The organism is Deinococcus marmoris (assembly GCF_001949125.1).
In the GTDB taxonomy this organism is placed as follows: Bacteria; Deinococcota; Deinococci; order Deinococcales; family Deinococcaceae; genus Deinococcus; species Deinococcus marmoris_A.
Genome location: NZ_MSTI01000068.1, coordinates 1 through 56,192, shown reverse-complemented (window position 1 = coordinate 56,192; position 56,192 = coordinate 1). Strand labels below are relative to the sequence as shown.

Here is a 56,192-nt window from a genome sequence, read left to right as displayed (position 1 = left end):
CCCAAGTCGCTGCGCCTGCAAGCCCTGCTGGAATACAGCCGCAAGCTGCCGCCGCTGCCTGCCAAGTACGTGGAACACCCGGAATTCATGCAGCCGGTGCCCGAATGCACCAGCCCGTTTTTCCTGGTGACCGAGCAGGACGGGAGCGGCGGCGTCAACATGTATTTCAAGGTGCCGGAGGAAGCCCCCACCGTGCGCGGCTACGCGGGCATCCTGCATGAAGCGCTGGACGGGGCCTCGCCCGAAACCATCCTGAACATCCCCGACGACTTCTACATGAACATGGGTCTGTCCGAACTGATCACGCCGATGCGCCTGCGCGGCATGGGCGCGATCCTGATGCGCCTGAAGAACGTGGTGCGCGAGGGTGAGAAGGCGGAAAGCTAGAGCCTCGGCTTCTGTCCTTAAAGATCGGCCCCTCTCCTGCTAGTGGAGAGGGGTTTTATCTATTTCCCGTCCGGCAGCACCCTGTCCAGCGCCAGCGCGGTCAATCCCAGTCCCAGACCGTAGGCCAGATGCGCGCCCAAACGGTTGATGTGGCCCTTCGGCGTGGACCCACCGGGGCCGTCCTGAAGCCCCATCAGCGGCACCAGTCCCTCGTCCATCAGCGCCCACAGGCCAACGCCGAAGATGGCAGCCTTGAACGGCTGATCGGGGCCAGCCAGCGCGCCATACAGCCCGCCGTTCAACACACCCATGCCCCAGTGAACCCCTTCGCTCAGAGCGGTGCGGGTGCCGTCTTTCCTGGGGGTGTGGCCCTCGGCAGCCTCGTAGGCCAACCGTCCCAGCGCGGCGGTGCTGCTCTCGCCGGGCGCGTGCAACTGCCCCAGCGGCGCGATGCTGTGGCGGTCCGGCGTCGGTTTCTGATCACCGTCCCCGTCGCCCTGAAGCAGCGGGGCCACCCGCGTCCAGTACTGCCCCATCGCCAGCGTGCCCACGGCCCCACCGATCAGGCCGATCACGATATTTCGGAAGAGTGCCATACCACAGAGTAAGAACAAATACCGTTCTGGCCGCCGAGGATAAAGGAAGTGGCAACGGGGGCGGCCTCCTCTACACTGTCGCCATGCAGCCCTACCTCGACCTGATGCGGCAGATTCTGGACCACGGCGCGGTGAAAACAGACCGCACCGGCACTGGCACCCGCAGCATCTTTGGCGCGCAGATGCGCTTCGATCTGGCGGACGGTTTTCCGCTGGTGACCACCAAGAAGATTCATCTGAAGTCCGTGATTCACGAGTTGCTGTGGTTTCTATCAGGGAGCAGCAACGTGGGGTATTTGCAGGACAACGGCGTGAAAATCTGGGACGAGTGGGCGGATGAGCAGGGCGAACTCGGCCCGGTGTACGGCGTGCAGTGGCGCAACTGGCCCACGCCGGACGGGCGGCACATTGATCAGATTAAACAGGTAGTCGATCAGATCAAGACCAATCCCGATTCCCGCCGCCTGATCGTCAGCGCGTGGAATGTGGGCGAGATTGAGAACATGGCGCTGCCTCCCTGTCACGCCCTCTTTCAGTTCTACGTGGCTGATGGACGCCTGAGCTGCCAGCTCTACCAGCGCAGCGCGGATGTGTTTCTCGGCGTGCCGTTCAATATCGCCTCCTACGCCCTGCTGACCATGATGGTGGCGCAGGTCTGTGATTTGCAGCCAGGAGACTTCATCTGGACGGGCGGCGACTGTCACCTGTACAGCAACCATCTGGAGCAGGCGCGTGAGCAACTGGCGCGTGATCCCAGGCCGCTGCCCACCATGCACCTGAACCCGGACGTGAAAGACCTGCTGGCCTTCAAGTACGCGGACTTTAAGCTCACGGGTTATGAACCGCATCCTCACATCAAGGCGACGGTAGCGGTTTGATCCCTCATTTAACGTTCGTGGTGGCAATGGCCGAGAACCGCGTGATCGGCAGAGACGGCGACTTGCCGTGGCGTCTGCCCGCCGATCTGGCCCACTTCAAGCGGCTGACCGTGGGCAAACCGGTGGTGATGGGCCGCAAGGTCTACGACTCGATTGGCAGGCCGCTGCCCGACAGACAGAACATCGTCCTGACCCGCAATCCAGAGTTTCAGGCCCCCGGCTGCGTCGTCGTCCACTCGTCGGAGGAAGCGCTGAAAGCCGCCGATGGGCCAGAAATCATGATCATCGGCGGCGAGGAAATTTACAGTCTGTATCTGCCGCAGGTGGAACGGGTGGAACTCACCCTGGTTCACGCGGAAATCGGGGGCGACACCTTCTTCCCCGAACTGCCGGGCCAGTGGACGGAGACGGCGCGGCGTGAGCGGGCGGCAGACGAGCGCAATCCATATGACCTCAGCTTTCTGACGCTGGAACGGGCACCTCTCCCCTGACGTTACGGCTCCAATTGTGGCGAACAAGTCATACGGAATCCGTGTCAGCTTTTGTTTCCACTGTTGGCGGCGGCTCCATGACCACCAGTGGCCCGGCCTGTTGCGCCAGTGCGCGGGCGGCGGCGGCCTCCAGCGGGGGCGAGATGTAAAAACCCTGCGCCAGCGTGAAGCCCAGCGCCCGAACCTGCGCGAACTGCTCAGGCGTCTCGATGCCCTCGGCCACGCTGGTCAGCCCCAGCGCCTGCCCCAGTTCGGACACCGCGCGCACCAGCGCCGTACCGGTGTGGCCGCCGTCCAGGTCGGCGATAAAGCTGCGATCCACCTTCAGGTCACTGATCGGAAACTGGCGCAGGTAGCTCAGTGACGAGTACCCGGTGCCGAAATCGTCCAGGGCCAGCCCCACGCCCAGTTCGCGTAGCGTCCGCATGGTGTCCAGGGTGGTGTTACGGTCATTCATCAGGACGTTCTCGGTCAGCTCCAGCGTCAGGCGTTCGGGGGCCAGCCCGCTGCTGCCCAGCACGCCCCGGACCTCGGCCACCAGACCGGGCAGGTGCATCTGGGCTGCCGTCAGGTTGACGCCCAGCGCCGGGGCCGTGCGTCCAGGCAGAGCGGGCCAGGTGGCCGCCTCATGGGCCGCCGTCCGCAGCGTCCAGCGGTCCAGCGGCACGATCAGGCCAGTGTCCTCGGCCAGCGGAATGAAGGCTTCGGGAGACAGCAGGCCGCGCGTGGGGTGAGGCCAGCGGACCAGGGCCTCAAACCCCCGCAGGTGGCCGCTGTCGAGGTCCACGACGGGCTGATAGTGAACCTCCAGCGCGCCGCTGCCGATGGCCGCCCGCAACTCGGTTTCCAGTTCCAGGCGGTCCAGAACCTCGCGGTGCATGGCGGCGTCGAAGACCTGGGCGCGGCCCCGGCTGTGGGCCTTGGCATGGTACAGGGCCACGTCCGCGTTTCGCAGCAGGGTTCCGCCGTCCAGCGGTGTGCCGCCTTCCAGATCGCCGCCCAGATCGTCATACAGCGCGATGCCCAGGCTGGCGCGCACCTGTAATTCCAGACCCTGCACGGAAATCGTCGGTTCCAGCGCGCGCAGCAGGCGGTCCGCCGCCTCGGAAGCATGCTGGGAGCCGGGCAGATCACACAGCAGCACAGCGAATTCGTCGCCGCCCAGCCGGGCCACCGTGTCACCCGGACGCACGCCCGCCTGAAGGCGCTGCCCGGTCAGGATCAGCACCTGATCCCCGGCGCTGTGGCCCAGGCTGTCGTTGATGGCCTTGAAGTTGTCGAAATCCATCAGCAGCACGGCCAGACTGTTGGGGGCCGGGGACGCCTCCAGCGCCCGCGCCACACGCTCGCCAAACAGGCGGCGGTTGCCCAGCCCGGTCAGCGGATCGTGCAGCGCCAGGTAAGCCAGCCGCGCACTCAGGTGTTGCCGCTCGCGGATCACTGCTCCCAGCAGCAGCCCCGAGACCGTCACCGTGACCAGCCCGAATTGCAGGGCCAGTCCGCTCGTTTCCGCGATCTGGCCCCCGGTCAGCAGGGCAACGCCCACGTTCAGGGCCAGCACACACACGGCGGCGGGGGCAAAACCGTGCCGGGTGGCAATCCACAGCACCGGGATGAACAGGGCGTAGCTGTAATTCAGGGTGGTGCCGCGCGGCCCGCCGTACCCGGCCCAGACCGCCGCCACCACCAGCACGGCGGCTACAGCGGCGTCGCGCGCCCAGGGCCAGACCTCTGATTTGGGCCGGGTTTCCGGTGGGAACGCGGGGGCCTGTGCGGGGGCGGACGACCACAGCCCCGGCCAGCGCCCCAGCCACAGCAGCAGCGGCGGGGCCAGCAGCCCGACGCCAGTGGCGCTGCCCGCCCACAGTTGCAGGGTCAGGGTCAACCCCTTTGAAGCGGGAAGCAGCCCGGCCACCGTCAGGTTAAAGACCTGCAAGGCCGACATCACCATCGGCGCGCCCAGCATCGCCACCGTCACGAACAGCGCCACGTCGCGCAGGCGCGGCAGACGCGGATCGATGTGCAGCGAGCGCAGCAGCATGTAGGCCGCCGCCACGGTAGCGGCCACCGTCATCACGATGTAGCCCAGCAGGGGCCAGAAGGGCAGGGTGTCCACCACGAAAAAGGTATGCACCAGTCGGCTCAGGATCAGCAGCGGCCAGAAGCGCAGGCCGAAGACCAGCAGCAGCACCACGTCCAGCCCCACCGCCGGATACCACACCGTCACCTCCGGCGAGGTGGCGAACTGCTGCGAGGCCACATCCAGCCCGTACCACGCCAGCAGATACACCACCCCGATTAGCACTGGCCGGAACCACAGATTGAGCATGGCCTTACATTAGACCGAATACAAACCCAGAAACGAGAAAAACTTCAAGACTTCAGATCGTCTCCTAGCCCTGAACTTCAATACCCTGTCAGGTGGTGCGGGAGAGGGCAGGACAATAGTGCCTACCGCCCTTGTTCTGCCCTCTCAGGACCACTAGGCTGTTCCTCTTGTACTTCCCCTGCGCTTCGCCACGTCGGCGAGAACCACGGGGGGAAGATCGGCGGGAAAGCCCCTGACGCCGGGGCTGACCGAAACCGAAGGAGCGTTTAAAAATGCATAAAGTTGCCATTGTGGGCCGACCCAACGTCGGCAAATCAAGTCTGTTCAACCGCCTGATCGGGCGGCGCGAGGCCGTCGTGGCCGACTTTCCCGGCGTGACCCGTGACGCCAAGGAAGGCATGATGCTGTACCAGAACCACCGGATTACCCTGGTGGACACGGGCGGGTTGTGGAGCGGCGACGAGTGGGAAGCCGCCATCCGCCAGAAGGCCGAGTGGGCCATCGAGGGCGCGCAGGCCGTGATCTTCGTGCTGGACCCCCGCGAGGGCCTGAGCGCCGCCGACTACGAGGTCTCCGACTGGCTGCGCCGCCTGGGCATTCCAGTGATCGTGGTGGCCAACAAGATCGACAGCCAGAAACACGAGGTTTACCTGGCCGAGCTGTGGGGCCTGGGCTTCGGCGATCCGGTGCCGATCAGTGCCGAACACGCACGCGGCCTGGACGAACTGATGGACCGCGTGATGACCCACATGCCCGACGACGATGAGGACGTGCCGGAAATCGCGCCCATCCGAATTTCGCTGATCGGGCGGCCCAACGTGGGCAAATCCAGCCTGCTGAACGCGATTGTGCAGAGTGACCGTGCCATCGTGGCCGATCAGCCCGGCACCACCCGCGACAGCCTGGACGTGGAGTGGGATTACGGCGGGCAGCGCTTCGTGCTGGTGGACACGGCGGGTATTCGCAAGAAGCCCCCCACCGCCATCGAGGACTACGCCATCCAGCGCAGCCAGGCGGCCATTGCCCGCAGCGACCTGATCTGGCTGGTGGTCAACGCCGACGAACTGGGCGACCACGAGCTGAAGCTGGCCAACCTCGCCTACGACAGCGGCAAGCCCGTGATCGTGGTGGTCAACAAGTGGGACCTGATCCCCGACGCGGACCTGAAAAGCACCGAGCGCGACCTGAACCAGAAGCTGCACCATATTTCCTACGCGCCGCGCGTGTACACCAGCGCCATCAACGACTACGGCATCCACGAAATGCTGGCCGAGGCCATGAAGCTGCACGACAAGTGGCAGAGCCGCGTGCCCACCAGCGAGCTGAACCGCTGGCTGGAAGTCTGGCAGATGCGTCAGGCCGTGCCGAACTTCCACGGCAAGAAGCTGCGGATGTACTTCATGACCCAGGTGGAAACCGCGCCGCCCACCTTCGCTATCTTCTGCAACCGCGCCACTTTCGTGACCCGCGCCTACGAGGGCTTCCTGCAAAACCGCATCCGCGAGGATCTGGCGCTGGCCGGAATCCCGGTGCGCCTGAAGTGGAAGGAAAAGGGACCGTACAAGCGTGGCGAGAAGAGTGAGGAAGCCGAGGCTTAGTTCGACTCTGCCGTTTCTGGACCGTGACCGTGCTTGCCTGACATCACTGAATTCAGTCTCCGCGTGAGCGTGTCGGACAGCAGTTCCAACACTTTTCCGATGGAGTTGGAAAAAACCGCACTATCATCCACACCCTCCCAAGCCACACGTTCCAATCTGTACCAGTCCCCGCAAGGGAGCTTTTTTTATTGTCTGGCACGGGATTTGCAGTGCGACTGTAGACGACAATCTCAAAAACTGTCCGAACTCAGGCCAGAGCCAAAGCCCCCAGCAGCGGCGAGACGGTGGGTGTGAAGCTCACGTCACGGTCCATAAATTGCGCGTAGAAAGCCGCCTTCACCAGCGGGTTGAAGCTGCCGCCGCACAGCCCCAGTTGTGAATTTCCTGTGCGCTCCATCACCGCCCCACCCAGCCGGGCCAGTTCCTCCCCGGCGCGGCGCTGGATGTCCTGGGCGTGTGGATCGCCGTCCACGGCGGCGGCGTACACGGCAGGTGCCAGCCGGGCCAGCGCGGCGCGGCCCTCGCCGTACACGTAGGCGCGGATGTCCGGCCAGTTCTGGGAACCGATGACCCCGAAGAGTCTGGAGGCCAGCAGGCTCTCGCCTCGCCCCTCATCCACCCCGCGCAACACCGCTTTCAGGCCCTGCCGCCCCTGCCAGAAGGCCCCGCCCGCGTCGTCGATCAAGAAGCCGTGACCGCCCGCGCGGATCACCTCGTCCGCCGCTGTACCGTCATTTGAAACGGTGCGGTGGTAGGCCATGCTCCCGGTTCCGGCATAGACCAGGGTGCCGCCCCCCGCCGGAAAATGCGCGGCGTAGGCCAGATGCAGATCGTCGGTGACGTGCAGCGCGTGCTGGGGCAGATAAAACGTGCTGGACAGCATTTCCATGATCAGCGGCGCGAAGTCGGTCGACAATCCGGTGACGCCCACCACCACCGCTGAAGGCTGTGCAGGAACGGCGGCGCGAATCCCGGCCAGTCCAGCCGCCATATGCTGCCGCGCTTCAGGCGTGTAAAGGTGGCCGGAAAGGGAAGCGTAAACGCCGCTGGCGGCCACTTCCCCACCAGAGACCCCATCAGAAAACAGTGCCCACTTGCTGCTGCTCGCGCCCATGTCGATGCCGAGGATCACAGTCTCTCTGGAACCACTGCTGCGAAGGCATGGGACACGTTCAGACCGCAGAGCAGGAGTGGAAGGTTCATTGAGGACATTGTTTCATGGCGTCCTGTCCAGGCTCAAATCTGGATTGCACAACCTCTGCCGCCCCTCTCCGCTCTACCCTGATCTCATGCCCCACTGGCTCCTCAAATCCGAACCCGACGTCTTTGGCTATCCCGATCTGGAACGCGTGGGCCGCGAACCCTGGAACGGTGTCCGCAACTATCAGGCGCGCAATTTTCTGCGGCAGATGGCGGAGGGCGACCTCTGCCTCTTCTACCACTCGCGCAGCAAGACGCCGGGCGTCGCGGGCGTGGCGCGGATAACGCGGGCGGCACACACTGACGATCTGCAATTCGACCCGGCCAGCGCCTATTTCGATCCCAAATCTGACCCATCCCAGCCGCGCTGGAGCATGGTGGAGGTGGAGGCGGTGCGCGCCTTTCCCGCCGTGCTGACGCTGGAGGCCATCCGCGCCCTGCCCGAGTGGGCCGATTCACCGCTGACCCGCAAAGGCTCGCGCCTGAGCGTGTTGCCCGTGACGCCAGAGCAGTTCGGGGCGGCGCTGGCAGCGGCAGGACTGGCACTCATCAACTGACCCGTGATCCAACTGTCAGACGCCACGGATCACACTGAAGCATGGAACTCGTGTTCGCCGGACTGGCTATCGTTTTCTCTTTACTCCTCGCCTCGATCCAGAAGGAGCCGGAGCCTCAGCCGCAGCCCGTGAAGGTCAGGAGTCGGCAGGACTGAGCAGGCGGCTTATTCTGGAAGCGTGACCAGCCACACGCCGTCAACGGCCCACCAACATCCCGGCGGCTTGCGGGGGCGGCTTCTGCTGGAGCATCTGCAAACCCAGCCCAACTCGGTTCCCGATGCCGTGAATCTGGACGGCTGCGGCCTGAGCGAACTACCAGCCGTGATCGGCGGCAAGTCTGACCTTCAGCGGCTGAGCGCCTACGACAACGCGCTGGACGACCTGCCGGGGTGGCTGTGGACCCTCTGTGACCTGCGGGTGTTGAACCTGTCGGCCAACAGGTTGACGGCCTTGCCCGATGCGCTGGGTAACTTGATCCGGCTGGAGATGCTGGACCTGGGCCACAACGCGCTCTCCGAACTGCCAGACACAGTGGGCCACCTGCGAGAATTGCGCTTCCTGTACCTCAGCAACAACCGGCTGAGCGCACTGCCGGAGTCGGTGCGTCGTCTGGAGAACCTGAGCTACCTGAACGTCACCGACAACCAATTCGCGGCACTTCCCCACTGGCTGGGCGAACTGGGCGGCCTGCAAGAAGTACGCGCCTACAACAATGCCCTGACGGTCCTGCCCACCAGCATCGGCAATTTGCACGAGCTGCGCGAGTTGCACCTGATGAACAACCGCCTGAGTGTCCTGCCCGACGAACTGGCAGGGTGCGTCCGCCTGCGCGAACTGGACCTCCAGAACAACGCATTGACAGCTCTACCGGACAGCATCGGACGGCTGGGGGCGCTGACCCGGTTGAATCTGCGGTTCAACGAACTGACCGCGCTGCCGGATTCGCTGGCCGAACTGACCGAATTACGCTTTCTGGACCTGCGGGCCAATGGCCTGACCACGCTGCCAGAAGGACTGGCGGACCTTCCCAGGCTGGAGAAGCTGGAGCTGCGCTGGAACCGGCTGGAACGCCTGCCGGCGGCCTTTGATCGGCTCCGCGCACGCGGCTGTCTGATCCACCTCTGAAGCCGCGCAAGAGTTCTGGCAGAATGCCGCCCGTATACTCGGGCCGTGTCTGTCACCTGGCTGGGCCGCCCGCATACGCTGGGTTCGCGTGTGTCCCTCCTCGCGTTGCGGCTGACGGGCTGGACGCCGCTGCTGGAGCCGCCGCCGATGGGCGGGGTCAAGTTCGTCACGGCTGCCGCGCCGCACACCAGCAATCTGGACTTCTGGCCGGGGCTGTTCTGGAAGTGGGCCACCCGCATTCCGCTGCACTGGGTCGGCAAACGCGAGCTGTTCAATTTCCCGATGGGCATCTTCATGCGTGGCGTGGGCGGCATTGCCCTGGACCGCCGCCGCGCGGGGGGCAACTTCGTGGACGCTGTGGTCTCGGTGATCGAGCGCGAGGAAGAAATCGTGCTGCTCGTCGCGCCGGAAGGCAGCCGCAACCGGGCGGAATACTGGAAGACCGGCTTTTATTACATGGCCCAGAGGGCGGGCGTGCCCATCGCCGTGACCGCGCTGGACTGGCAGCACAAACGCATCGGCATCATCGGTTACGTGCAGCCGACAGGGAACATCAAGGCCGACTTCGCCGAAATTGCCGCCCTCCTGAAAGACGTACGGGGCCGCATCCCGGCGAACGAGACGCCTATCATTCCCCGCCCCGATGACGCGGAACAACCCGCCCCGGCCTGAGCTGGCGCTACCGCCCAGAATGACGTTCCACCTGATTGCTGGCGAAATCCCTGAGCTGGACGAACTGCTGAGCCTTTATGCCTCGGTGGACTGGACCGCCTACACCCGTGATCCACAGGCGCTGGCCCGCGCCCTCCGGCACTCCAGTTTCATGTGGGCGGCCCGCTGATGGGGGCCGTGCTGGACCATTACGCCCACGTCATGCAAACGGCGCTGCTGGCCGATGACAGGCCAGAGCAACGGGCCTTTTACGAGTCCCTGGGCCTCGGCAACACCCAGAATCTCGGATTGAATGCATTCTACCGCGCGAACATGCAAACGGATTCCTGAAAGTAGTTCGATTTATACCGTCCCAGCACATGAATTTTAGGACGATGTATAAATTTGACACCCGCTGTATTAGGCGCTATAGTATTGCCATCACCGTCCGAGAGGGCGGGCTTTTTATTATCTAGCGATATTGCCTGCCGGAAAAGATCACTCCTCCCGGTCTTTCAGCCCCCGGATTTCCTCAATAAAGCGTTCCAGGCTGTCAAAGTCGCGGTAGACGCTGGCAAAGCGGATGTAGGCCACGTCGTCCAGCGGGCGCAGAAAGGTCATGGCCCGCTTGCCGATCTCCTCACTGGCGATCTCGGCGGCCCCCACCTCGTCTTCAAAACCGTAGGCGAAGGCGCGCAGGGCCTCCGGCTCCACCGGGCGTTTCTCGGTGGCCAGACTGAGGCCGCGCAGCAGTTTGTCGGGGTTGAACGCCTCGCGCGGGCCGCTGCGCTTGACCACCATCAGCGGCTCAAGCTGGGCGCGTTCGTAGGTGGTAAACCGCCGGGCACAGTTCAGGCACTCGCGGCGGCGGCGGATGCTGGCCCCGTCGTCGCTGGGGCGCGAGTTGACCACCTTGGAATCGGGATCGGAGCAGTAGGGGCATTTCACAGGCGGCGGCTCACAGCGCGTTGACGGCGCTCATGAGTTCAGGCAGACGGACCTTGGGCGCAGCGGGCAGCGGCACGTCCATCACGTTGCCGCGCAGGTGGCCCATGCGGGGGGCAGCCAGCGCCAGCACGGCGTCGGCCAGCGGGCGGTCCAGCGTCTCGTCGCCGCTGCTGGCGCGCGAGGGAATCAGCATGTTCAGGCGCAAGTCCTCACGCGCGCCCGCCTCCACCAATCCGCGAATCGCGCCGCGCTGGGGGTGGGCCTGCAAGCCCGGCTCGTCGCCGTGCGGGCCGATGATGGTCAGCCAGGTGTCGGGCAGGCGGCGGCCCAGGATCTGCGCGATGGCGACGCTGCTTTTCACGTTGCTGTTGAACAGTTCCATCCACTCGTTCTCGCTGAGCATGGTGAAACCGACGTTGGTGCGCTTGTCGGCCAGATGCACGATGCCGTGCAGCGCACCGAAAATTTCCAGAATGCGGGTCTGGGCGCTCAGCCAGTCCAGCGGCACACTCACATCAGCCTTGATGGGAATGGCGTGGCCGCCGGAACGCTCCAGTGCGCTGGCCTGCGCCGAGAGCGATTCGCTGTTGTTGCCGATCAGCACGACGCTGGCTCCGGTTTTCGCCAGGGCGGTACTGACCGTCTTGCCGTAGCCCATGTCGGCCCCAGTCACGGCGATCACCTGTCCGGCCAGCACCTCACGGTAAAGTGCCCCGGCGCGGTCCTGGGAAGAGGTTGGGTCCGTCATGCGGCCCAGCATAGCGCCCCGGCCCGTGCTGTTATCCCGCCTGGGGCAGCGGCCTGAGCGCGTCTATGGGCGGATCGCCCGCGCGGTGGCCCTTGCCGCACGCGTGGCACCAGTACGCCTGATCGCCGTCACGCAGATCATACAGGGTCATGGGGAGGCCACAGTCCGGGCAGACATGCACGTATCCGCGTCCGCTGGCCGGATATGGATCGGCTTCATTACGTAATTGACGCTTCATATTCTGATGATAGCAGAAGAGATGCGGGTGTCAAATGGTGGATGGGATATGCTTCTTGTGTCTTCGCAAGAGAAGGATTAGCCCTCCACCGCGTAGGGAAACAGCAGCGTCGCCAGAATGATCGTCCCGATATCAAACGCGGTCAGGAAGGCGAACCAGGGCCACAACTCGGCAAAGGGAAGCCCCTCTATCAGACCCGAAGTGGCGCGCACGGTGGCGATCACCACCGGGACCAGAATCGGAAAGGCAAGCGCGGGCAGCAGTGCCTCACGGGCGCGCAGGCTGACGGTGATGGAGCCGTAGAAGGTGGTGCCCGCCGCGAACCCCGTTACGCCCAGCACCGTGACGAGGGCCAGCAGAAGCCACGGCGTCGGCGCGCATTCGCGGCCCGGCGCACAGTCCGCGCCCGCCGCGCCGAACAGCAACAGCCCCGCCGGAAGCGTGAACGCCGCCACCAGCAGCAGCGGCCCCAGCACGCCCAGCAGCTTGCCCAGATACAGCGCCCCGTGCGGCCCCGGATACAGCGTGAGCTGCTCCAGCGCCCCCGCCTCCTGCTCCTGCGCGAAGGCCCGCTGCGCGCCCACGGCGGCGGCCAGGGCCAGAGCGGTCCACACTGCGCCGGACGCCACCCCCGCCGTCTGGGACAGTGTGCGGCCCACATTGCCGCCCAGCGCCAGCCCCAGCACCAGCAGCACCAGCCCGGCAAAGAAAGCAGTGGCGAGCAGCGTGTCGCGCGTGCGTCCGGCGACGCGTAAATCTTTGGCGGCGAGGTGGAAGATGTTGTTCATGGGTGGGCCTGGGGGGAGTGGGAAGCGTGGAGGTTTTGGAAGATAGGAACCTTTTTGTTCAGGCATCGTTGGAAAGGCGTTTGCGTTTCCCCCCTCTCCTGCGGAGCTGTACCAGTCCCAGCCTCCCCCGCAGGTGGAGAGGAGCTAAAAGCGCGTGTTCCTGGGACTCGCAGAAATCCTGAAAGGCTTTTAAAACACGCTCTTGGACCCTCAGACCCTTTGACCCTTTGACCTCTACTCCTCATGCAAGATCCCAGCGGCCAGCCGCAGCGCACGCGGGGCCACCTGTCGGGCCAGCTCCGGTTCGTGGGCGGCGATCAGCAACGTGACGCCCCCAGTACGGAGTTCGGCCAGCAGCTCCAGCACGAGCTGGCGGCCTGCGGTGTCCAGATTGGCGAAGGGTTCGTCTATCAGCGTGACCGGGCGGGCTAGCAGATGCGCGCGGGCCAGAGCCAGCCGCTTCCGCATCCCGGCAGAGAGGAAACGCACGCGGCGACTAGCGGCGGCCTCCAGCGTCACGCGCCGCAATGCCGCCGCTACATCGCCGGTCTGGGCGTGCATCTTGAGGGCAAATTCCAGATTCTCGGTGCAGCTCAGGTCCGGGTATAACCCCGCGTCCACGGGCATCAGGTGAATGTAATCGCGCACCGCCCGCGAGTCGCGCAGGTCAAAGCCCATGACCCTACCCTCGCCACGCGTGGGCCGCAGCCCAGAGGCCAGCAAGCGCAGCAGCGTGGTCTTGCCTGCCCCGTTCTCGCCCAGTAATGTAATTCCCTCGCCCGGCAGCACATCCAGATTCACGCCGCGCAGGATCACCTCGCGGCCCAGCCTCAGCCACAGATCACGCAGTTGCAACGCGGGTTGTGGGGCGTGGGGTGTGGGGTGTGGGGGTTGGTCTTTTCCCACAGCCCACACCCTACTTCCCGCACCCTCATTTAGACCCTCAGCCACGCGGGCGTCACCTCGTAAAAGAATGTTGCCAGACGCGTGAATTGCCCGGTCAGCATCAGCACACCCACCAGGACCAGGATGCCGCCGCCCACCTTCTCGAAGATTCCGGCGTAGCGGTTCAGGCGGCGCAGGTTAAACCGGTCCCAAAGTAACGCGGCCAGCAGGAACGGCACGGCCAGACCCAGCGTGTAGGCGCTGAGAAGCAGCACGCCACTGCTGAGGCTGGCGCTGCTGGCCGCCAGACCCAGGATGCTGCCCAGCGCTGGCCCCAGGCAGGGACTCCAGCCGAAAGCAAACGCTGCGCCCAGCGCCACTGGGCCGTAGCCCCCGGCATCGGCCAGGGCGCGGGTGTCTCGCATGAGGAAGGGAAGGCGGATCACGCCCAGCATCACCAGCCCAAAGAAGATGATCAGCACCGCCGCGATCTGGCCCAGCAGGAACTTGTGCGGGGCGATCAGCGCGCCCAGGCTGCTGGCCGTGGCTCCCAGCGCAATAAACACCAGCCCGAAACCCGCGATGAAGCCCAGCGCCCGCAGCAAGGGCACCTTTGCCCCGCCGATCACGCCCAGGTAACTGGGCACCAGTGGCAGCACGCAGGGGCTGAGAAACGAGATCAGCCCCGCCAGAAACGCCACCGTGAGGGTGGGGGAGCCAGTGGGGAGGGACATGCGGGGAGTCTAGCGGCTGCGGAGAATGGGAACCGGGGCGGGCGTCCTTTTGGGAGGTGGGAACAGATGAAACAACGCCATCAGATCATCCCCAGATGCTCTCTCAACCGTCCTTCCAGCGCCGTCATTAAATCGGCGGGAAGGTGGCCCAGGCTGCGGCGCAGACGCGCGGCGGCAGACTTACCAATCCTTTTCAGTGCTGAGCGACAAACCGTCGTTGGGGCTAGCGTCAAACAGCGGATCAGCTCTCATCTCCTCCGTAGCCTCCGTATAGGCGCGTCCCAGTTCAGCGTCTGACGTGGCAGATTGAAATTCGCCCTCGTTCAACTTTTCCCGCGTTTGCTTTCCGGTAGCCTGCTCGCTCTCAGGCACGCCCATCTACTCCAACTTCCCCGTGAAATCCCCTTCCCAGGCGTTCAGAATCCGGTCCCCCTGCACCAGCAACACGGTGGGATAGGCGCTCACTTTCAAGGCGCGGGCGAAGGCGGTGGCCCCGTCACCGCGCCAGGGATTGACGCCAGCCGGGGCGGGCGAGGGCGTGCCCTCCGCGTTCACGGCGCGTACAGGCAGATCGCTGTCCAGCACGGCCTGCCATAGCGCCCCCAGATCGCCGCAGTCGTGGCTGTAGACCACCACCACCTCGCGGCCATCTGCATTGGCGCTGGTCTGCCAGGGGTGGGCGGGCAGGGTGTCGCCCAGGCGCACGCGGGCGTCGGCGCTGCTCAGGGTGGGCACCGTCCCCAGCGCGAGAAGCAGCGTCAGCAGGGGGGCATGTCGGTGGCTCATGCCCAGCATCATGCCGCGCCGCCCCGTTCATTTGCATGACGGGGCGGTGAGGACGGCTTGGGAGGCAACCCGGTTCAGGCAGCCAGCAAGTCAGGGGGCGGCTGGCTTGGGTGCCGTTTCTTTGGGGGCTGGAATCTGCGGCACGGCGCTCTGGTTCTTCACCGATTTCACGGCAGCGGGATCGGCCTTCTCATCGGTCAGCGGGGCGGGGCTGTCATCCGGGGCATAGGCGGGCAACTGCTCGATGTACACGCGGCGCTGCACGATGTTTTCCGGCGGGGTGAACTCGGTGGCCTGCTGGTTGGTGGTGCGGTCCACATCGATCAACACCGTGTTGGGATCGTTGTACGCCGCCGTATAACGGGATTCGGTGTATTTGACCGGGGGCGGCGGGGTGTCGTTTTGCAGGGCCGTGTCGGCGGCGTCGCGGTAATTGGGGTCCAGCACGGCCAGCTTGACATTGGGCAGGTATCCGGGGTCCGGGGCGTCCACGTACTGGATACCGGGGGGTTCGCTGAAGGCGCGCACGGTCTGGCCCTTGTGCGCCAGTTCCATCATGCGCCGCCAGATCGGGGCGTTGACATAGCCAGAGTAGTAATTGATAGGCATGTCGCCGCCCTGCTGCTTGCCCACCCACACGGCCCCGGTATACAGCGGCGTGGTGCCCACGAACCAGAAGTCCTTGGGGCCGTTGGATGTGCCCGTCTTGCCCGCCACCGGCCAGTCGCCGAACTTGGCTCCCCAGGACAGGCCGCCCTGCGCCTCGTTCAGATCGTTGACCACGCCCTTGATCATGTCCAGGCCCAGCCACGCGATCTGCGGCGTCCACACCCGCACCGGCTTGACCGGATTCAGGGTGTCGTCGTACAGCACCTCGCCGCGCGCCGTGGTCACCCGCGTCAGGTAGCGGGGCGCGCGGTACAGCCCACCGTTGGCGAAGGGCGCGTAGGCCGCCGCCATCTTGACCGGGGTGGTCTCCACCGCGCCCAGCGCCGCCGCCAGCCCGGTGCCGTCGTTGGGCGGAATGCCCAGTTGCCGCAGCTTGCCGAAAAAGGTCTGCAACCCGATCCGGTCTGCCAGTCGCACCGTGACCAGGTTCAGCGAACGGTCCAGCGCCTCACGGATGGTCATGCTGCGGTAACTGGTCTGGCTCTCGAAGTTCTGGGGCGCGTAGACACCGTTCTTGCAAGTGGCGCAGGGGAAGGTGATCGGCTTGTCGTCCTCGCGGTGGTCCTGGGTCAGTCCAGTGGACAGCGCAGTGGTGTACAGCAGTGGCTTGATGGTGGAGCCGATCTGCCGCTGGCCCTGCGCGGCGTTGTTCCAGGCGTCAGGCGGCGCGTCCCCGTACAGCTTCTGCCCGATCATGCCCAGCACCTCGCCCGTAAAGGGGTCGAGGATGGTGGCCCCCAGCGTCGCGCCGGGGGGCAGGCCGGTGGCCTCCTTGCTGGCAGTTTCCACGGCGGCCTGAATGCGGGGATCGACAGTGGTGTACACGCGCAGGCCGCCGCTGCCGTAGACCTTCTCACGCCCGAAGCGGCGCACCAGCTCCTGCTCGACCTGTCCCATGAACTGCGGGTAACGCACGGTGGTCACGGCCTTCAGCTCTTTCTGCGTGCGGTCCACCAGTTTGGCGCTGGTGATGTTGCCCTTCTTGTCGTACAGCACCTTCCAGCCGCGCGGTTGCAGGTCTTCCTTGAGGGCCGCGTCCATCTGGGTCTGGGCGATCCATTTGTCTTCCACCATGCGGCCCAGCAGGGTTTTCATCAGGGGGCGCATGGCCTTGTAATCGAAGTAGCGGCCCGCGCTGGGCACCAGCACCGTCAGGTAGGCGCTCTGGGCCAGCGTCAGGTTGCCTGGCGTGGTGCGGAAGTACGCCTGGGCCGCCGAGTAGATGCCGTACAGCTCGACGGGGCCGCCGTCTCCCCAGTAGATGGTGTTCAGATAGTTCTGGAGAATCTCGGCCTTGGTAAAACTGCGCTCGACCTGCACGCTCAGCAGCCATTCCTTGATCTTGCGGTCCGGGGTGCGGGCCTGGTTGTACTCGTCCAGCAGCAGGGTGTTCTTGATCAGTTGGTTGGTCAGGGTGCTGCCGCCCTGCACGCTCTCCCCTGCCGCCAGCCGCTGCACCTGCCGCCCCAGGCCATAGGGATCGATGCCGTAATGCTCGAAGAAGCGCCGGTCCTCGTTGCTGACCAGCGCCGCCACCATGAAGGGGCTGATCTCATCCAGATTGACCAGCGTGCGGCTGATGGCCTGCTCGCCAATCTTGGGAATCAGCGTGCCCAGCGGCGTGTTGTCGCGGGCAAAGACCTTGGTTTCCGCGCCCAGCGAGAGGGTGTCCAGTTGGCGGTAATCGGGCAGCTCACGCCACCATTTCAGGCCGTAAGTGGCCGCCACGCCCGTCCCGGCGATCAGCGCAGCGATGAGGAAGGAGGTCAGGAACTTCAGGAAACGGACGAAAAAGATCATGGGCGCACCTCGTGGAAAAACGGCCTGTGGCAAAGCAGCCCGTGGAAAAAGAGCTGGGGGCCGTCAGGGGCGGCGGGCCGCGACGAGCTGGTTGATGCGTCCGCGCAGGTTCTTGCCGGACAGCGGTTTATAGACGATGTCGTCCGCGCCCACCAGCTTGGCGTGGTCGCGCGTCTGATCATCGTCGAAGCCGGTCAGCAGCAGCACGGGGGTGTCGCGCAGCCGCTTGACACGCTTGACGCGCGAGCAGATTTCAAAGCCGTCCATGTGCGGCATCTTGATGTCCAGCAACATGGCGTCGGGGGTGTGGTCCCGCAGGTAATCCAGCGCCGCCTTGCCGTCGGGCACCGCCACGATCTCGTGTCCATCGGCGGACAGAATGACTTCCAGCATGGTGCGGATGGCTGGCTCATCGTCGGCGACGAGGATCGTATACGGCATATGCCAAACATGATAGTGCAGGTCACATGAAAAAAAGGGGACCGGGCGGCTTTTGACCCGCCTGATCCTGGCAATTGCCGCCCTCCTCACCGCGCATGGTGGAGCCAGACTGATAATGTCCGTGATTGCTATGACGGCTCCGATGACAGCTCCCCTCCTGCCCACCACGCCCTCTGGCGGCGAGCGCGTGCTGTGCGCCATGTCCGGCGGCGTGGACAGCAGCGTGACGGCGGCCCTGCTGAAAGACGCCGGGTACAGCGTGGTGGGCGCGATGATGCGCTTCTGGCCCGACGACAAACGCACGGATACCTTCGACAGTTGCTGCTCGCCCGACGCCGCCTACGAGGCCCGCCGCGTGGCCGAGCAGGTGGGCATCCCGTTTTACCTGCTGGACTACCGCGAGCAGTTCCAGCGCCACATCGTCGGCCCGTTTATCGAGGAATACGCGCAGGGCCGCACGCCCAATCCCTGCGTGAACTGCAACACCAAGGTCAAGTTCGACGAACTGGTGAAGAAGGCCAAGATGCTGGGCTGCCGTTACGTGGCCACCGGGCATTACGTCAAGCGCGTGGATACGGCAGACGGAGGTGTGGAGTTCTGGCGCGGCGACGATCCGCAGAAGGACCAGACCTACTTTCTGTGGGGCACGCCCAGAGACGCCCTGCCGTACATCCTGTTTCCGGTGGGCGAGCTGGAGAAGCCCCGCGTGCGCGAGATCGCCGAGGAGCGCGGCCTGCTGACCGCCCGCAAGCCCGAGAGCCAGAACATCTGCTTCGTACCGGGGAAGGTGCAGGACTTCGTGGCCGAGCATCTGCCCCAGGCGACGGGATTTATCCGCGAGATCAGCAACGGCGAAGTCGTGGGCGATCATCTGGGCACGCAGTTCTACACCCTGGGCCAGAAGCGCGGCATGGGCCTGTACCAGTCGCACAGGGTCCGTCACATCGTCCATCTGGACCCGAAGACCAACACCGTCTGGGTAGGCGATTACGACGATTGCCTGTGGGGCGGCCTGAAGGTGTCCGGCGCGAATTACCTGTGCGATCTGGCCGATCTGCCGCGCGTGGTGGACGTGCAGGTGCGCTACCGCACGAAGCCCGTGCGCGCCACGGTGCTGCACGCCGACGAACACGGCTTTGAACTCCAGTTCGACGATCCCCAGTTTGCCGTCGCCCCCGGCCAGAGCGCTGTGCTGTATGACGGTCCACGCCTGCTGGGCGGCGGCTTGATCAACGACCACAAGCGGGACCTGCCAGAAGTGTCCGATTCACCGGCAACGCTGGTCAACGTTTAGTACGGACTCCGATTGAAAGGTGTGAGAAACACCTAGAAATCCGAACGGAGTGAGTGGGAAGAAAACGGGTTCCGGGCATGGAGTGCAGGAATCGGCGCTGTCCCGATTTCTGCGCGAAATAGACGGAATCCGTGTAAGGGCCTGCTGGTAGTCCCCGACGGTCTGATCGCCGCGCGCCTGAAAAATGCTCGTATGCTGACCGCATGTCCGATTACGAGAAGCTCGGCGCGTTTTACCTCGGCAAGGCAGTGGACGGCGGAACAGCGGCAGTCACCGATGAATTGCTGCTGTACGACAGCGCCGATCTGACCACCCACGCCGTCATCATCGGCATGACCGGGAGCGGCAAGACCGGGCTGGGGCTGGGGCTGATCGAGGAAGCGGCGATGGACGGCATTCCGGTGCTGGCCGTCGATCCCAAGGGCGATCTGGCGAACCTGCTGCTGACATTCCCGGACCTCGCGCCCGCCGATTTCCGTCCGTGGGTGGATGAATCCGAGGCTACGCGCGGCGGCATCACCCCTGATGAACTGGCCGCGCAGAAGGCGGCCATGTGGCAAAAGGGGCTGGCCGACTGGGGCCAGAGCGGCGAACGCATCCGCACCCTCAAGGAAAAGGTCGATTTCGCGGTCTACACCCCCGGCAGCAGCGCGGGCCGCCCGATCAGCGTGCTGAAAGGGTTTGACGCTCCGCCGCCGGAGATCATGGACGACGCCGACGCCCTGCGCGAGCGCATCGGGGGCACCGTGAGTGGCCTGCTGGGATTGCTGGGCATCGACGCCGATCCGCTGCGTTCGCGCGAGCATGTGCTGCTGTCCACGTTGCTATCGCACGCCTGGGGCGAGGGCCGCACGATGGACATGGCGGGAATGATCGCCGGAATCCAGACGCCGCCGTTCACGCAGATCGGGGTGATGGGCGTGGACGCCTTTTACCCGCCCAAGGACCGCTTTGACCTCGCCATGAGCCTGAACAACCTGCTGGCCTCGCCGGGCTTCGCGGTCTGGACGCAGGGCGAACCGCTGGACGTGGGCCGTTTCCTGTTCACGCCGGAGGGCAAGCCGCGCGTCTCGATCATGAACATCGCGCACCTGAACGACTCCGAGCGGATGTTTTTTGTGAGTATGTTGCTGAATGCCGTGCTGGGCTGGATGAGGACGCAGTCCGGGACGAGTTCTCTGCGGGCGCTGCTGTACATGGATGAAATCGCTGGATTCTTTCCGCCAAACGGCAACCCGCCCAGCAAGCCTCCGATGCTGACGCTGCTCAAGCAGGCCCGCGCTTTTGGCCTGGGCGTGACGCTGGCGACGCAAAATCCCGTCGATCTGGATTACAAGGGCCTGAGCAACACCGGAACGTGGATGATTGGCCGCCTCCAGACCGACAACGACAAGGCCCGCGTGCTGGAGGCGTTGCAGGGCGCGTCCGCCGGGCAGGAAGCCATGAGCAAGGCCGAGTTGGACAAACTGCTGTCGGGCCTGGGCAAACGTGTCTTTCTGATGCACAACGTCCACGACGCCCGCCCCACGCTGTTCACGACGCGCTGGACCATGAGTTATCTGGCGGGGCCGATCACCGGGAGTCAGATACGGAAGCTGGCGCAGGGGAAGGTTGATGGTGGACAGTTGATGGTCGATGGAAAAACAGCGCCCCCTCCATCAACCATCAACCTTCAACCATCTACGGCGGCAAAGCCACTCCTCCCCCCCGGCGTCACCGAGGTCTATATTCCCACCACCGAGACGGGCGTGACCTACCACCCGCACCTGCTGGCGGTGGCGAATGTGCGTTACAGCAACCTGAAAGCGCGGGTGGACGTGAGCGGCACGCTGCCGCTGGCGCTGGAAGCGGGTGACGGACCGATTGCCGTGAACTGGGCGGATGCGGCGGAGCTGCCCGTGAACCCGGCCACGCTGGAGAAGTCTGCAAACGACGGCGCGAGCTTTGCCGAGGTTCCCGCGCCACTGCTGGACGCCAAGAACTATCCGAAATGGAGCAAGGAGGCTGCCAAATACGTGGCCGCCAGCAAGCCGCTGACGCTGTGGCAGGACCCGTCCAGCGGCGTGATGAGTTCTCCCGGCGAGTCCGAGGGCGATTTCCGCGCACGGGCCAGCCACGCCGGACGCGAGGCGCGGGATGCGGCGGTGCAGAAGTTGCGGGCCAAGTACGCCTCGAAGGTTGCCACCCTGCAAACCCGGCTGGAACGCGCGCAGATGAAGGTGGGACAGCAACAGGCACAGGCCCAACAGGCGCAGCTTCAGACCGCCATGAATGTGGGCGTGGGCGTGCTGGGTGCATTATTTGGCGGCGGACGCAGAACCACAGCCCTCCGTAGCGGCGTCTCCGGCGTGGGCCGCTCCATGCGCGAGGGGCAGGACGTGCAGGCCGCACAGGCGGAATGGGCGCAGGTTTCACAGCAGATGCAGGACCTGCAAAACCAGGTTCAGGCCGAGGTGGACGCGCTGAGCGGAATCTCAGGTGGGGAACTGGAACGCGTGGAAATCCGCGCCAAAGCGGCAGATGTCAGCATTCTGCTGATCGCGCTGGCGTGGCTCCCTTTTGTCTCCGAGAACGGGGCGTTGCGGGCGGCCTGGGCAGGGGCGGAGGGGTAAGAGCGCACGCCAGAACAGAACGCCGCCGGACAGTCCTCTCCCGGTGGCGTTCTGCCTCTCCACTACGCCGCAGGCTGAAGCTGCCGCTGGTCCGAACGCGGCGCGATGATCCACAGCGCCGCGTAGGCCAGGGTCACCGGGGGAATACAGACGGCCACCACCGCTGCCGCCACCCGCAACAGCATCAGGTCCACCTGCGGAGCGTAGAGGCGTTGCAGGCCCGCCACCACGCCGCCGAGAACTTTCCTGTCCATGTCGCGAATCAGTTTCTTTTCCATGCCCGCAGTCTGCCCTCAGCGTGAACTGTGCGAAACAGCCTTTTGGTGGACGGTTTTTCTCCATCCAAAGTTGTGAATCTAAAATTGTGGTTCACGGCTCCAGGCTCAGCGTGCAGTGTCCCAGCTTCAACTCGGCGCTGGCCTCGGCGCGGTCTGCGGGGGTTGTGGCCACCTTGAAGATGGCCAGGGCCGCCTCCAGCAAGGGCGGCAGATTGTCCAGTGGGGCGGCGGCCAGCACACCCTTAAATACCTTTCCTTGCAGGGGGCCGATATACGCGCAGGCCAGTGCCAGTCCGCCGTCCTGGGCGTCGGCAAAGTCCAGGGCAATCAGCGAGGAATTTTTCTGATCCAGCAGCAGCACGCCCCGGTCCGCGCGGTAGGTGGCAGGCGTCCCTGCGGGCGGCTGGACGCTCAGGCGCAATGTGGTCTGGAACAGCTCACCTTCCGCCGTCGTGCCGCTCAGGGTCCAGACCTGGCCCGGCTGAATGGGGCTGGGCGGCAGCGGTGCGGGCGACTGGGCCAGACCTCCTGCCCAGCCACAACAGGTCACGAGCAGCAGGGGCAACAGTGGACGCATGGCCCAGGCTAACGCGCCCCACCCTGTCAGACGCTATGCCCTAGTCTGGGGCCATGAATGCCAAGGGTGAACTGATCGCGCGGCTGGTGGGACAGGGGCAGGGTGCGCCGATCTTCGAGGCGGTGTCGCACGGCCCGGCGCATGAGCGTCTGTTCCGGGTACAGGTGATTGCCAGCGGGCGTGTACTGGGCGTGGGCGGCGAGGGCCGCAGCAAGAAGGACGCCGAGCGATTGGCGGCGGAATCGGCCATGCGGGCGCTGGACGGCGTCAGCGAAGCGGAATTGCCTGAAGACGAGACAGAAGCTCCCGCCCGCTGGCCGATCTATTCCGGCGTGCTGGAAGCCGCGCTGGAAACGGCCCTGGAACTCTCGCACGACGACGCCACACTGGACGAGGTGCGCGCCGACGCCGCCCGCCTGTACCGTGATCTGCTGGGCGAACTGGGCCACGGCCCAGAGCAGGAAGGATGAGCTGGCCGTGGCGTCCGGCGGGCGTGCTGTTCGACATGGACGGCGTACTGACCGCCAACAACGCCTTTCACCGTCAGGCGTGGCAGGAGGTGGCCGCCGAGGTGCTGGGCCTCAACCTCAGCGAACACGATCTGGACACAAAAGTGGACGGCGGACGCAACCCGGAAATCATTGAGCGCCTGACCGGAAAGTACCCGGACGCCGAACTGATCTCCCGCTTCCACGAGGCCAAGGAGGGACGTTACCGCGATCTGGCATTTGGAAAAATGCAGGAAGTCGCGGGCCTCAGCGCCTACCTGGACGTGCTGGCGGCGCGCGGCATTCCCTACAGTCTGGTCACCAGCGCAGACCGCGTGAACGTGGAATTCGGCATGAAGGCGCTGGGCCTGGGCGAACGCTTCGGGACGCGCGTGCTGGGCGAGGACGTGACGCGTGGCAAACCCCACCCGGAGCCGTTCCTGCTGGGCGCACAGCGGTTGGGCCTGAACGCCGCCGACTGCCTGGCCCACGAAGACGCCGTGAATGGGGTCAAAAGCGCTGCCGGGGCAGGCTGCCGTGTCGTGGCCCTGACCACCACCTCTTCCGAGAAAGTATTGCTGGAGGCGGGTGCAGAGTTGGCAGTGGCGGACTTTACGGGGTGGGCCGCATGGCTGAGTTAGAGCCAGTTCTCCGCTCTTGAAAGGCGCAGACGCCGAGGACCGCGCCGCTGCCCACCTGCTGGGCCTGGGCCGCGAGGTTCTGGCCCGCAATTACCGCATTCCCGGCGGTGAGATCGACATCGTTTCCCGCGATTCGGATGCAACTCTTATTTTTACCGAGGTCCGCCAGCGTCGCCAGACCCGCTACGGCAGCGCTGCCGAGAGCGTCACGCCGCGCAAGCTGGCGCTGATGCACCGCGCCGCGCTGGAATACCTGACCCGCGAACTGGGCCGCGACGATCTGCCCTGCCGTCTGGAAGTGCTGACCATCGACGGTCCGGCGCAAACGGGGGAAATTCAGTTGCTGGACGTGGAGGGATGAATTGGGTTGTGGGCTGTGGCTTGTAGGGTTCGGGAAAAGCTCAAACCGCGCCCCGGCCCCTAGCCCATCGACTCCGTGAAAATTCGCGCCAGATCGTCCGCCGTGGGCGTGCGGGGGGCGACGTTCAGCAGCCGCTGCTGCTTGAGCGCTCCGTCCACCAGTGCGGGAATATCAGATTCGTCGTAGCCGAAGGTGCGCACGCCGAGTGGGGCCTGAATGTCACGCATCAGCGAGAGCAGTGCGTCGGGCAGGGCGTTCCGGTCATCCGGTTCATACGTTTGCCCGGTCAGCATGGAGGCCGCCTGGATGTGGCGCGCCGGATCGCTGTCAAAGGTAAAACGGAAGGCGGCGGGCGCGGTGACGATCACGCTGAAGCCGTGCGGCACGAAGTTCTTGTCGCCGGGATAGCCGGGGTGACGGTACTCGTGCTTGAGGCCCGCAATCGGGTAGGCGCAGGCGTGTGGAATATGCACCCCCGCCGAGCCAAAGCCCACGCCCGCCATCGTGGCGCTGAGCATCATGGCTCCCCTGGCCTCGCTGTCCTCGGCGTCCTGCACGGCGCGGCGCAGATATTGACCGCCGTTGCGGATGGCCTGAGCGGACCACAGGTCGGCCACCGGGTTGCTGCCCTGATAGGGCGGACGCTCTCCGGGCGTGGCGGGACGCGGGCGGCTGGTGTACGGACGGCTCAGGAAACTCTCGGCGGCGTGACACACCACATCCAGCCCCGCCGAGGCGATCACGGCAGACGGCGCACTGCGGGTCAATTCCGGGTCCACGATGGCCTGCGTGGGCCGCATGCTGCGGTGGCTGATGCCGGTCTTGATCTTCAGTTCGGGCAAGTCGAGGATGGCGACGGTGGTGGCTTCCGAACCGCTGCCGGGCGTGGTAGGGATGGCGAGGAGAGGGCGCAGCGGCCCGGCAGGCTGACGGCCCCCGCCCACGGGCGCGTTCACGTATTCCATGATTCCGCCGCCGTCCGAGATCACCAGATTCGCCACTTTCGCCGTGTCGATGGCGCTGCCTCCGCCCAGCGCAGCAAAGGCGTCGGCATCCGCCGCCCGCGCCGCCGCCACTGCCCGCTCGAAGGAGGCCAGCGTCGGTTCGGTCTCCACGTCCGAATAGAGGGTGACTTCTATTCCCTCGGCGCGGATGCTGTTCAGCACGGCTTCGGCCAGCCCCAGCCTCAGCACTTCGGGGTCCACCACAAAAAACACACGCCGCGCTCCCAGCCGCCGCAACTCCCAGCCCGTTTCCAGCGCCGCGCCCGGCCCGAACTTGACTGGCGTGGCCTCGACGGTAAAAATTCTCTCCCGTTCGTCATTCATGGTTTGCCCCCTGATGGGCCTGACTGTAGCAACTGGGCCGTACCCTGGGAGCCATGTGGCACCAGCGTGACCTGACCCTCAAGCCCCACCCGCGCGGCTTTCACCTGATCACGCGTGAGGTGGTCTCGGCCCTGCCCGAACTCGCCGGGATTCGGGTGGGCCTGCTGCATGTCTTCATCCAGCACACCTCCGCCAGCCTGACCGTCAGCGAGAACGCCAGCCCCGACGTGCGGCGCGACTTTGAGCGCTACTTCAACCACGCCGTTCCCGACGGCTGGGCCGATTTTGAACATACTCTGGAGGGCGACGACGATATGGCCGCGCACATCAAGGCCAGCGTGCTGGGCGCGGGCCTGAGCCTGCCTGTGCGGGACGGGCGGCTGGCGCTGGGAACGTGGCAGGGCGTCTACCTGTGCGAACACCGAAACAGCGGCGGCGCGCGGCGGCTGGTGCTGACGCTGATGGGAGAGTAGAAACAGTTGTCTGGGTGGCCGTCTGCGGTTTAACCCCTCTGCTTCGCAGCTCTGCGAGTCCGCCCCTTCGGGGCACCTCCCCTCAAAAGGAAGGCAAGGAGATTCTGGCGTGGCTAGATGCACTGCGCCTCCTGGCTCCCCTTAAAGGGAGCTGGCTGCGAAGCAGACTGAGGGGTCAAACCGCAATCAACCCGCCCAGAACACGACCAGTCAACCTACCCCTACACAACCTCACCCCACCCTCGCCCCCATCCGTTAAGCTGAATTACGGTGCCGTGCGCCGTGTTTTTTTTTGCCGCCTGACTCCGTATCCGGGTTCAGTTGCAGGCAAAGGGAAGCAAGTCTGCGCGCATGGCCGAGGGGCTGAGATGCCTGGAATTGCAATTTTAGGGGCGCAGTGGGGCGACGAGGGCAAGGGAAAGATCACCGATTTCCTGGCCCCACAGGCGGAATTCGTGGTGCGCTTTCAGGGCGGCGCGAATGCCGGGCATACGGTGACCGCCAAGGGGCAGACCTTCAAGCTCAATCTGCTGCCCAGCGGGGTGCTGCATCCCGGCGCGGTCAGCATCCTGGGTGACGGCATGGTCATCGACGCCGACAAGTTTCTGGAAGAACGCCGCAACCTGATGAACGCGGGCATCGACCCGGAACTGCGGATCAGTGACCGCGCCCATCTGGTCTTGCCTCACCACAAATACGTGGATGGGCGCAAGGATTTCGTCGGCACCACCGGGCGCGGCATTGGCCCAGCCTACGCGGACCGTGCCCGGCGCGTGGGCCTGCGCTTTGGCGATCTGGCCGACGAAGGGGTGCTACGCGAACGCCTGGAGCGGCTGCTGGAGGCCAAGCCCAACAGCACCCGTGACGCGGGCTGGACTTCGGTAGAGGTGGCGTTGGACGCCCTGGCCCCCACCCGCGAGGCGCTGCTGCCCTTCGTGCAGGACACTGGGGCACAACTCCGGCAGGCCATCGTGGACGGGCGCAACGTGCTGTTTGAGGGCGCACAGGCCACGCTGCTGGACCTGAATTACGGCACCTACCCTTTCGTGACCAGCAGCCACCCCACCGTGGGCGGCATTCTGGTAGGCGCGGGCGTGAACCACAAGGCGCTGAACAAGGTCTACGGCGTCGCCAAGGCGTTCAACACCCGCGTCGGACACGGCCCCTTCGTCACCGAAGTCTTGGACGATGCCGGAGTCCTTCGCCTGCGCGGCGACGGCAGCCAGCCCTGGGACGAGTACGGCACCACCACCGGACGTCCCCGCCGTGTGGGCTGGCTGGATCTGGCCCTGCTGAAATACGCCGTGGACGTGAACGGTCTGGACGGTCTGGTCATCAACAAGATGGACATTCTGGCGGGTCTGGACAACATTCCCGTCTGCACGGCCTACGACGCGGACGGTCAGCCCGTGTATAAAAATATGCCCGGCTGGGCCACCACCGACGGCGCAGACAGCCGCGACACGTTGCCGAAAGAGGCGCAGGCCTACCTTGACCTGATCGAGGAAACGGTGAATTGCCCCGTCGTGATCTTCTCCTGCGGTCCCGCCCGCGAGCAGACGTATGGAGCCGTGACCTGGGGCTAGACCGGGTTGTGAACAGAGGGGGGCCGGGAGATTACTTCTCGGCCCCTTTTTCTTCCTCCAGCACCCGCTTCAGCAAGACTGGATCGTCGGTCAGAATGCCGTCCACGCCCATCCCGATCAGGCGGCGCATGGTGGCCTCGTCATTGATGGTCCATACCTGCACGGACACGCCCCGGCGGTGCATGGCGTTCACGAAGGACGGCGTGACCACCGTGAGGCCGCCGCCCGTCATCGGCACCTGCGCTGATTTACCGGGCACCGGGGCCAGCCCGCTCAGGCCCACCTTGCTCAGCAGCACCAGCGGACGCAGTTCCTTCTCGGTCATGCTGGTCAGCACTTCGGGGCAGGCGGCGCGGAAATCGCCCATCGCCACGTCGCTGAAGCTGGACACCACCACGCGCGAGGTGGCCCCGGCGTCCCGCAGCGCCTTGCAGAAGGGTGTGCCCAGACTGGGCTTGACCTGCTTGATCTCGATGGAGAGCGGCATCTTCGGAAACTCGCTCAGCATCTCGGACAGGGTGGCAACGCGCACGCCCTGACCCCGGAAGGGAAAGGTCTGGCCGCCGTCGGGCGAGAGGGTGTAACCCGCGTCCGCCGCCTGAACCTGCTCAAGCGTCATGTCCTCGATCTTGCCCTTCAGGTTGGTCAAACGGTCCAGGGTGTCGTCGTGCGACAGCACCAGCACGCCGTCCTTCGTGGCGTGCATGTCGGTGTCCAGCATGTCCACGCCCAGCGCGGCGGAGTTACGAAAGGCCAGCATGGTGTTGCTGGGCCACAGCAGCTCGCCGCCCTGATGGGCCACGTTCCAGACACGCCCGGTGATCAGGGGATTTGGCTGCGCCCCTTCAGTCTGGGCTGGGCCGCTGCTGCACGCCCCAAGTCCGCCCAGCAGCCCCAGTGTCAGCAAGCCTGCTCCTGCCCAGCCACGTTTTTTCATGCCCCTATTTTAAGGGGCTGTAGGTGCATCCCGCTAAGCTGGGACCGAAAAGAGGCCGCGTGCCCTACGGATTCCGTCTGTAACGCGGCAGTCAGGTGGGCATTCAGTGGGTCTCCAGGGGTGAAAAAGCGGAGCGTCCGCCGTGAGGGTGATCCAGCGGTTACAATTTTCACCCTATGGACCCTCATTCCACGTCCGATTCCCGGAACCATGCGCTATGACCCCGGCAGCCAGCGACGGGCGGGACGCGCCCCTTTCCCTGTCGAAGGACACGGCGAACTTGCTTAACCGGATCGAACAGGACTGGCAGCGCGTGCGGCCAGAGCTGGACGCCTCGCCCATGTTGACCGGGCTGTTGCTGGACCGTCTGGGCAGCGCCTTCGCGCGGCATATCGAGCAGACGTACAGCGAGGAAGGCATCAATTCCTCCAACTGGGATCTGCTGCTCACGCTGCTGCGTTCCGCGCCGCCGCAGGGGCTGACGCACACCGAGCTGAGCGATCTGACCGCCATTTCCGGGCCGTCCATGACCAACCGGGTTACGCGGCTGCTGGACAAGGGGCTGGTGGAGCGGATGGTCAGCGAGAAGGACCGCCGCTCGGCCCTGGTCCGCCTGACCCCACAGGGACGCGAACTCGTGGAGAGGCTTCTGCCCCAGCACATCGAGCGCGAGCAGCAGGCCCTGAGCGTGCTGACCAGCGAGGAGCTGAGCGTCCTGACTGGAATCGCCATGAAACTGGTGGAACATCTGGAAGTGGGCGCGGCGGAAGAAACGGCAGTCAGCACCTGACGGGCAGATATTGCGGAACAAGATACGGCCCTGCGGATAAGACCGGGGCCGTTTTTTTGTTGGCAGGGCAACTCATACGGATTCCGTCTGTTTCGTTAACAAACCGGGAAAGCTCCGGTTCGCTAACTCCACGCCCGGAACCCGTCCTTCTCCTTCTCGCATCCGCTCGGATTTCATCGTTTTTGCAAACGATTCAATCGGAGTCCGTATCAAATAGCGCCACACCGACAAGTTTTGAGGACGCCCTGCCCGCTTAACCCCTCTGCTCCACAGCTCTGCGAGTCCGCCCCTTCGGGGCACCTTCCCTCAAGGGGAGGCAAGGGTTTTCTGCGTGGCTAGATGTACTGCAACTCTTGGCTCCCCTTGAGGGGAGCTGGCTGCGAAGCAGACTGAGGGGTTTGCCTTCCATCTCGCCGCCCGTTCGCCCCAGATCACTGACTTTGCCGCAGCCCCGCTCTCAGCCCCAACTCCTCTTTCTATTTTTACACCATGAAATTCTTTCCCATAGATTGACAAATAGACGTCTAAGTTTTACCCTGTGGTCAACAAGCACACAGGAGGCAAGGCGTATGGCGAAGATGAGAGCAATTGAAGCGGCGGTGGAAGTCCTCAAGAAGGAAGGGGTCAATATCTCCTTCGGTGTCCCCGGCGCAGCGATCAACCCGCTGTACGCGGCGATGAAGAAGCTCGGCGGGATCGAGCATATTCTGGCGCGGCACGTCGAGGGCGCGTCGCACATGGCGGACGGCTACACCCGCGCCAAAGCGGGCAACATCGGCGTGTGCATCGGCACCAGCGGCCCGGCAGGCACTGACATGATCACCGGACTGTACGCGGCCATCGCGGATTCCGTGCCGATTCTCTGCATCACCGGACAGGCCCCGCGCGCCCGCCTCTACAAAGAAGACTTCCAGGCCGTGGACATCGAGAGCATCGCCAAGCCCGTGACCAAGTGGGCCGTGACCGTGCGTGAACCCGCCCTCGTTCCCTACGTCTTCCAGCAGGCCTTCCACATCATGCGTTCGGGCCGCCCCGGCCCCGTACATATCGACCTGCCCTTCGACGTGCAGATGGGCGAGATCGAGTTCGACATCGACACCTACGAGCCGCTGACCCCCTACAAGCCCGCCGCGACCCGCGCCCAGATCGAGAAGTCGCTGGAAATGCTATTCGCCTCCGAGCGTCCCCTCCTGGTTGCGGGCGGCGGCATCATCAACGCGGACGCCAGCACAGAATTGGTGCAGTTTGCCGAGATCACCGGCATTCCCGTGATTCCCACGCTGATGGGCTGGGGCACCATTCCTGATGACCACGCGCTGATGGCCGGTATGGCAGGTTTGCAGACCTCGCAGATGTACGGCAACGCCACGGTGCTGGCCTCGGACTTCGTGTACGGCATCGGCAACCGCTGGGCCAACCGCCACACCGGCAGCGTCGAGAAGTACACCGAGGGCCGCAAGTTCGTCCACATCGACATCGAACCCACCCAGATCGGGCGCGTGTTCGGCCCCGATTACGGCATCGTCTCTGATGCAGGCGCGGCGCTGAAGTTGCTAGTAGAAGTGGCGCAGGAGTGGAAGGAAGCGGGCAAGATTCCCGATTACGGCGAGTGGGCCGAGCAGTGCCGTGAGCGCAAGCGCACCATGCTCCGCAAGACGCACTACGACAACATTCCGATCAAGCCGCAGCGCGTGTACGAGGAAATGCTCAAGTCCTTCGGGCGCGACACCGTCTACGTCAGCACCATCGGCCTGTCGCAGATCGCCGCCGCGCAGTTCCTGCATGTGTACCAGCCGCGCCAGTGGATCAACGCTGGGCAGGCCGGGCCGCTGGGCTGGACGATGCCCGCCGCGCTGGGCGTGGTGGCCGCCGACCGCAGCAAGACCGTGGTGGCCCTGAGCGGCGATTACGACTTCCAGTTCATGATCGAGGAACTGGCCGTGGGCGCGCAGTTCAAGCTGCCTTACGTGCATGTGCTGGTCAACAACAGCTACCTGGGCCTCATCCGCCAGTCGCAGCGCGGCTTCGAGATGGACTTTCAGGTGCAACTGGCCTTCGACAACATCAACGCCCCCGAGCTGAACGGCTACGGCGTGGATCACGTGGCCGTCGCCGAGGGCCTGGGCTGCCGCGCCATCCGCGTCACGCACCCCGACAAGATCAAGGAAGGGCTGGAAGAGGCCAAGGCCCTGGCCCAGAAGTTCCAGGTTCCCGTCGTGCTGGAAGTCATTCTGGAGCGCGTGACCAACATCAGCATGGGCACCGAGCTGGACAACGTGGTGGAGTTTGAAGAACTGGCCGACAACCGCCAGGACGCGCCCACAGCCATTGCGATGCTGGACTAAAGGTCTAAGGGTCAAGGGTCTGAGAGTCCAAGAAAAGCAAGAACTCTTTTTCCTTAGACCCTTTGACACTCAGACCCTTAGACACACTCCGAAGGAGTTTTATGCCTAAATACGCTGCCAACCTCACCATGTTGTTTCAGGAACACGACTTTCTTGACCGCTTCGACGCGGCGGGCAAGGCCGGGTTCAAGTTCATCGAATATATGTTCCCCTATCCCTACGACGCTGCCGAATTGCGCGCGAAGCTGGACCAGAACGGGCAGACGCAGGCGCTGTTTAACCTGCCTGCGGGCGACTGGCCCGGCGGAGACCGTGGCATTGCCGTTCAACCCAGTCGTCAGGACGAGTTCCGCGCGGGTGTCGATAAGGCACTGACCTACGCCGACGTGCTGTATAAGGGCGTGCAGGGGCCGAAGCTGGTCAACGTTCTCGTCGGGAAAGCTGAAGGCGACGAGGCCACCACGCGCAAAACAGTCGTGGGCAACCTCCAGTACGCCGCCGACAAGCTGGGCGACGCGGGCCTGACCCTGATCATCGAGCCGCTAAACCCCTACGACGTACCGGGCTTTTACCTGTACGGCACGCAGAACACCCTTGATCTGATCGACGAAGTCGGGCGCGACAACGTGAAATTGCAGTATGACTTCTACCACATGCAGCGCGTGGAAGGCCGCCTGACCGAGACCGTGCGCGCCAATCTGGACCGCATCGCCCACATCCAACTGGCCGACGTGCCGGGCCGCCACCAGCCAGGAACCGGGGAAATCAACTACCCCTTCCTGCTGGCCGAGCTGGACCGCCTGGGCTACGAGGGCTACGTGGGCCTGGAATACATCCCCGAGGGCCGGACGGAAGACACTCTGGGCTGGCTGAAAGAATTGCAGAACGCCTAAGCTCTATCCCTGAATTAAATTCAAAAGGAGGCTATTCACATGGCACAGAAAGAAACCATCGGCTTTATCGGCCTGGGCATCATGGGCAAACCTATGGCCCTGAACTTGGTCAAGGCCGGATTCTCAGTCGTCGTTAACAATCGCACGCCCGAAGTGATGGACGAACTGGTCAAGGCGGGCGCGAAATCGGCCCATAGCGCCAAAGAAGTGGCCGAGCAGAGCGACATCATCATCACCATGCTGCCCGATTCTCCCCAGGTGGAAGAAGTCGCGCTGGGCGAGGGCGGCGTCATCGAGGGCATCAAGAAGGGCGCGCTGTTCATCGACATGAGCAGCATCTCGCCCAACACATCTCGCAAGGTTCAGAAGGAGCTTTCGGCCAAAGGTGCAGACGCGCTGGACGCTCCAGTTTCCGGCGGACAGGTGGGAGCCGAAGCCGCCAGCCTGAGCATCATGGTGGGCGGCAGCGAGGAGTCCTTCAACCGGGCCAAGCCCGTCTTTGAGGCCGTCGGCAAGAACATCGTCTACATCGGCGGCCCCGGCGCTGGGCAGGTCACCAAGATCGCCAACCAGATCGTGGTGGGCCTGACCATCCAGGCGATCTCTGAAGCGCTGACGCTGGCGAAGAAGTCCGGCGTGGACGTGGGCAAGGTGCGCGAGGCGCTGCTGGGCGGCTTTGCCCAGAGCCGCATTCTGGACCTGCACGGACAGCGCATTCTGGACGGCAACTTCAAGCCGGGCTTCCGCATCAACCTGCACCGCAAAGACCTGCGTCTGGCGCTGGAAACGGGCCGTGAAGCGGGCGTGCCGCTGTTCGCCACGGGCGTAGCCGCCAACATCATGGACGCCATGATCGCGCAGGGCGACGGCGATCTGGACCACTCCGGCATGGCGAAGTTCTACGCCGAGATGAGCGGCATCGAATAAGCTAGCCCGAACGCAATGAGCGGGACGCAGCCAACGCCTTTTTGCGTCCTGCGTCCCGCTTTTTCATTCCCTCCAGAACCAAAAGGAATCTGCCATGAACACCCGCTCACTGCTGGAACAGGCGTACCGCGCCGCCCTGGAGGCCGCGAGTCCGGCGCAACTGCTGGCCCCGCACCTGAAGGGCGAGAAGCCCGATTTCATCCTGGCGTTCGGCAAGGCGGCGCTGCCGATGGCACGGGCGGCGCTGGCCGCCTATCCCGGCGTGGAAACGTTGGTCATTGCGCCCAGTGGTACGGAGAATCTGGAACTTCCAGCAGAGGCCACGCTGATGCTGTCCAGCCACCCGGTTCCAGACGCCTCCAGCGCGGCGGCGGCAGAAGCGGCGCTGGAGCGGTTGGGAGCTTTGAAAGAGGGGCAACATGCCCTGGTGCTGGTGTCCGGCGGGGGCAGCGCCCTGATGGCCGCCCCGGACGGCGTGACGCTGGAGCAAAAGCAGGCGCTGACGCGTGAACTACTACGGGCGGGGGCCGACATCGGCGAGATCAACACCGTTCGCAAGCATCTGTCGCGCAGCAAGGGCGGGCGGCTGGCGGCGGCCACGCGGGCGAAGGTCACGGCGCTGCTCATTTCCGATGTGGTGGGCGATGATCCCTCCGTGATTGCCAGTGGGCCGACGGTGCCGGACATCACGACATTCGCGCAGGCATTGGCCGTGCTGGATCGCTACACCATCGCCGCCCCGGAAGTTCGCGTGCATTTTCAGGCAGGCGCAGACGGCAAGGTTCCCGAAACACCGGACAACCTGCCCCACGTCACCAACACGATTATTGGCTCCAACAGGCACCTGCTGGAAGCGGCGCAGAGGTATCTAGAAGGTCAGGGCGTGCGGGCGGTGATTCTCTCGGACAGCTTCGAGGGCGAGGCGAGCGAGTTGGCAAAGGCGCACGCGGCGATTGCCCGCAGCGTGCAGCAGTTCGGCAATCCGGTGGCAGCTCCAGTCGTCCTTCTCTCCGGCGGCGAGGCCACCGTGACCCTGCGCGGCGACGGCGTGGGCGGGCGCAACCTGGAATTTGCGCTGGCGCTGCTGCTGGCTCTGGGCGAGGACGGCTTCTACGCCCTCTCGGCAGGTTCGGACGGCGTGGATGGCTCCAGCCCAGCGGCAGGATCTTTCCTGACCCCGGACAGCTTTTTGCGGGCGCGTGCGGCGGGCCTGGATGGGCGCGATTCTCTGGAGCGCAACGATTCCGGTTCCTTCTTTACGGCGCTGAACGACACCCTGATTACTGGCCCCAGCGGACACAACCTGAACGATCTGCGGCTGATCGCGGTGGGGTTGCCAGGAAACTGAAGTCGAGCCTTTTGCGACAGAAAACACCGAATCCGCATGTCGGGCTTCGGTGTTCTTCATTACACTTCAATCCAGAATTTATGCGGCTCACACACTGTATTGCGGGGTACGTCACCTTAGTGGAGGGCCACTTAGGATGCGGCATCAAAGAGAGCGGCTCACTGTTTGAACGCTACATCAGTCAACGGTTCTCTTCGAATGTCCCGTATCAGTTTCTAAACGCAGAACTTTCAGACTCAGGAGGAACCACCATGAAAAAGATGCTTCTTTGCACCACTCTTCTGTTGACCGGCGTGGCCTTTGCAGGCGGCGGCAGCTCCATGCCTATGGGCAACACCATCGCCGCAATCGTGTCCAACGATCCTAACTTCAGCACCCTGCTGGCCGCCGTGAAGGCTGCCGGACTGGTGGAAACCCTGAGCAGCCCCGGCCCCTTCACCGTGTTTGCGCCCACCAACGCGGCCTTCGCCAAGATTCCAGCGGCTGACCTGAACGCGCTGCTGAACGATCCCGCCAAGCTGAAGGCTGTGCTGCTGTACCACGTCGTGGCCGGCAAGGTCACCGCCTCGCAGGTGATGGGCATGTCCAGCGGCACCACCGTCAACGGCGCTGACGTCAAAGTGTCCATGATGGACGGCAAGGTCATGATCAACGACGCCACGGTAACCAAGGCCGATATCATGGCCAGCAACGGTATTATCCACGTCATTGACACCGTCTTGATGCCCTGAGCGCATTCGACACACTGGGGGAGAAGCTTACGGGCCTCTCCCCCTTTTGCCGTTCAGAGAGGAAAATATTCATGACCTCATTTAAAGTTCTTTTGATTTCTGCCAGCCTGACCGTGCTGGGCAGTCTGCTGACGGGCTGCGGGCCAGCCGAGGCCGAGGCGGTGACCAAAGCACCGCCCGTCCTGGCTGCCGCTGTCTCCCCAATGCCGCCCGCGCCTGCCACAGGCAATACGAGCACAGTGACCACAGAACCGAACACCGTCAGGCTACAGAAGACAGAACAGCCGCTGGAACTGCGCTGGACGGTGCCGGAGCCGCGTCTGGTGGGCGGGCAGGTGGAGCGTCCGCTGCTGAACATGTCGGCCACAGTGGACCTGAGTGCCGAACAATTCGCGCAGATCAGAGCAGCGGGCAACCTGAACGCCGCCCGCACAGCGCTGGACAAGGCTTATACCGGGATCGATGACCGGCAACCGCGCGATATCCGCTTTCGTCAGGTGGGCAAGGACTGGATCGGTGAGGCCCGCACCGGCTGGAAAGTGGACCGCGCAGCCAGCGAGAAGACCCTCCTGAAAGCAGTTCTGGGCGGTGAGACGCGCAGCACGCTGACGGTTGCGCTGGAAGCCCCGGCCCGCAGTGTGGGTTGGGCCGCCGCAAAGAAGATCGGTCATCTGGCGAGCGGTCAGTCCAGCTTCGCGGGCAGCCCCGATTTCCGGGTGCATAACATCCGTACGGGTGCGGAAAGGGTGCAGGGCGCGTGGGTCGCGCCGGGCAGGACATTCAGCTTCAACGCCCTGATCGGGCCGATCAACTCGGCGACTGGCTTTCAGCCTGGGTATGTGGTCACGGGCAACACCCTCTCCACCGAGGACGGCGGCGGTATCTGTCAGGTCAGCACCACCGTCTTCCGCGCGGCCTTTAACGCCGGGCTACCCATCACCGAACGCCACGAGCATTCCTATCTGGTGGGCTACTACGAGGAACCGGGTCTGGACGCCGCCGTGTACGCACCCAGCAAGGATCTGCGCTGGAAGAACGACACCGCCGCGCCGCTGCTGGTGCAGACCGAGTGGGATCTGAAGGCCGAGACGCTGATGGTCAGCCTGTTCGGGGCGGACGACGGGCGGAAGGTCAGCATCTCCGAACCAGCCATCAGCGCCCGCAAACCCGCCCCCGATCCGACGTTCATGGTAGACCGCGCCTTAGAAAAGGGCGCAGCACGGCGCGTGGACATGCCCGCTGCCGGAATGAAAGCGGTCATCACACGGACCGTCACCTCCACAGACGGAAAGCAGAAAAAAGAGGATTTCGTCAGCCGGTACAAGGCGTGGGGCGGCGTATTCGCGGTGGCTCCAGGGGATGACCGGCTGCGGTAAACCCCGGCAGGACGAGGGGAGGCGGCGCGTTCGTCTCCCCTTCGCTTTGAGGCCGCCCCCGAAGGTGTCTGTGCGGCAAGACAGGCCCAACGGTCAGCAAAAACCCACAGCCCCGGTGATGTAGACATTCCCTGTCCCTGCGAAACGGACAGGGGATTCACATTTGCCTCTAGTTTGCGTACAATGAAAATCAAGTTCATTGCACGGAATTTAGTAGCGCAGCATCGAGTCACGCAGCCGAGCGCAGCAGTCCAGGGGTTCCCAGTTCAGACAGGCCAGTCCCGGTTCAGGGATGTCACTTCCCACCCTTTTTCCCGTCAAGGAGTCTCATGAGCAACGCCGCCACCAGCAGCAACACCGCAGAAGGCTTGAAGTTCCTCGCCCCCGTCAGCGATCAGCAGCGCGAGGTACTGACCCCGGAGGCCATTGCCTTCGTGACCGAACTGCACCGCCGCTTCGAGCCGCGCCGCCGCGAACTGATGCAGGCGCGGGTGGACCGTCAGGCCCGTCTGGACGCCGGGGAACTGCCTGACTTCCTCCCCGAAACGCGTGAAATCCGTGAGGGTGACTGGAAGATTGCGCCGCTGCCAGGGGATTTGCAGGACCGCCGGGTGGAAATCACCGGACCGGTGGACCGCAAGATGATCATCAACGCGCTGAACAGCGGCGCGCGGGTGTTCATGGCCGACTTCGAGGACGCCAGCAGCCCCACCTGGGACAACATGGTGGACGGCCAGCTCAACCTGCGCGACGCGGCCCGCCGGGACATCACGCTGGAGCAGGGCGGCAAGTCTTACAAGCTCAACGAGAAGACGGCGGTGCTGCTGGCCCGCCCGCGCGGCTGGCACCTGCCCGAAAAGCATGTGACGGTGGACGGCGACACGCTGTTCGGCGCGTTTTTCGACTTCGGGCTGTACACCTTCCACAACGCGGCGGAACTGCTGAAACGTGGCAGCGGGCCTTATTTCTACCTGCCCAAGCTGGAATCGCACCTGGAAGCCCGCCTGTGGAACGACATCTTCAATTATGCCGAGGAGACACTGGTCATCCCACACGGCAGCATCAAGGGAACGGTGCTGATCGAGACGATTCTGGCCACCTTCGAGATGGATGAAATCCTGTACGAGCTGCGTGACCACTCGGCGGGCCTGAATTGCGGGCGCTGGGACTACATCTTTTCCTACATCAAGAAGTTCCGTGAGCAGGGGGACCGGGTGCTGCCGGACCGCGCCAAGGTCAGCATGGCCGTGCCGATGATGAGCAACTACAGCAAACTGGCCATCCAGACCTGCCACAAGCGCGGCGCACCCTCGATTGGCGGCATGAGCGCCTTTATTCCGGTCAAGAACGACGAGGCCGCCAACGAGAAGGCGTTTGCCCAGGTCCGCGCCGACAAGGAGCGCGAGGCCACCAACGGCCACGACGGCACCTGGGTGGCGCATCCCGGCATGGTGCAGCTTGCCACCGAAGTGTTTGACCGGATCATGCCCACGCCCAACCAGATCGACAGCGGCAAGCAGATGGATTTCAAGGTGACGGCTGCTGACCTGCTCGTCCCGCCCGAGGGCACCATCAGCGAGGAGGGCGTCCGCATGAACATCAACGTGGGCATCCAGTACCTCGCGGCGTGGCTGCGCGGCAGCGGCGCGGTGCCGATCCACAACCTGATGGAAGACGCCGCCACCGCCGAGATCAGCCGCGCACAGTTGTGGCAGTGGCGCAAGCAGGGCGTGAAACTGGAAGACGGGCGCACCCTGAGTCACGAACTGTTCGACGAACTGTACGCCGACGAGGCCGGAAAACTGGGCGGCGACTTCGCAGACGCCACGAAACTGTTCAGGGAAATGTCCGTCCGCACCCCACTGGCCGACTTCCTGACGCTGCCCGGCTACGAGCAGTTGGCGTAATGACCGACACCTCTCCCCCCAACACCCGCCAGAAGACAGGCCGCGCCCGCACCGGCGACGCGGGCAGCGTGCGGACGCTGGAACGCGGACTCAAGGTGCTGACCTCGCTGGCGGAACTGGGGCAGGCGTCTCTGACGCAGGTGGCGAAGGCAGCGGGGCTGTCGGCCAGCACCACCTACCGTTTGCTGGAAACCCTGCGCCAGAGCGGTTTTGTGGAGTGGGAGGAACGCAGCGGCCAGTTCAGCGTGGGCGTGCGCTCGTATCAGGTGGGCGCGGCCTTTGCTGGACGCAACACGCTGATGAACGCCGCGCAGTCCGAGATGATCTCGCTGGTCAATGATCTGGGCGAAACTGCCAATCTGGCCGTGCTGCGCGAGAACGAGGCGGTGTACGTGCATCAAGTGGAGGGCCGCCAACTGGTGCGGATGTTCGCGCAACTGGGCGCGGGCACGCTGCTGAACTGCTCCGGCGTGGGCAAGGTGCTGCTGGCGTGGCAGGGCGAGGAAGATGTGGCCGGGCGGCTGGGAGAACAACCCTACGCCGCCTTCACACCCAATTCGATCACCACGCTGCCCGCCTACCTGAAAGAGCTGGCGAAGGTGCGCGATCAGGGCTTCGCGCTGGACGACGAGGAACGCGAGATCGGCGTGCGCTGCATGGCCACGCCGCTGCGCGATCACACCCGTCAGGTGGTGGCCTCGCTGAGTATCTCCGCGCCTACCTCACGCTTCAGCCGCGAGCAGGTTCCGGCGTTCTACGAGCGTATGGAAGCAGCCTCGCGCGTGATCTCGGCACGGCTGGGCTGGACACCGTAATTCAAAGATCGAAGGCGTCCGCACAGGCATGGACGCCTCTTTTTGCAGCCCGATAGATAGACGACTAAGTAAGTTCAGGAGGTTCGCCCATGAATTCATTTCCGCTCAAGCTCAAACCCGCCGCGCAAACCCTGATGGCCGAACTGCACCGCCAGCTCAGGACACGCTGGGAGGGACTGTCTAGCGATACGCAACCTGCGCCAACCACGCCCCCGGACTATCAGGCCGCCGCGCTGCCCGACGATCTGAAAGACCGCCGGGTGGAGCTGATCGTGGAAGCCTCCGATCTGAAAGCCCTGGACGCCGCGCTGAACTCGGATGCGGACGCGCTGGTGCTGGATTTTGACGATACCTTCACACCTACGCGTGCCAACGTGGAAACGGCTTACGCGGCGGTGGAAACGGCGGCGAAAAGCGACAAGCCCATCCTGGCCCGGCCCCGTGCGTTGTATGCAGTGGAAGAACACCTGGATTTCGGCGGCCCCGCCATCGCCGCCCTCTGTGATCTGGGCGTCATCCTGGCCGCGCGACCCGAAAAGCCCATGCACATCTACATTCCCAAGCTGGAAACGGTGGAGGAAGCGGGGCTGTGGGAGGACGCGCTGGCGCTGGCCGAGACGCATCTGGGTCTGAAGCAGAACGCCATCAAGGTCTGCGTGCAGATTGAAACCTACGCTGCCTGCCTGCACGCCGACGCGCTGCTGTACGCGCTGCACGGGCGGGCCTTCGGACTGAACGCCGGGCGCTGGGATTACGTGTTCAGCCTGACCAAACGCGTGGGCGCACAGCGCGGAGCCATGCCGCCGCGCAATGACCTGACGATGGATCTGGACGCCATGCGCGCCTACGCCGAGGCGCTGGTGCGCGTCTGCGAGGCACGCGGCGCACAGGCCATCGGGGGCAGCGCCGCCGTCGCGCCGAATGCCCAGAATCCCCAGCCCACGCTGGACGCCGTGCGGGCCGACAAAGTGCGGGAAGCCGCGCAGGGCTACGTGGCAGCTTGGGCCGGACTGCCGATGCTGCTGGATTCGGTGCGTGGGGCGTTTGGCAATGAAGTTTCACAGCCCCTGCCCGCCGAAACTGCCGAGCGCACGCTGGAGCGTCTGCTGGACCTGCCCGCCCCTCGTCCCCTGCCACTGAACGTCGTACAGGACAGCATCGGCCTCGCGCTGGCTGTGTTTGAGGCGTGGTACGACGGACGCGGCGTGGTGGTCCGCAACGGACGCATTGAGGACACCGCCACCGCCGAGCTGGCCCGCGCCCAGTTGTGGCAGTGGGTTCAGTGCGAGGCGGAACTGGAAGGCGGCGATAGGCTGACCTCTGACCGCTATCTCTCCGAACGCCGCGCTCTGGCTGGCGACAACACCGCGCAGGCCCGCCTCCTTGATCATCTGGTGCTGGCCCCCGTCTGCCCCGAGTATTTTCCCCGCGCCGCGCAATTGCTTCAGCCCCAGGAGGCCACCGTATGACCGCCAACTCTCAGTCCGCTGTCTCCAACGAAACCGTCCAGGCACTGAGCCAGAAGATCATGGACGCCTGCGCCGCGCTGGCCTGCTACACGGAAGTGGAGGGCGAAACCAACCGTCCCTTCCTGTGCCCCACCACGCATCAGGTGCATGACTACCTGACGAAATGGGCCGACGAACTGGGCATGACCACTTACGAAGACGCTGCCGGAAACCTGCGCTCACACCTGAGTGGGCCGACGCCAGGTGGGCCGACGCTGTATCTGGCCTCTCACCTGGACACCGTGCCGAACGCGGGCGCGTATGACGGCATTCTGGGCGTGGTGATGGGTTACGCCATGCTGGAAGCGGTCAAGGGTCAGGCGCTGCCCTACGCCGTGGAAGTCGTGGGCTTCTCGGAGGAAGAAGGCGTGCGCTACGGCGTGCCCTTTATCGGCAGCCGGGCGCTGGTGGGCACCGTGGACGACATGCTGGAGCTGCGCGATGCGGCGGGCCAGAGCGTGCGCGACGCCATCACCGAGTACGGCCTGAACGTGGAGGAAATCGGCGCGGCGCAGTACACGGGTCAGGCACTGGGCTACTTTGAGATTCACGCCGAGCAGGGGCCAGTCTTGCAGGACCTGGGCGTATCGCTGGGCGTGGTGGAGGGCATCGCGGGTCAGAACCGATTCATTCTGAATTTCGTGGGACAGGCTTCGCACGCTGGAACGACGCCCATGAACCTGCGCCGCGACGCGCTGGCCGCCGCCGCCCGCTTCGCCGTGGCCGCCGAGGACGTGGCCCGCGCCACCCCCGGTCTGGTTGCTACCGTGGGCGTGATGCAGGCATTGCCCGGAGCCATGAACGTGATTCCCGGCGAGGCCAACTGCACGCTGGACATCCGCCACGCCAAGGATGAGGTGCGGTTGAAAGCGCTGGAACATCTTCTGAACGTGGCTCAGTCCGTCTCCGAGGAACGCGGCGTCACCGTGACCATCACGCCCAAGATGGAGGAGCAGGCCACGCCGATGTCTGACTCTTTCAAGACGCTGCTACACCGCGCCGCCGAGGCCGAGGGCCTGCCGCACCCCGAACTGGTCAGCGGCGCAGGCCACGACGCCATGATCATGGCCGCGCACATGCCGTCCGCCATGCTGTTCGTGCGCTCGCCCAACGCGCTGAGCCACCACCCCGACGAACTGGTCTTGGTGGAGGACGTGGCCGACGCCCTGCGCCTGAGCGTGCGCTTCCTGCACCTGCTGGCCGACGAGAACGCAACCGCATGAAACAAATTCCGTCTGCTCTGTCAACAAACCGGGAAAGCGCCGATTTGTTGACTCCACGCCCGGAATTTGTTTTTCTCCTTCTCGCTCCGCTCGGATTTTCATCGTTTTCGCAAACGATTCAATCGGAGGTTTTATGACCTTTGATCTGATCGTGCGCGGCGGCACCCTCGTCACGCCAGAAGGGCCGCGCCGCGCAGACCTGGGCATCAGCGGCGGACAGCTCGTGGAAGTCTCAGAGGAAATCACGGCAGACGGCAAGGCGCTGGACGCCTCCGGCTTGCACATCTTCCCCGGCGTGGTGGACGCACACGTTCACTTCAACGAGCCAGGCCGCACCCACTGGGAAGGCTTTGAAACCGGTTCGCGGGCGCTGGTGGCAGGTGGTGGCACGTCGTTTCTGGATATGCCCCTCAACTCCTCGCCCCCCGTGCTGGGCCGCGCAGAATTTGATGCCAAGCGCGAGATCGGCGAGCAAAAGTCGCTGGTGGATTTTGGGCTGTGGGGCGGATTAACCCCCATCAATCTGGACCGCCTGGATGAGCTGGCCGAAGCCGGAGTCATCGCCTTCAAAGCCTTCATGAGCCACAGCGGGCTGGAGGAATTTCCGGCGGTGGATGATTTGACGCTGCTGGAAGGAATGCGAACGGCCAAACGCCACGGCCTCCTCGTCGGCACCCACGCCGAGAGCAATGAGCTGACGCGTGGCCTGACCGAACAGGTGCGGGCGGGCGGGCACAAGGGCGTGCGCGACTATCTGGACAGCCGCCCGGTGCTGGCCGAACTGGAAGCCGTGACCCGCGCCCTGCTGTTCGCAGAGGAAACTGGAGCCGCCCTGCACCTCGTCCACATGAGCAGCGGGCGGGCGGTGGCGCTGGCGTATGAGGCCAAGCAGCGCGGCGTGGACGTGACCATTGAAACCTGCCCCCACTACCTGCACTTCACCGACGAGGATGTTGAACGCGTGGGCGCGGCCCTGAAATGCGCGCCGCCCCTGCGCTCCAAAGCCGTGCAGGACGAGCTGTGGGCCGAGCTGCTGGCCGGACACATTGACATCGTGGGTTCGGACCACTCGCCCGCACCGCCCGACATGAAGACCAGCGACGACTTCTTCGCGCTGTGGGGCGGCATCAGCGGGGCGCAGAGTACGTTGAACGTGCTGCTCACCGACGGTTATGGAAAGCGCAAACTGCCGCTGGAAGCCATCGCCGCCCTGAGCGCCCTGAATCCCGCTCGCCGCTTCAACCTGCCGGGCAAGGGCCGTCTGGACGTTGGCGCTGACGCGGATCTCGCCCTGGTGCGCCTGGACGAGACCTTCAAACTGACCGAGCTGCATGACCGCTGGCAGCAGAACCCCTTTGGGGGCGAGGACTACCAGGGCCGCGTGACGCACACGCTGTCGCGGGGCCGGACGGTCTATCAGGACGGCAAGTTTGACGACACCGTGCGCGGGCGTTTGCTGCGGCCTGGGGCTTGAATCCTTTCTCCCTCCCTCTTTATGGGGGAGGGTTGGGGAGGGGGTGAGCGGGCATGGCGTGCCAGAACCAGGCGGTTTAAGAGGCCCATTTCTTCTCGATTGGCACAGCAACTTGCCAGAGTGACCCCCTCCCAGCCTCCCCCATAAAGGGGGAGGGGCTAAAAGCAAAAGATTTCCACTTCAACCCATTCAAAAGGAGCCACCATGAAACATCTCGGAACCACCCGCAGCGCACTGGAAAACGCACACGCCGTCATCACGCCCGAAACGCACGTCCGCACCGCACTGGCCGAGTGGCCGGGCAGCGCCATCGTGCTGCACATCGCACCCGTGATCGGCACCCGCGCCCGCTTCGTGCAGTTCACGGCGGAAATGCCTGCCGGGGCAGCAGCAAAAGAATCCGCACACGGCTACCAGCGTTTCGCCTTCGTGCTGAGTGGTGAAGTAGATGCCGATGTAGACGGCGAGAAGCGCACCCTCAAAGAGTACGACTACGTGTACGTCCCGGCAGGCGTGGCGCACAGGCTGACCGCCACATCGGACGCCCGCGTGGCCGTGTTCGAGAAGCCCTATGAGGCGGTGGACGGCGTAACGGCTCCCGGCGTGTACTGGGGCAACGAGCGCGAGAATCCCGGTTTTGAATTTGAGGGCGATGACCACCTGATTGCCCGCAAGCTGCTGCCCGACGAGGTTCCCTTTGACTTCATGGTCAGCACCATGAGCTTCGCGCCGGGGGCCAGCCTGCCGTACACGGAAGTGCATTACATGGAACACGGCCTGCTGATGCTGGAGGGCGAGGGCCTGTACAAATTGCAGCAAACCTACTACCCCGTGACGGTGGGCGACGTGATCTGGATGGGCGCACACTGCCCGCAGTGGTACGGCGCACTGGGCCGCGAGTGGAGCAAATACCTGCTGTACAAGGACATGAACCGTCACCCGCTGTCCATGCTCGGCTCCGGCCTCTGAACTAACCCGTAATCCTCCCTTCGCCTAACTCTTCAGAGGAGAAACCCCATGACCCAGACCACCCAGCCCCTGACCGATCACTACGACGTCAAACGCGACTCAGACGGCCACCGTTACCTGCACCCCCTCGTCACCGGCTTTAACCTCACGCGCATTCCGCTGCTGAACAAGGGCACCGCCTTCACCGAGGACGAGCGCCAGAAACTGAATCTGGACGGCCTGCTGGCCCCGCAGATCGACACGCTGGAAGTGCTGGCCGAGCGCCTTTACGCCGATTACGTCAAGGTCAAAGACCCGCTGGAGCGCCATGTGTTCCTCCGCAACCTGCAAGACCGCAACGAAGTGCTGTTTTACGCGCTGCTGGCCGCGCATGTGGAGGAAATGCTGCCCATCGTCTACACGCCCACTGTGGGGCTGGCCGTGCAGAAGTTCAGCCAGATTTACCGTTACGCGCGCGGCCTGACCCTCAGCACCAACAATATTGAGCGGGCTGGAAAGGCGCTGGCGAACGTGCCGCTGAACGACGTGCGGATCATTGTGGCGACGGATAGCAGCGCCATTCTGGGCATCGGGGATCAGGGCTTCGGCGGCATGGCGATCAGCATCGGCAAGCTGTCCCTGTACACCGTGGCGGGCGGCGTAGGCCCCGACAAGACCCTCCCGGTGGAGCTGGACGTGGGCACGGGCCGCGCCGACTTGCGCGAAGACCCCTCCTACCTGGGCGTCAAGCATGACCGCCTGAAGGGCGAGGAATACCTGCGCTTCGTGGACCGCTTCGTGGAGGCCACCCTGGAACGCTTCCCCAAAGCGATCATCCAGTGGGAAGATTTCTCCAAGGACACGGCGTTCATGGTGCTGAACCGCTACCGCAAGGTGGTGCCCAGCTTCAACGACGACATCCAGGGAACCGGCGCGGTGGTGCTGGCCGGGGTGCTGAATGCCTGCCGCCTCAAGGGCGAGACGCTGGCCGATCAGCGCGTGGTCATCAGCGGTGCGGGCGCGGGTGGGGCCGGAGTCGCCGCCGCCATCCGCGAGGGCATGAAGCGCGAGGGGCTGACCCCGGAGCAGATCAGCGAGCGCGTCTTCGTGCTGGATTCGCGCGGCCTGCTGACCGATGACCGCCAGATGGAAGAGTACAAGAAGTCGCTGGCAACGCCCAAGGCGTTTACTGAGGGCTGGGCTGGAACGGGTCTGCTGGACGTGATCCGCGAGGGCAAGGCCACCGTGCTGCTGGGCCTGTCCGGCGTGCCGAACACCTTTGACGAGGAAGTGGTCAAGGCGGCGATGGCGAACACCCCCCGCCCGCTGGTCTTCCCGCTGTCCAACCCCACCGCCAACTGCGAGGCGCTGCCGGAAGACGTGCTGCGCTGGAGCAATGGCGCGGCCCTCGTCGCCACCGGCAGCCCCTTTGACCCGGTGGAACTGAACGGCGAAACCCACCCCATCGGGCAGGGCAACAACGCGTTCATCTTCCCTGGCCTGGGCTTCGGCGCGATCCTGGCGCGCGTGCGCGAGATCACCGACGAGATGGTCACCGAATCCGCCTACGCCCTGGCCGCCTACACCCAGCGGAATCATCCTGGCCGCACCTTCCCGCCCGTGTCGGAGCTGGGAGCCGCTAGCTTGGAAGTCGCCGTGGCCGTGATCAAGCAGGCGCTGAAGGACGGCGTCGCCACCGAATTCAGCATCCGTGGCCTGAGCGACGACGAGTTGCTGGAAGTGGTCAAGGCCAAGTTCTGGCAGCCCAAGTACCTGCCGTTCAAGGTGGAATAGGCGGTTAGGAAATAGGAGAAGGGCGCGTCCGGGTTGGGGTGGACGCGCCCTTTTTGGGTTGGGGATTCTGGGGTGGCTCCCACGAAAACCCCTCAGTCTGCTTCGCAGCCAGCTCCCCTCAAAAGGGAGCCAAGGAGCGCAGAAGATCGTCCAGCGCAGCAATCTCCTTGCCTCCCTTCTAAGGGGAGGTGGCGCGAAGCGCCGGAGGGGTTAAACCGTGGGAGCGTCCCGATCACACAGCACATATCTCCTTCACCCCCGCGCCAGCTCCTCCTTCTCGTGATGCACTTCCTCCGAGACCAGCGGCGAGGAAATGAGCGGCTTGAAATCCTCATCGGCCACCAGTTCCCAGCGGCGACGGCCCAGCAGGCCCACGCCGACGCTGAGGACGGCAATGCCCAGCAGGATCAGCATGAAGGTGACGTAGCTGCCCTGAAACGCGCCGCTGAGGGCGTGGCGAAAGGCGTTGACGCTCTGTGTGACGGGCACGAAGTTGTGAATGGCCCCGAAGAAGGACGGCGAGAGTTCCACCGGATAGCTGCCGCCCGACGCCGCGAGCTGAAGCACCAGCAGCACGAGGGCGATCAGCCGCCCCGCCGCGCCGAACAGGAAGATCAGCGCCAGCACCAGCGTCAGGAAGGTCAGGCTGGAGGCCAGCGCTGTGGCGATCACCTGCGCCGGGTGCAGGAAGTCCACGCCCAGCGCATGCACGCCCCAGACCACCAGCAGCGCCTGAACGCAGACCAGCGCGGCGGGAACGGCGGCCTTGCGGAGCATCCGCGCGAACTGCGAGGTGCCGCGTCCGCTGCGGGGCAACTGGCTGTACGGGAAAATAAAGGTGGTCAGCGTGACGCCCACCCACAGGCTCAGGGCCATGAAATACGGCGCGAACCCGGCCCCGTTGTTCTTGACGGGCGCGAAGGTCTCGGTCACGGGCAGCACGCTGGCGCTGAGGCCCGCCGGATCGCCGCCGAGTTGCTCGGTGTTGATGGGAATCTTGCTGTAAAGGGTGTTCAGCCCGTCGCGCAGTTTGACGGCCCCAGCGTCCAGATCAGTCGCCCCAGTCTGGAGTTTGGTGGCCCCGCTGCTCAGCGTTTTCAAACCGTTGCTTAAGTCACCAGATTTCTGGGCCAGCGTAGAGGCTCCAGTTTTCAGGCTATCCAGATCACTTTGCGCGGGCAGTTGCGTGGTGATCTGGCCCAGCGCATCCTTGATCTTGAGGTTGCCCGCCACCAGCGTATTCACGCCGCTTTGCAGAGAGGTGGCCCCCGCACTCAGATCAGCCGCCCCTTTGGCTGCCTCGCCGGATTTCTGGGCCAGTGTCGCCGCGCCGCTCTGGAGTTGCGCCGTGCCTGCCGTGAGCTGCGTGGCCCCGGCGCTGAGTTGCTGCGCGCCTTTCACGGCGGTTGTAGAGGCGGTGGAAGCATCTTTCAAACCCGTGGCAAGAGATGCTGCGCCCGTCTGCACTTTTGCCGTGCCTGCCGCCAGATCGGTTGCCCCAGTCGCCAGTTGTCCGGCGCTGACAGCAGCTTTCTGCGCCCCGTCCGCCAGTTTGGGCAGCGCGTTGCTCAGGCTGTTGCTGCCCGCGTGGACCCCCGTGGCCCCGCTGTTGATCTGCGCGACGCCGCCCTTGAGTTCGCCGGGCAACAGCGCCTGATCCTTCACGGATTCATTCAGGGTCTTGGTTCCGGTGGCGAGTTCGGCGGCCCCCTGATTCAGCTTGTTGGCTCCGTCTGTGGCCTGCTGCAAGCCGCCCGACAGATCTTTCAATCCACCCGCGAGCTGCTTATTCCCGGCAGCCACTTTCCCGGCCCCGGCGTTGGCCGCTTTTGCCCCAGCCGAGAGCTGATTCGCCCCGTCCGAAAGCTGGCCCAACCCGGTCTGAAGCTGGGGAAGCTTGGCGGCCAGTTCTTTGCTCCCGCCCGCCAGTTGCGCCGCGCCTGTATTGGCCTTTCTCGCACCGTCCGAGAGTGTGGAAGCTCCGTCCGAAAGCTGATTCAGACCGCCCGACAACTTGGCCGCCCCGCTCTGAAGCTGAGCCACGCCACCTTGCAACGGTGCGAGCTGGGCCTGACCGGGCGCTGCCGCCTCTAGCTGGCGCAGACCGCTGGAGAGCTGGGCGCTGCCGTCCGTGAGCCTGCCGACACCGGAAGATAGTGCCTTTGCGCCGTCCGTGAGCTGTGCGCCGCCACTCGTCGCAGCCTTCGCCCCGCTTGCCAGATCGCCCGCACCGTCCTTAAAAGCCTTCGCGCCGTCTTCCAGCGTGACCGCACCATCGCGCAATTTCCCGGTGGCCGTGCGAATGTCATTAAATCCCTTCTGCACGTCTTTGAGCGAATCGCCCACAACCTCCCAGCGGTTCTCGCCCAGCGTGCGGTTCAGTTCCTCGCTCAGCGTCGTGGCAAAGGTGGAGGCCACGCGGCTGGCGAAATAGCTGCCACCTTCGGAAACGTAGAACTTGAGCAGGCCGTGACTGGAGCTGCTTCCCGTGACTGCTTTGGCACTGAAATTGGCGGGCAATGTCAGCGCGAAGTAGGCGTCACCGCGCCGCACGGCTTCCTGTGCCGCAGCCTCGCTGGGATAGCTCAGGTAGTTGAATTTGGGATCGTCGCGCAAATCCTTGACGACATCCGCGCCCAACCTGACCTCCTCTCCCCGGTTCCGGGTTCCCGTGTCCAGATTGACCAGCGCCACGGGCAGGTTTTTCAGGTTGCCGTAGGGGTCAATCGCGCTGCCCAGGTAAATGCCCGCGTACAGCAATGGCACGACAGCAATGGCGGCGGCGGACAGCCACATCATGGGATGCCGCCACAGGCTGCGCTCGGCAGGGGTCAGGATTTTGAAGTCTTGGGTCAGTCTGGTGATGGGGGACATGGATGCTCCTTGGAAGGGGAAGGCAATGTGCCACCCGAATACCCCCACTATCCTCTCTTATTGACACTTCGTCAAGTGACAGAAAGTCAATAAAATGTTAGACTCTCTTTATGACCACGCTCGATCCGCCCTCCCCCGCCCGCCGACTGAGTGCGGAGAACCGCCGCGAGCAGATTCTGGAAGCTGCGTCGGCCCTGTTTATTGAGAAAGGCTTTGAAGCGGTGGGCATGAACGATATTGCCCGCGCACTCCAGACCTCGCGGCCCACGGTCTACGGCTATTTCACGTCCACGGAGGACATGCTGCGCGCCCTGCTGGCCGGGCGGCTGCCCGCCATGTGGGAACGGCTGCGGCCCTTGCTGCCCACTTCCGGCGAGTTCCACGCCGGAACCTTCAGCGCCCTGTTTCTGGCCCTGCTGCACGAGCGCGAATTGCTGCTCCTCCTGCACAGCGGCGGCGGCCCGATCTTCCGCGAGCAGCGCGCCGATTTCCTGCGGCAGTTGCAGGAATGGACCACGCCGTACCGCCGGGCAGAGGCACGCCAGCCCCAGACCCTGCACCTGATCACGCTGTTGCTGGAGGCGGCGGCAGTGGAAGCGGTGCGGGGAGAGCAGAGCGAGGCGGAGGCGCTGGCCCAGGCGCAGACCATCGGGCAATTCATCGCGGGGGGCGTGGCGGGTCTGTCGTCCGAAATTCAACTCTCCTGAACCAGAAACCACGCCTCTGCATCCTTCCAGCGCACAAAAAAAGCCCCCCACCATTCCTGGCGAGGGGGCTTTGATCTGTCTCTCTGGCTTCAGCCGTGGAAATCCTTGGCTTCCGGCGCGTGGCCCGTGGAGGCGGCCAGCGAGGACGGATGCGGCGTGTTGTTGCCGACGATGTTGAACAGGATATTCAGCAAGATGGCGGCGATGGCGGCGGAGGTGATGCCGCTGTCCAGCACCAGGGTGACCTGCTCGGGCAGCTTCTCGTACAGGGTGGGCACGGTCGACGGTATGACGCCCAGCGCCACGCTGACGGCCACGATGGTCAGGTTGCGGGTGTCGTTCATGTTGACCTTTGACAGGGTCTGCACCCCGGCGGCGGCCACCGTGCCGAACAGCACCAGTCCAGCGCCGCCCAGCACGGGCAGGGGGATGGAGGACACCAGCGCACTCAGTTTGGGAATAAAGCCCAGCAGCATCAGGATGATTCCGGCCACGGCCACCACGAAGCGGCTCTTGATGCCGGTAAAGCGCACCAGCCCCACGTTCTGGGCAAAGGCGGTGAAGGGAAAGACGTTGAACACGCCGCCCAGCACGGTGGACAGGCCGTCGGCACGCAGGCCATTGGCGACCATCCTGGCGTCCACGTCTTTCTCAACCACTTCGCCAATCGCCAGGATGTCGGCGGTGGTTTCCACCATCACCACCAGCATCACCAGCAGCATGGACAGCACCGGCACGAAGGCGAAGGTGGGGGTGCCGAAGTGGAAGGGCGCGGTGAAGCCGAACCACGCGGCGGTAGCGACGCCGGAGAAGTTCGCCAGACCGAAGATGGCCGCCACGATGGTCCCGATGACCAGACCCAGCAGCACCGAGACCCGGCTCAGGAAGCCCTTGCCGAAGCGGGTGAGCAGCAGCACGATGATCATGGTCAGCAGCGCCAGACCCAGGCTGGCCGGATTGCCAAAAGACTCTGCCGCCGGGTTGCCGCCCCCGGCCCACTTGATCGCCACCGGCATCAGCGAAACGCCGATCATCAGGATCACGGTTCCGGCCACCACGGGCGGGAAGAAGCGCAGCAGCTTGGAGAAGTACGGCGCAAGCAGAACCGTCAGAACGCCCCCCGCGATCACTGCCCCGTAAACCCCTGGCAGCCCGTAGGCCTTGCCGATGGCGATCATGGTGGCCACGGCGGCGAAGGTGGTGCCCTGCACGATGGGCAGCTTGGCCCCGAAGCCCTTGAAGCCGATGGTCTGGATCAGCGTGGCGACGCCGCACATGAAAAAGCTTGCGCCGATGATGCGCACGAGGTCTTCGGGTGCCAGACCCAGCGCGGTGGCGAGGATCAGCGGCACGGCCACGATGCCCGCGTACATGCTCAGAACGTGCTGAAGGCCAAAGGCGATCATGTTCTGAACGGGCAGAACTTCATCTACGGGGTGGACGTTGTTGCGCGTTGGTGTTGTCGTCATGTTTCCTCCGGGCTGACCGTCTGGGCCAGTGCAGATTGCGTTGATGCGTCTAGAAGTGGCCTGCCGCGCGTAACCGCCGAACCTGCCCCGTGCTTCCTACGGTTGCCCTCCAGCCCTCCCCGGGTCTTTTTACTTAGCTGTCTAATTTCCATAGAGTGTAAAAGGTTTTCAAAATACTGTCAAGGTTCAGTCAGGTTCGGCTCATGGTGGTGAAAATGGCTTGCTGGACGACAAAAGTTGGCGGGGCTGCCAGACGTTAAACCCGGTCCAGTAATGAGTTACTGAGACAGTTACAACTCTAAAGGACAAATGCCATTTGTGTAGAAGAATGTCCAGCACGGCTTCCAGGGCGGCAGACCGTCGATCTTTCTGCATACGGTGGCCTGCGAAGTCGCAACGCGGGAAAGCGCCCGTTCCCCTGCCCAACCGTCCGACTGGCGGGGACGGGCGGTGAACCCATCGGCATTGCAGGCGTTTGGCTGCCCGGATCGCCCGCCCCTGCTACGCTCGGCGCATGCGTCTGCAAGCTCTGGCTGCCGCCCTCCACCTTCCCGCCACCGATCTGCCAGACGGAGAAGTGCGCGGCGTGACCCACAACGCCGACTGGGCCGGGCCGGGAGACGTGTTCGTGGCGATTCGCGGGGCGCGTTTCGACGGCCACAGCTTTATAGACAAGGTGCGGCAGGCCGGGGCAGTGGCGGTGCTGGGCGAGGGCTTGCCGGACGACATGACCTCTTCCCTGCCCTACCTGCGGGTGCCGGACGCGCGGGCGGCGCTGGCAGACGCGGCGGCGGCCATCGAGGGCCATCCCAGCCGGGAGTTGCGCGTGGTGGGCGTGACGGGCACCGACGGCAAGACCACCACGGCATGGCTGACCCGTCACCTGCTGCGGGCGGCGGATTTAAGGACTGGCCTGCTGAGTACGGTGGGCTATGAATTGCCGGACGGCGAGTTGCGGCACTTTCCGGCGCACTTCACCACGCCCGAGGCCCCGCAGGTCCAGCGCACCCTGCGCGAGATGGTGGCGGTGGGGGCAGACGCGGTGGTGCTGGAGGCCAGCAGCCACGCGCTAGCGCTGGAGCGGGTGCGCGGCGTGGACTGGGACGTGGCGGTCTGGACCCACCTGAGCCGCGAACACCTGGATTTTCACGGCACGGTGGAGAACTACTTTGCCGAGAAACGCAAGCTGGTGGAACGCGCCCGCTTTGCCGTCCTGAACGCGGACGATCCGTGGACGGCGCGGCTAACGGGTCTGGCCCCGCAGGAAACCACCTACAGCGCCGAGGGCAACGGGGCCGACTGGACGGCGCACGACATCGAGGAAGGCGCGGGAGGGCTGAGCTGGCGCGTAACCTCTCCACTGGGGGAATTTGGGGCGCAGTTGCCGATGATCGGGCGCTTCAACGTGGCGAACGCGCTGGCGGGCATGGCGGCGGCGGCACACCTGGGGGCCTCGGCAGAGCAACTGGTGGCGGGGCTGGCGTCCTTCCGGGGGGTGCCGGGGCGCATGGAACTGCTGGCGGGCGATGGCCCTGCCTCCGAACTCCCGGCCCCGCGCGTGATCGTGGATTTCGCGCACACGCCGCCCAGTCTGGAAAAGGCGCTGACCACGCTGCGGACCACCACGCCGGGGCGGTTGTGGGTGCTGATCGGCTCGGCGGGGGGGCCGCGCGATCCGGGCAAGCGTGCGCCGCTGGGCGAGGTGGCCGCGCGGCTGGCCGATCACGCCGTCTTCACCGAGGAGGACTGCCGCGACACCCCGCTGGACGACATTCTGCGCGAGATGGAACGCGGGGCGCGGGCGGGCGGGCGCACGAACTTCACCACCATTCCAGACCGGGCGGGGGCGATTGCCTGGATCATCGGGAAAGCGCAGCCGGGCGACACCGTGCTGCTGGCGGGCAAGGGACCAGAGGACACGCTGGAACGCGCCCACGAGACGGTTCCCTGGGACGAGGTGGCGGTGGCGCGGGGTGCGCTCTCCGACTGGCAGATGGCCGCACGACGGTAATCGAAAAAATCGTGCCATAATGAATGGCATGACCAGTGCCACCCGGATCAGCGCGACAGTCTCCGCAGACCTTGCTGATTTTCTGGACGAGTATCAGCAGACCCACGGTCTGGATTCGCGGAGTGCAGCCCTTGCTGAAGCCATCCGCGCCCTGCGTGAACGTGTGCTGGACGCTGCTTATCAGGAGCTGGGCGACGCGCAACGTGCTGGACAGGAAACCTATCCTGCCGACAATCTCGATGGTCTGGACCTCAATGGTCTGGACGGCGCATGAAATTGATCCGGCGCGGCGACATCTGGCTGATCAACTTTCGCCCGGACGGACGCGAGGGCGAGGCGGAGCAAACACATCCGGGCATCGTGGTTTCCAACAATGTCAACAACGCCAGAGCGCCGCTGCTTCAGACTGTTCCGCTGATCAGCAACACCGGGCGCGTTTACGTGACCAACGTTGTGCTGCCCAATCAGCGCACAGGTCTGGACTATGACAGCAAGGCGCAGATCGAGGCCACCCGCGCCACCCATGTCAGCCGTCTGGTCAAGAGGCTGGGCTTCGTGCCGGACGACCTGATGCTGGAGATTGACGGAAAGTTGCGGATGCATTTCGGGCTGTAATACGGATTCCGTTTGTTTCGTGCAGGAATCGGAACAGCGCCGATCCCTCCACTCCACGCCCGGAACCCGTTTTTCTCCTGCTCGCCATCGTCGCGAACAGACGCCCATGAGGACGCTGCTCCTCCCGCTCGGATTACGGGTGTTTTCAACACCCTCTAATCGGAGTCCGTATAATTCAACCACCCCAAAATCTTCCCACCGCCCCACCCGCTATCCTTTCCCCATGTCCCCCACCTTCAGCGCCTTCATCGGCTTCTACCCCACCGCCGATCTGGCCGCCACGCACGACTTCTATGTCGGCACGCTGGGGCTGACGCTGACGCGGGATCAGGGGACGTGCCACATTTATTCAGTGGCGAGCGGCGGTTTCCTGGGCTTTTGCGAGCGCGGCAGCGTGGCCCTGCCGTCCAGCGTGGTGTTGACGCTGGTGACGGAGGACGTGGACGGCGTGTACCAGCGGCTGATGGCGGCAGGCGTGGTGGCAGAGGCCGCGCCGAAGCACAACGCCGAGTACGGAATTTACCACTTCTACGCGCAGGGGCCGAGTGGGGAGAGAGTGGAAATTCAACGATTTAGCGATCCTTTGCCATAGCTATTATCTTCTTAAAGAATTTTGACTCACTCGCTACACATAAATCAAAAATTATTTTTGACCAACTAAGAAACACGCATCATCTTCCATGTTAGTAGGAGGAATAGCTTCTAGAAAACTACGATTATCAAGCTTGGTAGGAAAAACTGCAAAATTTGTATCATACTCATCGTCGTAATTTGTTACACTTAATGAATTTCTTGCAGATCTATATGCGACTGCATGAAAGCGATCCGAATTATACGCAGTACTACCTATAAATTGTGTTGAAGTTGTCTCATCTGACAGCCACCAATTACCAGTAATATCAGAGATATCAAGTTCAAGTTCATCAAGAAGATTTTGATCTGTTAAATCTAAGACTTTTCTCATATTAAACTGTACACTATATATGACGAACGGTGGCGAATGAGACCCACGGAAAGCGTTATCATTAGAGTCAAGAAGAATTTTTCGCGACTCTAGCAGCGCAGTTCTAATGTCTTTCGCTATATACGTAACTTTTCCCATATTTTTTAGATGGAAGCGACCATCTGAGTAATCTGCCCCTCCACCATCAAGTGGCTTAACGTACTGATCTCTGTGACTCATTCCGCAAACTCTAAAGCCACGACCAGCTTTCTGGACTGGACGTGTGGTTTTTACTACTTCTTGTATTCTTTTGTGATTAATCAAAGTGGAACGCCATAATCTGCTGCCTCTAGCGTTTTAATCACCGCCTTACTTTTACCTTTAATTACATATGATCTGGGCGTATCGCCACCTAATGCTCTATTTGGTGTTACCGACCAAAGATTATTAATTTGATTATTGGATACCATCAATCTAATCATCATTTCAAGTCTTCTTATCAAACCTTCTTGATAATCAGCGCTATCCTTGATAGATTTTATCTCTTTTACTCTATAACCATCTATTAAATTTTCCGCACCATCTTTTTCTTTCGCAAAAACCTTTATTTCATAGTCTGATCCGTTGCTTGGATGAAATATAATTATATATTTATTCCCGTCAGACACCCTAGTCGCATTCTGTATTGCATTTTTAAGGTCATTTGTATTAATTCTCAAATAGACCTCTTGCGAAAGTCGTGCGCTAAGGTAGGGGATGGTTGGCACGCTAAAATATCATCAGGCCCTGAAGCTGAATCGCACGAGTTTTCGCCGTCGCACTGGTGTGTACCCTGAAACATTTCTAGAGATGGAGACCGTGTTGCAAGAACGCCATGCCAACAAAGTCAAATCTGGACGGCCACCTGCACTCTCTTTGGGAGCGCAACTCCTGATGACGCTGGAGTTCTGGCGCGAGTACCGCACGTTGTTTCACATCGGCCAGGACTGGGGTGTCCATGAGGCCACGGTTCAGCGAACCGTGGTGCGTGTTGAAGATGCCCTGATACAAAGCGGGAAATTCTCGCTTCC

At 63.9% G+C, this 56,192-nt stretch carries 56 protein-coding genes (1 of these 56 running past the window's edge); 36 read left to right on the top strand and 20 right to left on the bottom strand.

All coding sequences use genetic code 11. The features are described from left to right. Window positions 1-387 carry the 3' portion of a SufE family protein gene (locus BOO71_RS10355; protein WP_075832020.1) on the top strand. Its footprint begins 75 nt before the window's first position, so 387 of the gene's 462 nt are visible here — the last part of the coding sequence; its start codon lies off the left edge, out of view; the stop codon is at window positions 385-387. A gap of 59 nt (window positions 388-446) precedes the next feature. On the opposite strand, the gene BOO71_RS10350 is transcribed toward BOO71_RS10355, so the two are convergent. Beyond that, window positions 447-983, bottom strand: a complete 537-nt coding sequence (locus BOO71_RS10350; protein WP_075832017.1) for a hypothetical protein — start codon at window positions 981-983, stop codon at window positions 447-449. Between the two features lie 83 nt (window positions 984-1,066). Between BOO71_RS10350 and BOO71_RS10345 the strand changes: the two genes are divergently transcribed. Next, complete coding sequence (locus tag BOO71_RS10345; protein ID WP_075832015.1) at window positions 1,067-1,861, top strand: thymidylate synthase; 795 nt, start codon at window positions 1,067-1,069, stop codon at window positions 1,859-1,861. Next, complete coding sequence (locus BOO71_RS10340; protein ID WP_075832013.1) at window positions 1,858-2,352, top strand: dihydrofolate reductase; 495 nt, start codon at window positions 1,858-1,860, stop codon at window positions 2,350-2,352. Before BOO71_RS10345 ends, BOO71_RS10340 begins: the two co-directional genes overlap by 4 nt. A gap of 28 nt (window positions 2,353-2,380) precedes the next feature. Here BOO71_RS10340 and BOO71_RS10335 read toward each other — a convergent pair whose 3' ends face one another. Next, on the bottom strand, window positions 2,381-4,681 hold the full coding sequence (locus tag BOO71_RS10335; RefSeq protein ID WP_075832011.1) for a putative bifunctional diguanylate cyclase/phosphodiesterase: 2,301 nt from the start codon (window positions 4,679-4,681) through the stop codon (window positions 2,381-2,383). A 272-nt stretch (window positions 4,682-4,953) separates the two neighbouring features. Between BOO71_RS10335 and der the strand changes: the two genes are divergently transcribed. Beyond that, on the top strand, window positions 4,954-6,279 hold the full coding sequence (der, locus tag BOO71_RS10330) for a ribosome biogenesis GTPase Der (protein WP_075832009.1): 1,326 nt from the start codon (window positions 4,954-4,956) through the stop codon (window positions 6,277-6,279). A gap of 247 nt (window positions 6,280-6,526) precedes the next feature. On the opposite strand, the gene BOO71_RS10325 is transcribed toward der, so the two are convergent. After that, a complete protein-coding gene (locus BOO71_RS10325) occupies window positions 6,527-7,411 on the bottom strand; it encodes an N-acetylglucosamine kinase (RefSeq protein ID WP_075832007.1) in 885 nt (294 codons plus the stop codon). Between the two features lie 157 nt (window positions 7,412-7,568). On the opposite strand from BOO71_RS10325, the gene BOO71_RS10320 reads away from it, so the two are divergent. The 5 genes from BOO71_RS10320 to BOO71_RS28320 all read left to right on the top strand — a co-directional run bounded on the left by BOO71_RS10320 (window position 7,569) and on the right by BOO71_RS28320 (window position 10,163). Further along, a complete protein-coding gene (locus tag BOO71_RS10320) occupies window positions 7,569-8,036 on the top strand; it encodes an EVE domain-containing protein (protein ID WP_075832005.1) in 468 nt (155 codons plus the stop codon). A gap of 177 nt (window positions 8,037-8,213) precedes the next feature. Next, window positions 8,214-9,161: a leucine-rich repeat domain-containing protein gene (locus BOO71_RS10315; RefSeq protein ID WP_083653326.1), complete on the top strand. Its 948-nt coding sequence runs from the start codon at window positions 8,214-8,216 to the stop codon at window positions 9,159-9,161. Between the two features lie 45 nt (window positions 9,162-9,206). Then, window positions 9,207-9,833, top strand: coding sequence for a 1-acyl-sn-glycerol-3-phosphate acyltransferase (locus tag BOO71_RS10310; RefSeq protein WP_075832003.1), 627 nt, complete (start codon window positions 9,207-9,209; stop codon window positions 9,831-9,833). Continuing rightward, a complete protein-coding gene (locus BOO71_RS28325; RefSeq protein ID WP_217694884.1) occupies window positions 9,805-10,002 on the top strand; it encodes a hypothetical protein in 198 nt (65 codons plus the stop codon). Before BOO71_RS10310 ends, BOO71_RS28325 begins: the two co-directional genes overlap by 29 nt. After that, on the top strand, window positions 9,987-10,163 hold the full coding sequence (locus BOO71_RS28320; RefSeq protein WP_217694880.1) for a hypothetical protein: 177 nt from the start codon (window positions 9,987-9,989) through the stop codon (window positions 10,161-10,163). Before BOO71_RS28325 ends, BOO71_RS28320 begins: the two co-directional genes overlap by 16 nt. 147 nt (window positions 10,164-10,310) lie before the next feature. Here BOO71_RS28320 and nrdR read toward each other — a convergent pair whose 3' ends face one another. From nrdR to BOO71_RS10260, 9 genes are all read right to left on the bottom strand, one after another. Then, on the bottom strand, window positions 10,311-10,760 hold the full coding sequence (nrdR, locus tag BOO71_RS10305; RefSeq protein WP_075832001.1) for a transcriptional regulator NrdR: 450 nt from the start codon (window positions 10,758-10,760) through the stop codon (window positions 10,311-10,313). Window positions 10,761-10,770: 10 nt separating this feature from the next. Beyond that, window positions 10,771-11,508, bottom strand: coding sequence for an SDR family NAD(P)-dependent oxidoreductase (locus BOO71_RS10300; RefSeq protein ID WP_075832195.1), 738 nt, complete (start codon window positions 11,506-11,508; stop codon window positions 10,771-10,773). A gap of 31 nt (window positions 11,509-11,539) precedes the next feature. Then, a complete protein-coding gene (locus tag BOO71_RS10295; RefSeq protein WP_075831999.1) occupies window positions 11,540-11,746 on the bottom strand; it encodes a hypothetical protein in 207 nt (68 codons plus the stop codon). A gap of 77 nt (window positions 11,747-11,823) precedes the next feature. Then, window positions 11,824-12,534 (bottom strand): heme exporter protein CcmB, encoded by a 711-nt coding sequence (locus BOO71_RS10290; protein ID WP_075831997.1) that lies wholly within the window; start codon window positions 12,532-12,534, stop codon window positions 11,824-11,826. Window positions 12,535-12,768: 234 nt separating this feature from the next. Next, window positions 12,769-13,440 carry an ABC transporter ATP-binding protein gene (locus BOO71_RS10285; protein WP_075831995.1) on the bottom strand — a complete coding sequence of 224 codons (672 nt, stop codon included), beginning with the start codon at window positions 13,438-13,440 and terminating at the stop codon, window positions 12,769-12,771. Between the two features lie 29 nt (window positions 13,441-13,469). Then, window positions 13,470-14,153 (bottom strand): cytochrome c biogenesis CcdA family protein, encoded by a 684-nt coding sequence (locus BOO71_RS10280; RefSeq protein ID WP_075831993.1) that lies wholly within the window; start codon window positions 14,151-14,153, stop codon window positions 13,470-13,472. Window positions 14,154-14,531: 378 nt separating this feature from the next. Further along, window positions 14,532-14,939, bottom strand: coding sequence for a penicillin-binding protein (locus tag BOO71_RS10270; protein ID WP_439823023.1), 408 nt, complete (start codon window positions 14,937-14,939; stop codon window positions 14,532-14,534). A gap of 90 nt (window positions 14,940-15,029) precedes the next feature. Next, window positions 15,030-17,408 carry a transglycosylase domain-containing protein gene (locus tag BOO71_RS10265; protein ID WP_075831987.1) on the bottom strand — a complete coding sequence of 793 codons (2,379 nt, stop codon included), beginning with the start codon at window positions 17,406-17,408 and terminating at the stop codon, window positions 15,030-15,032. Window positions 17,409-17,471: 63 nt separating this feature from the next. After that, window positions 17,472-17,849, bottom strand: a complete 378-nt coding sequence (locus BOO71_RS10260) for a response regulator (RefSeq protein WP_075831986.1) — start codon at window positions 17,847-17,849, stop codon at window positions 17,472-17,474. A gap of 130 nt (window positions 17,850-17,979) precedes the next feature. Here BOO71_RS10260 and mnmA point away from each other — a divergent pair, with 130 nt between their 5' ends. Continuing rightward, entirely contained in the window at window positions 17,980-19,143 is a 1,164-nt protein-coding gene (gene mnmA / locus BOO71_RS10255; RefSeq protein ID WP_075831984.1) for a tRNA 2-thiouridine(34) synthase MnmA, read from the top strand. A 203-nt stretch (window positions 19,144-19,346) separates the two neighbouring features. After that, window positions 19,347-21,755, top strand: coding sequence for an ATP-binding protein (locus BOO71_RS10250; RefSeq protein WP_075831982.1), 2,409 nt, complete (start codon window positions 19,347-19,349; stop codon window positions 21,753-21,755). A 62-nt stretch (window positions 21,756-21,817) separates the two neighbouring features. Here BOO71_RS10250 and BOO71_RS10245 read toward each other — a convergent pair whose 3' ends face one another. Both BOO71_RS10245 and BOO71_RS10240 read right to left on the bottom strand, forming a co-directional pair. Continuing rightward, window positions 21,818-22,033, bottom strand: a complete 216-nt coding sequence (locus BOO71_RS10245) for a PspC domain-containing protein (protein ID WP_075831980.1) — start codon at window positions 22,031-22,033, stop codon at window positions 21,818-21,820. 91 nt (window positions 22,034-22,124) lie between these two features. Beyond that, window positions 22,125-22,610: a hypothetical protein gene (locus BOO71_RS10240; RefSeq protein WP_075831978.1), complete on the bottom strand. Its 486-nt coding sequence runs from the start codon at window positions 22,608-22,610 to the stop codon at window positions 22,125-22,127. Between the two features lie 53 nt (window positions 22,611-22,663). On the opposite strand from BOO71_RS10240, the gene BOO71_RS10235 reads away from it, so the two are divergent. Genes BOO71_RS10235 through BOO71_RS10225 form a run of 3 tightly spaced genes read left to right on the top strand, consistent with a single transcriptional unit; the run spans window position 22,664 to window position 24,100 of the window. Continuing rightward, on the top strand, window positions 22,664-23,080 hold the full coding sequence (locus BOO71_RS10235; RefSeq protein WP_075831976.1) for a putative dsRNA-binding protein: 417 nt from the start codon (window positions 22,664-22,666) through the stop codon (window positions 23,078-23,080). After that, on the top strand, window positions 23,077-23,739 hold the full coding sequence (locus BOO71_RS10230) for an HAD family hydrolase (protein ID WP_075831974.1): 663 nt from the start codon (window positions 23,077-23,079) through the stop codon (window positions 23,737-23,739). The genes BOO71_RS10235 and BOO71_RS10230 overlap by 4 nt, the downstream gene beginning before the upstream one ends. Before the next feature lie 16 nt (window positions 23,740-23,755). Continuing rightward, complete coding sequence (locus BOO71_RS10225; protein ID WP_075831972.1) at window positions 23,756-24,100, top strand: YraN family protein; 345 nt, start codon at window positions 23,756-23,758, stop codon at window positions 24,098-24,100. Between the two features lie 59 nt (window positions 24,101-24,159). Here BOO71_RS10225 and BOO71_RS10220 read toward each other — a convergent pair whose 3' ends face one another. Then, window positions 24,160-25,428, bottom strand: coding sequence for a hydroxyacid-oxoacid transhydrogenase (locus BOO71_RS10220; protein ID WP_075831970.1), 1,269 nt, complete (start codon window positions 25,426-25,428; stop codon window positions 24,160-24,162). 53 nt (window positions 25,429-25,481) lie between these two features. Here BOO71_RS10220 and BOO71_RS10215 point away from each other — a divergent pair, with 53 nt between their 5' ends. Together BOO71_RS10215 and BOO71_RS10210 are read left to right on the top strand one after the other, a co-directional pair. Next, window positions 25,482-25,901: a secondary thiamine-phosphate synthase enzyme YjbQ gene (locus tag BOO71_RS10215; protein ID WP_075831968.1), complete on the top strand. Its 420-nt coding sequence runs from the start codon at window positions 25,482-25,484 to the stop codon at window positions 25,899-25,901. Between the two features lie 368 nt (window positions 25,902-26,269). After that, the gene (locus BOO71_RS10210) at window positions 26,270-27,487 is read left to right on the top strand and encodes an adenylosuccinate synthase (protein WP_075831966.1); all 1,218 of its coding nucleotides are present in this window, start codon (window positions 26,270-26,272) and stop codon (window positions 27,485-27,487) included. 31 nt (window positions 27,488-27,518) lie between these two features. Here BOO71_RS10210 and BOO71_RS10205 read toward each other — a convergent pair whose 3' ends face one another. Then, on the bottom strand, window positions 27,519-28,424 hold the full coding sequence (locus tag BOO71_RS10205; protein WP_075831964.1) for a glycerophosphodiester phosphodiesterase: 906 nt from the start codon (window positions 28,422-28,424) through the stop codon (window positions 27,519-27,521). Between the two features lie 217 nt (window positions 28,425-28,641). On the opposite strand from BOO71_RS10205, the gene BOO71_RS10200 reads away from it, so the two are divergent. From BOO71_RS10200 to BOO71_RS10135, 14 genes are all read left to right on the top strand, one after another. Next, entirely contained in the window at window positions 28,642-29,214 is a 573-nt protein-coding gene (locus BOO71_RS10200) for a MarR family winged helix-turn-helix transcriptional regulator (protein ID WP_075831962.1), read from the top strand. A 569-nt stretch (window positions 29,215-29,783) separates the two neighbouring features. Further along, a complete protein-coding gene (gene gcl, locus BOO71_RS10195) occupies window positions 29,784-31,559 on the top strand; it encodes a glyoxylate carboligase (RefSeq protein WP_075831960.1) in 1,776 nt (591 codons plus the stop codon). 101 nt (window positions 31,560-31,660) lie between these two features. Further along, window positions 31,661-32,452 (top strand): 2-oxo-tetronate isomerase, encoded by a 792-nt coding sequence (gene otnI / locus BOO71_RS10190; RefSeq protein ID WP_075831958.1) that lies wholly within the window; start codon window positions 31,661-31,663, stop codon window positions 32,450-32,452. Between the two features lie 39 nt (window positions 32,453-32,491). Then, a complete protein-coding gene (locus BOO71_RS10185) occupies window positions 32,492-33,379 on the top strand; it encodes a 2-hydroxy-3-oxopropionate reductase (RefSeq protein WP_075831956.1) in 888 nt (295 codons plus the stop codon). Window positions 33,380-33,473: 94 nt separating this feature from the next. After that, on the top strand, window positions 33,474-34,727 hold the full coding sequence (locus tag BOO71_RS10180) for a glycerate kinase type-2 family protein (RefSeq protein WP_075831954.1): 1,254 nt from the start codon (window positions 33,474-33,476) through the stop codon (window positions 34,725-34,727). Window positions 34,728-34,978: 251 nt separating this feature from the next. Continuing rightward, window positions 34,979-35,458 (top strand): fasciclin domain-containing protein, encoded by a 480-nt coding sequence (locus BOO71_RS10175; protein ID WP_175607423.1) that lies wholly within the window; start codon window positions 34,979-34,981, stop codon window positions 35,456-35,458. A 71-nt stretch (window positions 35,459-35,529) separates the two neighbouring features. Then, window positions 35,530-36,834 carry a VanW family protein gene (locus tag BOO71_RS10170; RefSeq protein WP_254843111.1) on the top strand — a complete coding sequence of 435 codons (1,305 nt, stop codon included), beginning with the start codon at window positions 35,530-35,532 and terminating at the stop codon, window positions 36,832-36,834. 329 nt (window positions 36,835-37,163) lie between these two features. Continuing rightward, window positions 37,164-38,741 carry a malate synthase A gene (aceB, locus tag BOO71_RS10165; RefSeq protein WP_075831952.1) on the top strand — a complete coding sequence of 526 codons (1,578 nt, stop codon included), beginning with the start codon at window positions 37,164-37,166 and terminating at the stop codon, window positions 38,739-38,741. Next, window positions 38,741-39,556, top strand: coding sequence for an IclR family transcriptional regulator (locus BOO71_RS10160; RefSeq protein WP_075831950.1), 816 nt, complete (start codon window positions 38,741-38,743; stop codon window positions 39,554-39,556). Before aceB ends, BOO71_RS10160 begins: the two co-directional genes overlap by 1 nt. Before the next feature lie 89 nt (window positions 39,557-39,645). Next, window positions 39,646-41,025, top strand: coding sequence for a malate synthase A (locus BOO71_RS10155; protein ID WP_075831948.1), 1,380 nt, complete (start codon window positions 39,646-39,648; stop codon window positions 41,023-41,025). Then, window positions 41,022-42,287, top strand: coding sequence for an allantoate amidohydrolase (locus tag BOO71_RS10150; protein ID WP_075831946.1), 1,266 nt, complete (start codon window positions 41,022-41,024; stop codon window positions 42,285-42,287). The genes BOO71_RS10155 and BOO71_RS10150 overlap by 4 nt, the downstream gene beginning before the upstream one ends. 133 nt (window positions 42,288-42,420) lie before the next feature. Then, entirely contained in the window at window positions 42,421-43,761 is a 1,341-nt protein-coding gene (locus BOO71_RS10145) for an allantoinase (RefSeq protein WP_075831944.1), read from the top strand. A gap of 204 nt (window positions 43,762-43,965) precedes the next feature. Continuing rightward, window positions 43,966-44,730, top strand: coding sequence for a (S)-ureidoglycine aminohydrolase (gene allE, locus BOO71_RS10140; RefSeq protein ID WP_075831942.1), 765 nt, complete (start codon window positions 43,966-43,968; stop codon window positions 44,728-44,730). Between the two features lie 48 nt (window positions 44,731-44,778). Then, the gene (locus tag BOO71_RS10135) at window positions 44,779-46,503 is read left to right on the top strand and encodes an NAD-dependent malic enzyme (RefSeq protein ID WP_075831940.1); all 1,725 of its coding nucleotides are present in this window, start codon (window positions 44,779-44,781) and stop codon (window positions 46,501-46,503) included. A gap of 252 nt (window positions 46,504-46,755) precedes the next feature. Here the strand turns inward: BOO71_RS10135 and BOO71_RS10130 are convergent, their stop codons facing one another. Next, window positions 46,756-49,377 (bottom strand): YhgE/Pip domain-containing protein, encoded by a 2,622-nt coding sequence (locus BOO71_RS10130; RefSeq protein WP_075831938.1) that lies wholly within the window; start codon window positions 49,375-49,377, stop codon window positions 46,756-46,758. 110 nt (window positions 49,378-49,487) lie between these two features. On the opposite strand from BOO71_RS10130, the gene BOO71_RS10125 reads away from it, so the two are divergent. Continuing rightward, complete coding sequence (locus tag BOO71_RS10125; RefSeq protein ID WP_075831936.1) at window positions 49,488-50,084, top strand: TetR/AcrR family transcriptional regulator; 597 nt, start codon at window positions 49,488-49,490, stop codon at window positions 50,082-50,084. Between the two features lie 89 nt (window positions 50,085-50,173). Here the strand turns inward: BOO71_RS10125 and BOO71_RS10120 are convergent, their stop codons facing one another. Next, the gene (locus BOO71_RS10120; protein WP_075831934.1) at window positions 50,174-51,553 is read right to left on the bottom strand and encodes a nucleobase:cation symporter-2 family protein; all 1,380 of its coding nucleotides are present in this window, start codon (window positions 51,551-51,553) and stop codon (window positions 50,174-50,176) included. Window positions 51,554-52,067: 514 nt separating this feature from the next. Here BOO71_RS10120 and BOO71_RS10115 point away from each other — a divergent pair. From BOO71_RS10115 to BOO71_RS10100, 4 genes are all read left to right on the top strand, one after another. Next, window positions 52,068-53,564: a UDP-N-acetylmuramoyl-L-alanyl-D-glutamate--2,6-diaminopimelate ligase gene (locus BOO71_RS10115; protein ID WP_075831932.1), complete on the top strand. Its 1,497-nt coding sequence runs from the start codon at window positions 52,068-52,070 to the stop codon at window positions 53,562-53,564. 28 nt (window positions 53,565-53,592) lie between these two features. Next, window positions 53,593-53,838, top strand: a complete 246-nt coding sequence (locus BOO71_RS10110) for a CopG family ribbon-helix-helix protein (RefSeq protein WP_075831930.1) — start codon at window positions 53,593-53,595, stop codon at window positions 53,836-53,838. Then, complete coding sequence (locus BOO71_RS10105; protein ID WP_075831928.1) at window positions 53,835-54,179, top strand: type II toxin-antitoxin system PemK/MazF family toxin; 345 nt, start codon at window positions 53,835-53,837, stop codon at window positions 54,177-54,179. The genes BOO71_RS10110 and BOO71_RS10105 overlap by 4 nt, the downstream gene beginning before the upstream one ends. A 223-nt stretch (window positions 54,180-54,402) precedes the next feature. Further along, window positions 54,403-54,771: a VOC family protein gene (locus BOO71_RS10100; protein ID WP_075831926.1), complete on the top strand. Its 369-nt coding sequence runs from the start codon at window positions 54,403-54,405 to the stop codon at window positions 54,769-54,771. Window positions 54,772-54,822: 51 nt separating this feature from the next. Here BOO71_RS10100 and BOO71_RS10095 read toward each other — a convergent pair whose 3' ends face one another. Further along, window positions 54,823-55,362: an RES family NAD+ phosphorylase gene (locus BOO71_RS10095; protein WP_075831924.1), complete on the bottom strand. Its 540-nt coding sequence runs from the start codon at window positions 55,360-55,362 to the stop codon at window positions 54,823-54,825. Window positions 55,363-55,442: 80 nt separating this feature from the next. Next, window positions 55,443-55,889, bottom strand: coding sequence for a hypothetical protein (locus tag BOO71_RS26915; protein ID WP_139322872.1), 447 nt, complete (start codon window positions 55,887-55,889; stop codon window positions 55,443-55,445). Between the two features lie 82 nt (window positions 55,890-55,971). Here BOO71_RS26915 and BOO71_RS26910 point away from each other — a divergent pair. Continuing rightward, window positions 55,972-56,192: helix-turn-helix domain-containing protein (locus BOO71_RS26910; RefSeq protein ID WP_175607344.1), on the top strand; the 221-nt coding region annotated here is incomplete at its 3' end.

Coding starts and splice junctions, on each gene's coding strand:
- BOO71_RS10155 (WP_075831948.1), top strand. CDS start 39,646: ATGAATTCATTTCCGCTCAAGCTCAAACCCGCCGCGCAAACCCTGATG.
- BOO71_RS10135 (WP_075831940.1), top strand. CDS start 44,779: ATGACCCAGACCACCCAGCCCCTGACCGATCACTACGACGTCAAACGC.
- BOO71_RS28325 (WP_217694884.1), top strand. CDS start 9,805: ATGACGCGGAACAACCCGCCCCGGCCTGAGCTGGCGCTACCGCCCAGA.
- BOO71_RS10320 (WP_075832005.1), top strand. CDS start 7,569: ATGCCCCACTGGCTCCTCAAATCCGAACCCGACGTCTTTGGCTATCCC.
- BOO71_RS10175 (WP_175607423.1), top strand. CDS start 34,979: ATGAAAAAGATGCTTCTTTGCACCACTCTTCTGTTGACCGGCGTGGCC.
- BOO71_RS10240 (WP_075831978.1), bottom strand. CDS start 22,610: ATGCGTCCACTGTTGCCCCTGCTGCTCGTGACCTGTTGTGGCTGGGCA.
- otnI (WP_075831958.1), top strand. CDS start 31,661: ATGCCTAAATACGCTGCCAACCTCACCATGTTGTTTCAGGAACACGAC.
- BOO71_RS10200 (WP_075831962.1), top strand. CDS start 28,642: ATGACCCCGGCAGCCAGCGACGGGCGGGACGCGCCCCTTTCCCTGTCG.
- BOO71_RS10145 (WP_075831944.1), top strand. CDS start 42,421: ATGACCTTTGATCTGATCGTGCGCGGCGGCACCCTCGTCACGCCAGAA.
- BOO71_RS10350 (WP_075832017.1), bottom strand. CDS start 983: ATGGCACTCTTCCGAAATATCGTGATCGGCCTGATCGGTGGGGCCGTG.
- BOO71_RS10110 (WP_075831930.1), top strand. CDS start 53,593: ATGACCAGTGCCACCCGGATCAGCGCGACAGTCTCCGCAGACCTTGCT.
- aceB (WP_075831952.1), top strand. CDS start 37,164: ATGAGCAACGCCGCCACCAGCAGCAACACCGCAGAAGGCTTGAAGTTC.
- BOO71_RS10290 (WP_075831997.1), bottom strand. CDS start 12,534: ATGAACAACATCTTCCACCTCGCCGCCAAAGATTTACGCGTCGCCGGA.
- BOO71_RS10345 (WP_075832015.1), top strand. CDS start 1,067: ATGCAGCCCTACCTCGACCTGATGCGGCAGATTCTGGACCACGGCGCG.
- BOO71_RS10300 (WP_075832195.1), bottom strand. CDS start 11,508: ATGACGGACCCAACCTCTTCCCAGGACCGCGCCGGGGCACTTTACCGT.
- BOO71_RS10205 (WP_075831964.1), bottom strand. CDS start 28,424: ATGAAAAAACGTGGCTGGGCAGGAGCAGGCTTGCTGACACTGGGGCTG.
- BOO71_RS10125 (WP_075831936.1), top strand. CDS start 49,488: ATGACCACGCTCGATCCGCCCTCCCCCGCCCGCCGACTGAGTGCGGAG.
- BOO71_RS10295 (WP_075831999.1), bottom strand. CDS start 11,746: ATGAAGCGTCAATTACGTAATGAAGCCGATCCATATCCGGCCAGCGGA.
- BOO71_RS10120 (WP_075831934.1), bottom strand. CDS start 51,553: ATGACGACAACACCAACGCGCAACAACGTCCACCCCGTAGATGAAGTT.
- BOO71_RS10215 (WP_075831968.1), top strand. CDS start 25,482: ATGTGGCACCAGCGTGACCTGACCCTCAAGCCCCACCCGCGCGGCTTT.
- BOO71_RS10220 (WP_075831970.1), bottom strand. CDS start 25,428: ATGAATGACGAACGGGAGAGAATTTTTACCGTCGAGGCCACGCCAGTC.
- BOO71_RS10180 (WP_075831954.1), top strand. CDS start 33,474: ATGAACACCCGCTCACTGCTGGAACAGGCGTACCGCGCCGCCCTGGAG.
- allE (WP_075831942.1), top strand. CDS start 43,966: ATGAAACATCTCGGAACCACCCGCAGCGCACTGGAAAACGCACACGCC.
- BOO71_RS10100 (WP_075831926.1), top strand. CDS start 54,403: ATGTCCCCCACCTTCAGCGCCTTCATCGGCTTCTACCCCACCGCCGAT.
- mnmA (WP_075831984.1), top strand. CDS start 17,980: ATGACGGCTCCGATGACAGCTCCCCTCCTGCCCACCACGCCCTCTGGC.
- BOO71_RS10210 (WP_075831966.1), top strand. CDS start 26,270: ATGCCTGGAATTGCAATTTTAGGGGCGCAGTGGGGCGACGAGGGCAAG.
- BOO71_RS10270 (WP_439823023.1), bottom strand. CDS start 14,939: ATGAGCCACCGACATGCCCCCCTGCTGACGCTGCTTCTCGCGCTGGGG.
- BOO71_RS10170 (WP_254843111.1), top strand. CDS start 35,530: ATGACCTCATTTAAAGTTCTTTTGATTTCTGCCAGCCTGACCGTGCTG.
- BOO71_RS10230 (WP_075831974.1), top strand. CDS start 23,077: ATGAGCTGGCCGTGGCGTCCGGCGGGCGTGCTGTTCGACATGGACGGC.
- BOO71_RS10265 (WP_075831987.1), bottom strand. CDS start 17,408: ATGATCTTTTTCGTCCGTTTCCTGAAGTTCCTGACCTCCTTCCTCATC.
- gcl (WP_075831960.1), top strand. CDS start 29,784: ATGGCGAAGATGAGAGCAATTGAAGCGGCGGTGGAAGTCCTCAAGAAG.
- BOO71_RS10260 (WP_075831986.1), bottom strand. CDS start 17,849: ATGCCGTATACGATCCTCGTCGCCGACGATGAGCCAGCCATCCGCACC.
- BOO71_RS10115 (WP_075831932.1), top strand. CDS start 52,068: ATGCGTCTGCAAGCTCTGGCTGCCGCCCTCCACCTTCCCGCCACCGAT.
- BOO71_RS10335 (WP_075832011.1), bottom strand. CDS start 4,681: ATGCTCAATCTGTGGTTCCGGCCAGTGCTAATCGGGGTGGTGTATCTG.
- BOO71_RS10150 (WP_075831946.1), top strand. CDS start 41,022: ATGACCGCCAACTCTCAGTCCGCTGTCTCCAACGAAACCGTCCAGGCA.
- BOO71_RS10160 (WP_075831950.1), top strand. CDS start 38,741: ATGACCGACACCTCTCCCCCCAACACCCGCCAGAAGACAGGCCGCGCC.
- BOO71_RS10280 (WP_075831993.1), bottom strand. CDS start 14,153: ATGTCCCTCCCCACTGGCTCCCCCACCCTCACGGTGGCGTTTCTGGCG.
- der (WP_075832009.1), top strand. CDS start 4,954: ATGCATAAAGTTGCCATTGTGGGCCGACCCAACGTCGGCAAATCAAGT.
- BOO71_RS10095 (WP_075831924.1), bottom strand. CDS start 55,362: ATGAGTCACAGAGATCAGTACGTTAAGCCACTTGATGGTGGAGGGGCA.
- BOO71_RS10235 (WP_075831976.1), top strand. CDS start 22,664: ATGAATGCCAAGGGTGAACTGATCGCGCGGCTGGTGGGACAGGGGCAG.
- BOO71_RS10185 (WP_075831956.1), top strand. CDS start 32,492: ATGGCACAGAAAGAAACCATCGGCTTTATCGGCCTGGGCATCATGGGC.
- BOO71_RS10130 (WP_075831938.1), bottom strand. CDS start 49,377: ATGTCCCCCATCACCAGACTGACCCAAGACTTCAAAATCCTGACCCCT.
- BOO71_RS10250 (WP_075831982.1), top strand. CDS start 19,347: ATGTCCGATTACGAGAAGCTCGGCGCGTTTTACCTCGGCAAGGCAGTG.
- BOO71_RS10245 (WP_075831980.1), bottom strand. CDS start 22,033: ATGGAAAAGAAACTGATTCGCGACATGGACAGGAAAGTTCTCGGCGGC.
- BOO71_RS10105 (WP_075831928.1), top strand. CDS start 53,835: ATGAAATTGATCCGGCGCGGCGACATCTGGCTGATCAACTTTCGCCCG.